Source organism: Pseudoalteromonas sp. McH1-42 (assembly GCF_022347845.1).
GTDB lineage: Bacteria > Pseudomonadota > Gammaproteobacteria > Enterobacterales > Alteromonadaceae > Pseudoalteromonas > Pseudoalteromonas rubra_D.
Genome location: NZ_JAKRFU010000007.1, coordinates 1 through 57197, shown reverse-complemented (window position 1 = coordinate 57197; position 57197 = coordinate 1). Strand labels below are relative to the sequence as shown.

Genomic DNA, 57197 nt, shown 5'->3' with positions numbered 1-57197 from the left:
AGTTGGATAGGCGTTTATTCTCATAGCACATAAAATTCAGTGTCATACTTTTGGACGCTGATTTTGAAAAATTTACTCGCCTTAACCTTTGCAGCCCAACTCTGTGTGCTGTGGCCTTCGGTCTCACACGGCGTAGATTTTGCCACCTATGAGCAACAATTTCCCCTAAAAGGGAAGAAAAATTTTCGCGCTGCACTGGAAGAAGGCGAGGCGTTACTCACGCAATCAACACTCACGGCACAACAGCGAACCTTTGTGCTGCATCGTACGGCTTTGCATTTGGTACGACTGGGAGAGTATGAGCGCGCACAACACAGGCTTGATGCACTCGCGACGCATTTGAACGCGCACCCTGACGATTCTATGCAAGGCAAATACCACTGGGTAAACGGCGACCTGGCCTTTCGGCTGGGCCACAACCAAAGTGCCCAAACCCACTTTCTCAAAGCCAGCGAGTTTTTCTCCCGCACTCAGGACTGGCGCATGCTCAGCCACGCCTATCGTATGGCCGCCAATGCCGTCGCAAAAGGCAGCCCGGATCTGAACGCCATTGAACACATTGCTTTGGCAAAGCACTATGCTGAACTAGACAATAATATCCCGTTGCACAACGCGGCCTTTGATACCGAAGCCAGGATATACAAACTCTTTGGCCAGTTAGACAGGGCACTGGAAAGTCGTCAGGCCCAGCTTAACTGGCTTCAGCAACAAAGCGTGCCGGACGAAGCCATGTTATCCGCAACTTATTATGGTCTGGCAGACATCTTTGTCGATTTTGGTGATCACCAGGCCGCACTCGACGCCTTCACCCAATCATATCGTTATGACGAGCAGGTCAATGACCGCCTCTATATGGCACAAAACCAGATCCGGATCGCTGAGCAATACCTCCAATTGAGCAATCTAACTGCGGCCGATAAAGCATATGAACAGGCAAAAGTCCTCAGTGAATCAATCGACCATAAGCGCAACCTGGGCTGGGCCATTGCCGGATTGGGTCGTGTTGAATTGGCCAAAGGTAACTACCCTCAGGCCGCGAATCTCATCGGCCAGGGTCTGACTTTAATCAACCCGGTTCATAATCAGCTACTCCACAGCCAACATCTTGTCTGGTATGCCAGAGCATTGAGTCACAAGAACCCAGAACTGGCGATTGAACAGTTAATGCCTTTTTTCAAAGGCGAGCCAACTAATACTATGGTGGAAGCCGCTAAAGTGCTCGCGTTTGCCTATCAGCAACAACAAGACTTTGCATCAGCACTGCACTATCAGACACAGGCCACAGAGTTACTTGAACAACAGACAGAGCAGTCGAGGCTGACTCGCCTTGAAGCCAAAAAACGTGATGCTGAACTCCATTTAGAGACCCTCAAAGTGAACCAGTTACAAAGCGGACTGGATGAACAAAAGCGCCAAAACAAACTACAAAGTGTTACTCTGGCAGCTGCTATTATCGTACTGTTAAACTTTTTCCTGATGTTTTATCTGTATCACCTGAAAAAACGTAAAGTGATGGAAAAAGAAACCGCAGTACTTAACCAGGCGCTGACACTCAAGCAGCAGTTATTGGCGGATGTATCCCACGAACTAAGAACCCCTCTGACCGTGCTCAAACTCAATATAGAAGCACTACAACACAATTTAATTACTGACCCGGATGCCACTTACACACTGATGCAAAGCCGCTTGTCTATGTTAAATACGCTCATTGCTGATATTTACGAGCTGGCGCAGGCAGACACACACAGCCTGCAACTGGATTTGCAAACCCGACCCGCAAAAGCGCTGTTTGATGAGTTACTCAGTGCAATCCAGCCACTAATAGAACAGAACGACCTGACACTCAATGCACAAAACACACTGCCAGACTCACTGGACATTACCTGCGATATAAACCGGATGCATCAGATCTTCAACAACCTGGCACGCAACAGCTGCCATTACAGTAACAAACCCGGTCAGGTCAGTGTCACCATTGCTCAACAAGATGAACAGCTAGAGTGCCATTTTGAAGATTCCAGCCCGGGTGTCAGTGACGAAGACTTGCCCCGCCTCACCGAACGACTTTATCGCTGCGATAAATCCCGCAGTCGTGATCTGGGTGGCTCTGGTCTGGGGTTGTCAATCTGTCAGAAACTCACAGAATTACACCAGGGACACCTGTCCTTGTCTCACAGTTCATTAGGCGGCCTGCGGGTCACACTGACACTTCCTCTCACTGCGCGAGCGCCCTCAGGCGACTAAACCCAGCTACCTTTTCCTTTTTACTGTTTTAATTTAGAGTAATTCGAACTAGGCTAAAAGCACCATCGTATGAGTGCACCCCACTGAGCGAGATTTTCATTCTATTTTTCCAATTGAACTGATTAATTTAACCCATTATACAAATGAATCGATTCGCCTGATAATGGCTACATCGAAATCAAAGGAGACAAACAGTATGTTAAACAATATCGAAGGTCAGACAATTCCTCAGGTAACTTTCCCGGTACGTGAAAACGACGAATGGAAAAATATCAGCACAGATGACCTGTTCAAAGGTAAAACAGTGGTGGTTTTCTCACTACCCGGCGCCTTTACTCCAACTTGTTCATCTACACACCTGCCACGTTACAACGAGCTGGCTGGCGTATTCAAACAAAATGGTGTCGACGACATCGTCTGTATTTCAGTAAATGATACCTTTGTCATGAATGCCTGGGCCAAAGATCAGGAAGCTGAGAATGTGACACTTATCCCGGACGGAAACGGCGAGTTTTCTGAAGGCATGGGTATGTTGGTTGACAAAAAAGACTTAGGCTTTGGTAAGCGCAGCTGGCGTTACTCTATGCTGGTTAAAGATGGCGTTATTGAAAAAATGTTCATTGAACCAGACGTACCGGGCGACCCGTTTGAAGTATCAGATGCCGATACTATGCTTGAATACATCAACCCAGAGCAGGTTAAACCTCAGCCTGTTTCAATTATTACCAAACCTGGTTGTCCTTTCTGCGCCAAAGCGAAAGCACTTCTTGATGAGAAAGGTCTGGTATATGAAGAACTGGTGTTAGGTCAACAAGCCACATTGACCAGCCTTAAAGCACTGTCTGGCCGTGAAACTGTGCCGCAGGTGTTCATTGGCGGTAAACACATTGGCGGCTCAGACGACCTGGATGCGCACTTCGCATAATGCCCGTAGCGGCCTATTTATTAGGCCAATATCAGTGTAAAGGGGCTTAACAGCCCCACAACTCCCCTTGCTCAGAGGTAAAACATGAAACAACTTGAAACTGACGTCGTCGTCATTGGTGCAGGCACTGCCGGGCTTAGCGCCTATCGAAATGCCAAACAATCTACTGACAAAGTGTTAATGATCGAAGCCGGTGCTTATGGCACGACTTGCGCACGGGTCGGCTGCATGCCCAGTAAGTTGTTGATTGCCGCAGCGGAAGCTGCACACAGTGTCACCGAAGCACCCAAGTTTGGGGTCAATACCACAGCGCCAGAAATCGATGGTAAAGCCGTGATGGCACGGGTGCGCAGCGAACGCGACCGGTTTGTTGGTTTTGTACTTGAAGCCGTGGATGAGCTGCCTGAGCAAGACCGGATCAAAGGGTATGCACGCTTTTTAGATGCCAACCGGATTCAAATCGACGACCATACCGTGATCACTGCGAAACGGTTTGTCATCGCTACCGGCTCAAGACCCAATGTCCCGGGCTTTTTTCAGGCATTTGGCGACAAGCTTATCATCAATGATGATGTATTCGACTGGCAGGATTTACCTGAGTCTGTGGCCGTGTTTGGTCCGGGCGTTATCGGTCTCGAATTGGGGCAAGCACTGCACCGTCTGGGCGTCAATGTTAAGCTGTTTGGCGTTGGGGGCAATATTGGACCACTGACTGATCCGCAGATCCAGGACTATGCCAATACCGTTTTCGCAGAAGAGTTTTATGTCGACAGCGATGCCAAAGTATCTGATATGAAGCAAGTTGGTGATAAGGCACAGCTGACTTATGTTGACCGCGAGGGTAAACCACAAACAGAGCAGTTTGACTTCGTACTGGCGGCAACGGGCAGGGTACCCAATGTTGATAAACTGGGTCTTGAAAACACCGGCATTGAACTGGACGAGCGCGGCATACCGCTTGCCGACCCCTATACGATGCAATGTGGCGACAGCCATATTTTTATCGCTGGTGATGCCAGCAATCAGATCCCATTGTTACATGAAGCGGCCGATCAGGGCACTATAGCTGGTCAAAATGCCGGACGATTCCCGGATGTGCGTAACGGCCTGAGACGCGCGCCCATTGCGGCAGTATTCAGTGATCCGCAAATCGCCATGGTCGGTGAGAGTTTTAAGCAACTCAATGAGCGATATGGTAAATGTGGTTGCTTTGCAATTGGTGAGGTAAGCTTTGAGAATCAGGGCCGTAGCCGAGTGATGCTTAAAAACAAAGGGTATATGCATCTGTATGCAGAGCAGGGCAGTGGCCTGTTCCTGGGTGCAGAGTTCATCGGTCCGTCAGCTGAACATATGGCGCATCTGCTGGCCTGGGCTGTACAAAATAAAATGACGGTACCTCAGATGCTGGATATGCCCTTCTACCACCCGGTAATCGAAGAAGGTCTGCGTACTGCATTGAGAAACCTCAACGCCAAACTCAAATTTGGTCCGGATATCATCCAGCATTGTATGGAATGTGGTCCGGGCGCTTAACAGCTAGACCATAGCCCGGGCGTGTTGATACACTGCCGGGCTAGTCACAGTCGCGCCGCTCAGGCATCGTATCGACCTGCCTGGTGCGTCGCTTGATTACGCATCTGCTCAAACTTATCAAACGCATCAGACACCACCTCTTTATCCGTCGCAGTCAGTGAAATGGTCACCCCACAACTTGGGTTAGAACAGGAAAACGCTTGACCGGCCAACAGCAGGCTGGATTCAAAATGGATAGGCACGCCGCATTCAGGGCAGTCAATTTTAGATTTTATACTCATCGTTTAATCCTCATTTTTAGGGGGTAAAGGGGTCAAGTTTTTCGCGAAAATATCGAGTATTGTGGTAATGCCACGCGGCAGAGGTAGTTGTCCCGCTTCGAGCATCACCTCATAATTCGCATGTGCCGAACCTGATTGCTGCTGGCTCTGATTGCCAGATTTCGCCAAGGCGCCATGTAGCTCTGTTTCAAATTCATGCGCGTGCTCGGGCTGTCGAGTCTGCGCGCGGCTCTGCTTGCTTTCCTGTGATGTCTGCTTTTTAATTTCTCTGGAGCTTTTCACCTCCATACTAAAAGACACTTTCAGTTTCTCTATCGCCAGCGAGTTGATCGGGATCAGCGTCATCAGCGGGATTGAAATCTCCATCTCATAAGGGGTTTTGCTGATGCTGCCGTCCTTCTCCAGTACAGAACGGGACAGCGTAAATGTCACCATCACCGGCGTCAGGTGACCGTGGTTATGGCTGTCTTTTTCAAAGCAGGTCGATAAAATAAACTGAGTTTGCGCATTTGCTATCATCGCATTGGCATCTGTGGCTGCTTTGAGCGGAGCACCGATCAGTGCTTTCATGGGCAAACCGGCAAATTGCGACGCAATATTGTTGTTCATACTTTAGTCCTCACACTGTGTGGCTTAGCCTGGAATTTGCGCCCTGAGTGCACGCTCATATCCTTCAATCAGTTTTTGCAGACCTTCTGGCGGTTCGTTGCCAGTCAAGGTGATCTCCAGGCTCGCATTCGCCGTGCTCTCAGTAGTATCCTGCTGGCCCATTAGCTTATTGCGCAGCCCACCAGCTTTGGCTGTGCTGCGGGCAAACGCGACCATCAGCTGATCTTGGTCATTGTTGCTGATCTCCAGCTCAGCAATAAATTTCACTTCAGAGATACGAGGTGAAGAAATAGGCACCAACGCCAATAAAGGCACCTCAGCACTTACTGTGTCTATGCCATGCTCTGTGCGACTGGGAAACTCCATCGCGCAGGTTTTGGGTGAGTAGCTGGGCGCTTTCCCTTTGCCATTATCTTGCTCATCAAAAAAGCGCTTCACAAAATCCAGCGTTTCGCCTTCAACCGATTTAGCAGCATCTTTGACCCCTTTATGGATCGCTTTCATGAGTGATTGGAATTCGATCATGTTATTCTCTTTGTGTTTATCCGGTTAATAAAGGGAAGCACACGGCTTCCCCTGGTTGGGTGCTATTACAGGTGATTACTCTTTTTCGATAATCGGGTCGATGTTCTTCGTAAAGGCATTGATGATGGTGGTTACACCGGTTGGCAAAGGTAGCTGACCAGCATGGACATCCACTTCATACTTGGCTTTATTCGATGCCTCATAGTGCTCACGTTGTTTCGAACTGGATTTACTGCTGTGCGACACAGAACCATGGACTTCTACCGAGAACAGGCCGGCATTGTATTTTGCCGTGATGTCCGCTTTGGCCGCCGTTTCCTGCTCAGACTGCTTTTCATTGTCCTTAGACATTGAGCTGGACACTTCCATTTCGAAATGCACTTTCACATCATCCACCGCCAGAGAGTTAAGCGGGATCAACGTCAACAAAGGTAACTTCAGCGTGATATTCGCTTCAGACGTCGCTGTGCCTTTGATCACTGGACGGCTCAGCGTGAACTCGACCATAATTGGCTTGAGCTGACTTGAACTCCCCTGGGCCCCCCCGGTTGATTTATCAAAGCAGGTACTAAGCATAAACTGCGTTTGCGTACGTGCCATCATGCCATTTGCATCTGTTGCAGCTTTCAGTGGGCCACCGATCAGCGACTTCATAGGTAAGCCACTAAATTGCTGCGCCATAGATACCAGTCCAGACATAAAATTCTCCTCAAAAATTACACTTAAATTCGCGACATCATGTCGCCTCAGATAACGTTCACTACCAGGTCAACGTTGGATGCCATGTTAGGCGTCAGGCAGAAATAACAATCGGTGCTTTAAGGCAATAATTCGGGGACATCTGGCAAAGACAGGCTGGAGGATTAAGGGACAAAAGCACTTACACAGAGCAACAGGCAGTGATACCATCAAAGCCTGTTATTTGTTCCACTATTTATTGAATAAAGGACCACCCGTGATACAGAGAATTGATACCAAACAACGCATGAGCCGCATCGTCAAACACAATGGCACCATCTATCTATGTGGTCAGGTGTGTAAAGACGCAGAGCAGGGCATTAAGGAACAAACCGCCACTATGCTTGAGAAAGTCGATGAGCTGTTGCTTCAGGCTGGCAGTGATCGTGAGCATATCCTGTCTGCCACAATCTATATCAAAGACATGCAGTATTTCAGTGAAATGAACGAAGTGTGGGATGCCTGGGTACCTGAAGGCCACGCACCTGCCCGCGCTTGTGTAGAAGCGGCTATGGCTAGAGACGCCTTGCTGGTAGAGATTTCAGTGATTGCAGCTGAGATCAACCCAGCCTAAAACAATCAGCCCGGTTTTTTGTGCCGGGCTAATTTTCTCGAACACACCTGACCTATTCACGTATCATGTGAAATGCCTGGTTTGTCCTCACGTAAAGCAGGGCAGGTGCCTTGGCACTCAACGCCATTTGTACAGCCCCCTGAGCGGCAAGATAACTACCTGCTCGTAACTCCGGGCTTTTCTGAGTGTTTGCCTGCAAGACAGTAATGGCCCCCTGGATCACCACCGCTTTAAATTCTGTGCCCGAGCTGGACAAGGTCACCTTTGATTTTGCCGGTAATTTCACCAACACGCCTGTCAACTGATCTTGCTGCCATAAGTTTGCCAGTTGAATATCTGCGCCCTTGAGCTGTGTTGACGTATGCTGGTCCAGCCAGGTCAGGTTCGCATAGTGAAGGTTGACAGGCCGCTCACCATTATCAAATTGTTCGGCAGAAGGCTTAACCAAATAAGGACCCTCGTCTATTTCAAGGTAAATCATATTGCCCGGTGCATTGGCGGACGTAATATGATCTTCCCCAGCCGGTTGAGTCCAGTAAGATCCCGGTGGCATCCACATCGCTTTGGCCTGAGGGTCATCGTTATGCAGCAGGCCTTCTATCACAATACCGCGATAAGACACATTATGAATATGAGGCGGTGACGAGAAGCCAGGTTCAAATCTCACCAACATGCCAGTCGCGCCAGGTTTTGTTCTGTCTCCCCACAAGTTCGCAGCCCTCGGGCTCTTATCACCCCGAGCCGGATTCAGATGACCCCATTCAATTTGCTCGGTGCTAATAATCGTTACCTCATTACTACCCGAACTCGTATCCTGAGCCTTTAAAGCGTGAGAGAAAAAACATGCCGAAATAATTAACGTGCTGAGTAAACTGGATTTAACCACGAAGATAATCTTCCTGTGAAAACGACAAACTGAATGTACATCAGTTTAAGCCCTCAGATACAAACGATAAATTGGCTGCGGGTTGAAAGATTATCAAGGTTTGATTGATAATCACCCTAAAACTGCACTTTTTCACCCCAATTCCTGCTGGCAGGCGTTATAGGTTTGATCAAGTTTCCAGCTACTCAGAATAAGGAATACACATGTTGCAAAGAAGCACGCTGTTGTTGCTCACCTTCGCCATCTGCCTTTTTCAGGCGCAGGCACTAGAGGTAGAGAATGTCCGCTTTAATACTCACAAAAACAAGCTGACTCAAATTCTGATCCAGTTTAACGAAGAGGTTGCCCAGCCGGGGCAGGTACCCAGCCATGCTCAGCTATCTCGCATCTGGCTTTCGGATAAGTATAAACAGCTGTGCCGCTGGCGCTTTGTATCGCTGAACAAACTCAGCTGTGATTTATATGCCGGCATAAGTGCCTATGTGCCGTTAGAAGTCCGTATTGAAGCAAATTTCCCCGGTCTGCACGCTCAATTACAAGAGGACTATACAACACAGTGGCATAGTGCAAACTGGCCCCTATATATTGATGAGTACCAGGAAAAACAGCTTCAGCTGAGATACCGTGCAACCACCGACACAGACAAGCGTGCCGTGTGGGACATCACACACTCCCTGACCTTTACACTCCATGGTCAGCCAGTGACACCAAGCAAACGGCACTATGGCGAGTACAGTGATAATCGGGGTTATTTGCTCACCTTTGATTTTGCAGACTCATTGCAACCTGGCGGCCTGGAAGTCACCTTACCTGCCGGTTTTAGACCAACAGAAGCGCATATAGCATTACCTGCACCACAAACAATCCCGTTCCAGGATCAGATTTCGCAACCTCCCGCAGAGGCCAAATTTATGGGTGTTTTCTGTGAGCAATCTTATCCGTTTGACTCCTTCTGGTACAAGACCTATCACGCACTCTCCCTGGACGACATCGCTACTTGTGCTCCTGAATCTCTGGCATTCGGATTCAATCATAAAGTAGATAAGTTCTGGCTCATGGAGTCTGTGATTTCGCCATCTATTTCGACCCAGCCAGTTATCATCACAGGCAGTGCCCGTGAAAACCCAGGTGACGATCTCCACTACTACCCGGTCGCACTCAAAGGAGATACCGACTACCAACTCAACTTCAGTGCATTGCGCTCTGACTCAACAAAGCAAGCCTTCTCAGGGGCTGCCACGCTGCATTTTAGCACAGCCCCCAATAGTCCATACTGGCAGATAAGTGATCAATCTGGCGATGCATACCAAGCAGATACGCACGCCGAGTTACCACTGATGACACGCAATACGCAGGATCTCTCAATTCAGTTTTACCCGGCAAAAACTCTGACGCAATTACATCACTGGCTGACTACAAAAGACAAAACCACGCTGCTCACCAAAGTGCCCGATGTATCACGCCATATGGACAATCAGTTGCACCAATCGCGTTTGCCAGTCAGTGCCCGGTTAAATGACCAAAGTGGGGTCCTGTTTTACGATCTACGAGGTGCGAGTACAGCCTCCATTTATGCAAGCGACGTTGAAATGCGCCAGCATCAGCACACGCTGATCGCCTCCGATTTTAACCTGACAGTACATCAGGGACCCGGCATCACACTTCGCAGCAGCGAATTTAATACGGATGTCCCAATGACAGACGTTGAGGTTTATCTCGCCTGTCCGTCATTCGTCACCCCTAAACAGCTGGGAAAGAGTGAATCTAATGGCTTGTTGACGCTAAGTTATGGTACATGGCAATCATTACTACCACACAGTGACCTTGACTGCTGGCTATGGGCCAGCAAAGGCGAAGCACATGCCATAACCAAGATCACCCCAAAACCAGCCAAGGCCATCACGGGCAGTCTGCTCAATAGTCAGCCAATTTACCAGCCAGGCTCTGCCATTGATTTGAGTGTTGTGCTGTATCAACACACCCAGAATGGCCTGCAACCTCTGCTAGATAACGTCGACCTGATCCTGCGCGACAGAGACACTGACCATACGGTTCAACTGGAGCAAAGGTCGATATCTGAATTTGGCATACGACAATTTCACCTCACGAAGGGATTAGACAAAGCGAGCATCTATCAGGTAAGCGCCGAGGTAGCAGGAGAGGCATATTCGTTAGGTGACCTCCTTGTCTTTGAGTTCATTCCGCCTGAAGTAGAATTGAGCTGGCAACACCCGGACATGGCATATAAAGACCAACCAATGACCATCTCAGTCAGCGGTAAAACAATGAACGGCTATACAGCAGACAACCTCAGTGGCGAATTAAAATACCAGTTTATCCGCTTTGGCTATTCAGACTTACCTAGCGACTGGCCACAAGATTACGAATTTAGCAGCAGCAGAGAAGCTCCAGACAACCGACATCAACGCACAGTTGCATTAAGTGCCGGCGGCCCAGGAGCATCTGCCCATTTTACTCCCACTGAGACCATGCCGCTGGTTCGACTCGCATTGTCTGGCAGAGTGGTCACTGAACAGGGCGAAATGCACTTTTTCGATCAGGCACTGACCTACCTGTCGCGGGCACATTACATTGGCTTAAAAGAATCAGACGATAAAGTCCATATCATCGCTGTTGATCAGGGCGGTGCGCAGCTATCGGTACCGGCGGCCGTCTATGTGGAAGTATCGACCAGTGAAAGCGGAAAAGAACGCACGGAGCAGGTTTTGCTATGTGAAGTACATACGCCTGCATACTGCGACCTGCCAGACGATCAGTCGGGCTATTATTCGCTGGATATCCGCAGCGGAAAACAAAACTACTTATGGCAGCGTTACTTATTCAGGCACGGCCCCTCAAATGATGAGCATACGTCAGCACATCAACTAACCTTATTTGGTGACAAACAAGTCCTTGCCGGACAGGAGTATGCTTTCTCACTTGATGCTCCACAAGACGGTGAAGCCCTGGTTTTCGTCACTGCGGGTGAGAACCATGCATTACACACCTTCGCTGTCAAACGGGGCAGCAACGACTTAACATTGGCGATACCAAACAGCTGGCGTCCCGGTTTTGAGATAACAGCAGTAATGCCATATACAGACAAACAAAGGGCCGTGTTACGCCAACAATGGCAAAACAAAGCCAATCAAGTACTAAGCGAATGGCAAACTCAGCCTCGCTTTACGCTGGCAAGCTCTGCACCTGCAATGCCAGATAAACCAGGCATCCATGGCCAATTCGCCAGACTCACAGTGGCCGTTTTGCCAGCCCAAAGCTTATCACTTGAGGTGACGCACCCGGATGCAGTGCCGGCCAGCGGCCAACTGGACATCACCCTGTCGAGCAACCAGGATGCAGACATTCAGCTCTGGCTGGTCAATGATGCGTTGTTCAACATCGCGTATGACGAGGTCACAGATATACATCTGGCGGAGTTGTTTAACCAGAGCCGCTATCACCACCGCATTGTCAACAACTACAATCTGAATAACTGGCTGGTTGACCCCCAGCTAACCCAGCAACTGGAACAGACTAGTCTCAGAGCTAAATACGAGGCACTGAGAATGACCGGCTCGAGTATGGCCGACAATAATTCACAAGCATATGCACTGGCACAGTCTGTATGGCAACCTGTTATATCACTTAATGCTAATCAGGAAAAAACCGTCACACTGGCGTTGCCTCAGTTGCTCGGGCGTTGGCGTGTCTTTGCTGTTGCACTGAATGCGCAGGATACTCAGACGTATACAGGCACCCTGACCAGCCATGCTCAGCTGGAGTATCATGTGACACATGCGACACATTTCATTCAGGGTGATGAGGCCATCATCACTGTCAGAGCAGCAAACCGAACGAATACAGCACAAAAGGATACAATGCAACTCACACTGAACGGTCAAACGCTCATTGGCCAAAGTATTGTGCTAAACAGTCAGGGGGAGCAAGTCATGCATGTGCCGCTTCCCAAATTAGACCCCGGCGAGTACACGCTGAAGCTTTACAGCAGGCGCCTAAACAAGCCTCGGTTCTCTACCTTTAAAGTGAGTGACAATAGTCGTATTGTTCAGGCAAGCTGGCTACTCGACCCGGCTCGTCAAAACACCATTGCGCTGGCAGATGATGCAACGCTTGTCTCTGGCGAAGCACACCCCATTAAGCAGCTCGCGCCTAATTGGTCAGCCTTGACACAACACCATCAGCATTACCCACATCAATGCTGGGAGCAAACGTTATCCAGAGCTTTAAGCTACAGTGTAAACCCCCTTGCCAGTCAGCTTTGGCCTGATGGCAAAGCGTCCCTGCAACACGCTTTAACGAAAGGGGAAACCGAGAATTTAAGTTGGCATCATAACATTGGGTATGCCTATTATCCGAACCGCAACGCTGACCCGATGCTGAGCGCGTACACCCTGCTCGTCAGTCACTGGCTGAGTGGCAGCGACTTCGACCTCAACACCGACCAAGAAACTCTTGAATCGATGGCAGCTAACCTGCTTAAAGCATTGCAAAGGGCCCCACACAATCGACGCCATTTCATTGATGACAGTGCTGACTGGCAGTGGTGGGCTCTGGCACAGAAAGGTCAGGTGACACTCGAGCAAATTTTGAGCTGGCGACAGATGTTCGGCGTATCTGGTACCCGCAGTAATTTGCTACAACTCTTAGCAATGAAAGCCGCAGGTTATAACCAGCCTGAACTGGAAAAAGCCCTTGCCCGGCTGCTGGATGAAGGCTTTCAGGATCAAACCCTCAGCGCACTCTCCGGACCACAGGAGCAGTGTCTTGCATTAATGCTCACAGAGCGCAAGACGTTAACCGCGCAGCTCAGCAAGCTGGCCATCAGTCGTCAACATCGACAAGGGCATTTTGGCAATACACTGACAGATGGGATCTGCTCACTCGCCCTGAAAGGCCACCGCCAAAGCGGTTCAGTTCCCGTGACAATTACACAGCACAACTCAGCTCAGGACAATGAGCAAAGCTATCATATTGACTCACCTCTGAAAGAAGCATATTGGCTAACAGTGCAGAGCCGCCAACCACTGGCGTCTCCCACTGTGGTAAATAGCGGACTTGATGTGACACGTCGATACCAGGTGTACGACAACAATCGCTGGCAGCCATTTGCAGGGCAAGCACTCAAACCCGGCAACCTGATCAAAGTATCACTGGAAGTCTTTTCAGCCGAAGACCGGGCACATGTACTGTTAACCGATACCCTGGCTGGCGGATTGCATGCACTTAACCCTGAACACCGTTATACCCAGTACAAAAACTGGTTACAGACAGATTACGCTGATATCACGCTGCATCTGCAACAGACCAAACAGGGTGCACAACAGGCCACCTTTTATCAGGCCCACCTCAGCGCCGGCACCACCACATTTGAATATCTGGCACAAGTACGGGCCAGTGGCCTTTATCTCGCCCCGCCAGCCAGAGCTGAAATGATGTACCAGCCAGACATTGCCGGCAACAGTAATGCGGAGACGATCTCTATAGCTACCTTACCCTAAGCTTTGTGCATTCCAGCATCACACACTCGCGGGCTGAAAACTCACCCCGCGAGTTGATATATGGGACCTCTCAGCTCAAAGAGACTCCAGACAAATTGGTGCTCGGGTAACGTTTTAAAGATCCGTACAACTGAGTGATAACAGGCAAAGGACGAGCTCTGAAAAAGCCGTTTTGCCTCATTCGTATATTTCCAGTATTATGGAATTATATGAATGAGGAGCAAGATATGGAACTGGCATCTGCGGCAGATAAGCTCGCCGAACTGGGACACACCACCCGCTTAAGTATTTTCCGATATTTAGTGAAAGGGGGCACGCATGGCGTACCCGTTGGCGAAATACAGGCTGCGCTAGATGTGCCGGGTTCTACTTTGTCTCATCATATTAATCGGCTGGTAAAAGTGGGGCTGGTCAAGCAAAGGCGAGAAAGCCGCACACTTTACTGCGTGCCTCAATACGATGCACTGATTGAGCTGATCGGATTCTTGCAAGAAGAGTGTTGTGTCAATCAGTCAGACGATCCCAGCTGCAGCAATACATGTGATACCGCTCAGGGCGAGCCAAGCTAGCCACAACATGCGCCCTGTTGCGCCTTTGGTGCACCAGGAAATCTCAACTGAGACGAGCGAGCGGCCTCTGCATTACCCGCCAGAGATTCGACAATCGAGCGCACCTGCTCATACCCGGTGAGCATTAAGAAGGTCGGGGCACGTCCATAGGATTTCATACCCGCAATGTAAAAGTGCGCATCATCATGAGACAACTCATCAACTCCGTGTGCACGCACTGAACCACAACTATGCAAATTTGGGTCAATCAATGGTGCAAGCCGCATTGGTGCTTCGACAACATGGTCCAAATCCAGCCTTAATTCTCGCAACATCTCCAGGTCAGGCCTGAAGCCGGTCGCAACAATGATGTTGTCGACCTGTATCCCGATATCAGCTCCTCCCGCCAAAGCGCGGATATTCAGCCCATGCCCGGCCCGGACAATTTCTTTGATCTCTAATTGAGAAACCAGCTTTAGTGTATCATTTTCTATGGCCTTTTTGGCCGCCAGCCCGAGCTGCCGGCGCGCAGGCACTTTGTCGTTGATGCCTTTGCCCAGCAGCTTATCGATGTTGTTTTTACGCATGCCCCAGGTCACTTCGGTACCTGGCTCTGCCGCTTGCAGCTCAAGTAAATCCAGTGCGATATTCATTGCCGAGTGGCCGGCACCCACCACCAAGTTGCGTTTTCTTGCAAAATCGCTTCGCTGAGTGCCCAGAATGTCCGGGATACCATAATAAACACTCTGCTGATTGGCCAACTCACCTGGCACAGATAAACCATCAAGCCCCAGCGGGTTTGGACTCGACCAGGTACCGGAAGCATCAATCACAGCATCACTGTGCAGTACCTGGATCCCTAACTCATTTCGACAATGCACAACAAAACGTGCACTGTCACGACCTTGCGTAGTATGCTTACTGACCCCGGCTTTAGACACACCAAAGACCTCGGTTCCATAGCGGATATGCTCCGCCAGTTCAGGTAATTTCGCTGCAGGTTGCAAGTAGTGCTCAACGACTTCCCGACCAGTAGGAGTTACTTTGGCGTCTACGCCAGACCAGCCATGCTCCGCCAGCAGGTTTACCACGGCCTCATCCAGCATATAGGACCAGGGCGTAAACAGGCTAACGTGTCCCCATTGCAACATTGCAGCCCCAGCAGTGTCACCTTTTTCAATTATGGTGGGGCGGATCCCTTTTTCCACCAGTCTTGCAGCCGCAGCCAGGCCGATGGGTCCGGCACCAATAATAATGACTTCTTTGATTGGTTTCATATCAGATTACCTCTAGATTAATCGTATCTAACTCAAGCGGTCGGCTTAGCCTGCCAACCTCTAAAAAACAAATAAACGGCTAAAAAATGAGGGTATATAAGTACCCGGCAGTCATCGCCATCCCGAGTACCACACCCAGAAATGCCAGGATCATCTGCGTTTTGAAAATGGATTTAAGCAGGATAACTTCGGTCAGGCTGGCACCAGCACTGCCAATGATCAGCGCCATGACCGACCCCAGTGCCATACCTTTTTGCACTAAACCGGCACTCAGAGGGATCACTGCAGAAGCTCGGATATACAAGGGAATACCAATGACTGCGGCAAGTGGAATGGCATACCATTTGTTTTCACCGGCATAGTCAACAATGAGCTCTGTGGGCACAAAGCCATATATGAAGGATCCTATGGTGATACCAAGTAGTAAATAGGGCAGGGTAGCGAGGAAGTCTTTCCAGGTTGTTCGCCAAATTCGCAACCAGCGGTTTTCTACCTGTTTTATGTCTCTGTCGGGATTTTTCTTACCACCACATTGACTACTTTCCGGGTTAAGCGGCGTCTCTTTGCTCGTCTGGCCAGCCTTGCAAGCAGACTGACTGACCGCAGCCTGATAGGCTTCATCCCTAACATAACGCTCAAACCCCAATCGCTCCAGCAAGTAGCCCGACACGACCGACGTGATCAGAGCAACCGAAAAATAGAACACCGCCACATCCAGGCCGAATGTCACAATCAATAAGCCAATAACAATGGGGTTCAACAGTGGACTGGAAAATAAGAAAACGGTAACGGGCCCAAACCCGGCCCGTGCCTGCAGTAACCCTTTTAAAAACGGGATCGTTGAGCAGGAACAAAACGGGGTGATTGCTCCCAGCAACGCCGCAATCATGTAGCCCTTACCTTTGCGGGCACTCAGATTTTCCCTCACCTTTTCAGGCGTGATGTACTCCTGCAGCACACCCACCAAATAGCTTACGACTAGAAATAACACGGTTAACTCCAGCGCAAGGAACACAAACATATCGGCCGCTTCTTTAAGCATGACCTGCATTTCTGGTGACATACGTCTCTCCTGATCTAATTTTATATTTCCAGTATTATAGAAATATAAAATTAGATCAATCTATATTTCTATAAATATGGAAATATAGATTGGGAAAGCAGTTCACACATCATCCAAAAAGTGCATGAAAATCTAACTAATCTATTGAATTAAGAGATAAAGTTTAAAAAGGAAAAATCATTAAACATCCGCATAAAGTCGGGCGCGTCCACCTTACTTGTTAGAGTACGTTGTGCGATAGAGATACAGCTCTACAGCATGGCAACCCATAAAATGGCACAGGGGTTAAACATTGTATCGGTACCAAAACACTCACTTTGCAGCATATTTAACCCCCATAAAAGAGCCCATTCCCATGCCCTGTCAGACAAATGCAAAAATAACAATGAGACCTACTCCCATAATGACATCATATTATTTTCAGTTATATCAGAACTTATAGAGTTACTTTTAACCTAAAACCAATTAATATTTTGTAAACATATAAATTACAAGATATCAAGCCTACAACACGAAAAATCATCAAGGAACGCGCAATGAAAATAATAAATTCTTTAATAATGACTTTGGCGACTATTTTAAGTGCTTTTGCAGCCATTATGTCATGGCAGGCAACACAAGAAGCAAATGAGGTAACCAGTACTATGTACCGTCAACAAGCCGTTAAACAGTTTGAAGAGCCATTCTTTTCTTTATGGAAAACCGCTTCTCATCTGGCTCACCAAGGCAAGCAAGGTGACATTGTAGAAGCTAAGGCAAACCTGACACCAATCATCAGTGAACTTCGTCAAAGGGCATGGATGTTTGAAACCATACATTGTGCTCACAGTGTGGAGCAGGCAGGGTCACTGCATAGCCTTGTTAGTCAACTCATGACGGAATTACATAACTATCAAGATAGTTCCAATGAAGGAACCGTTCAAAGAAAATTCAACTGGCAAACAGGCGCAAATAATACGATTGAGAATGAGCCCACAGGACCAGGAACTCTTTATAAGATCGGAGAAAAGATTACCTTTTACGCCGACTACAATGGCCGTTGCTAAGTTTATCCGCTCTGAGCCAATAATGTTGGGAGGTAAAGATGCGGACCTCCCAGGCTTTCCATCATGTTATATAAATAATGATTATCTTAGCTCCTGCGCTTTTAACCAGTTCATAAATGTTTGTAAGCGAGCGATCCGGGCAGAGTTGGGATCGTAAACCAGATAGCGTTTCACCGGGTTAGGGTGAGGAAGTTGGAACGGAACAACAAGTTCACCGTTATCGAGCTGACGGCGAAACAGATACGATACAGCCAGGGTAACACCATGGCCGTTGGCCACAGCGCTGAGTGCCATATCCGTGCTATTAACATAGGTCCAGTGCGGGTGATCCACATAGTCTGCTACCTGTTGCGCCTCAAACCAGCTTGGCCAGTCATACGCACCGGGCTGCTCCAGCGATACCAACCAGGTAGCCAGCAGATCAGCCGGGGTATTGAGCGGTAAAGACGATGCCAGCTGCGCAGAGCATACGGGTAACACAGGTGAAGTGCCAAAGTACTCACAGGCCAGCGTGGTTGGGGTGTGCTTTTCGACCTGTGTGCCGAAACGGATCGCCAGATCAATGCGAGCGTGTCGCAAGTCTTCAAAACTCGCGGAAGAGTGCAGGCGAATGCGGATCTGTGGATACAAACTGGCGAACTCCTGCAATCTGGGCATCAGCCACAAGGTATTAAATGCCTGCGTAGAACTAATGCTGAGCTCTCCCGCCAATTCTTCCTGACGCAGGCTATTAATGCCATGACCGATCATAGTTAAAGCTGGCCCGGTATGCTCTGCCAACGTACACCCGGCCTGAGTCAACTGCATTTGGCGGCCGACTCGTACAAATAACCGTTGCCCCAGCTGCTGCTCCAGCATCCGCATTTGCTGACTGACTGCGGCCTGTGAAATACATAGCTCGGCGGCGGCCAGACTATAACTCTGATGTCTTGCCGCACACTCAAATGTCACCAGCAAATTGATATTTTTGAACACGATAGGGGCACTTCCGAATTCCAGGACAGACAGTATTATAAGCTGAGCTTATAGTACAAGTCGATTTTTATCGTTGGTCTTTAAAGCTGGGTAGCCGCACTATAGTGACCACAAAACAGTGATAATATCAGCGAGATAATATGCAAGCATTCAAACAATTACATCAACAAACAAGCCCATTTTTACTGGCCAATGTCTGGGACGCCGCCAGTGCTAAAGCAGCACAAGAAGCAGGATATCAGGCGCTGGGGACTTCCAGCGCAGCCGTTGCCAGCGTACTGGGCTACGAAGATGGCGAACAAATGTCTTTCGACGAACTACTTTTCATGGTCACTCGGATCAGCCGTGCCATCGACTTACCTTTAAGTGTTGATATCGAGGCCGGTTACAGCCGTGATCCACAAATAATAGCAACTCACATTCAGCAACTTGCGCAACTGGGTGTGGTCGGAGTTAATCTCGAAGACAGCCAGGTAACTACAGCCCGCACCTTAATCGATGCCGATGAATTCGCGGCGCGGTTAAAGGCCGTACGTCATGAGTTGGCCGCCCAGCAGACCGACATATTTATTAATGTTCGCTGCGATGCCTTCTTACTGGGTCTCGACAACGCGCGCGAGGAAGCCTTGCATCGGGCATCTAAATATCAGCAAGCGGGGGCCGATGGTTTGTTCTTACCCTGTATTACCCAACAAGCAGATATTCAGGCCATCACAGAGACTTGCCAATTGCCCCTGAATATCATGGCAATGCCAGATTTGGCCGATTTTGACACGCTTGGTGCACTCAAGGTGAAACGGATCAGTATGGGCAATTTTGCCTTTGAAGGAATGTACACCCACCTAAACCAGCAACTTCAAGAGATCCGCTCACAGGGCAACTGTGCGCCCTTATTCGGCTGATCGAACAAACTTCACGCACGGTGGCCAGTGCTGCGCCCAGGTATGGGTTGGTGTTTCTTGCTGTGCCTCCAAAGCGGTAACCAGGAAATCCAGAAATACCCGTACTCTGGCAGGCAAATAGGCACGTTTTGGATAAATCGCAAACACCCCGCTGTCTGGCATAGGTGCTCTGAACGCGGGGTAAAGCGATACCAAAGCCCCGCTTTTGAGTCCCGCTTTAGCGAGAAAGTGCGGCAACTGAGCGAACCCGAAGCCATCAGCACACAATTGGGCCATGGCTTCACCATCATCCGTAATATGCGTGCGGTGTAGCTCACAGAGTTGATAAACACCGCCTGCATCTGGCAAAAAAATCGGTTGCAGCTGCTGTGTTTCTTTTATCTTAAAGCCTATCCAGGCATGTTCGTTGAATTCGTCAAGACTAACAGGCGTACCGTGCTGCTTAAGATAGTCCGGTGACGCACAGACCACAAAATCCATCGGGCTCAGACAACGCGCAACCAGACGGCTGTCTTTGACAAAGCCGGTGCGCAATGCCACATCAATGTCCTGCTCGATAATATCCACATGCATATCATCAAGGGATAGTTCCAGTGTGATCTCCGGGTAACGCTGGCAAAACGCTTTAAGCAAAGGGCGTAGATACAAATGACCATAACACACCGCAGAATTGACGCGTAACCGCCCTCTGGGGGCATCATTGAGCTGCCTGAGTTCGTCTTCACAGCTGGACAGTGCCTGAATGCTCGAACGCACGGTTTGTGCATAGTGACGCCCGGCCGCCGTTATCTTCAGTTGCCGGGTAGAGCGCTGGAATAAAGTCACCCCGAGCTCAGCCTCCAGCCGGCTCACGGCTTTACTGATGGTGGAGGGGTCAGTATTGCAAACGCGTGCCGCAGCCGCAAAACTCTGCTCTTCACAGGTTGCCAGAAACAAGGTCAGCGATCTCAGTTTATCCATAAAAGTCAGTCCTGTGATTTGGGTAAACACCTTAGATATTGGCACTATATCAGCAATTATTCATGAATAGTATTCACGACTAAATAGCCAGAACTGTGGTTTTTCAACCTCTCGCAGCCACTTAAAGTATCCGCAAAGATACTCAGGAGGCGACAGACTATGTTAAATCGTACTGCAAACAGTGCAGCAAACTCATGGGTCAGTTATTTTTGCCTGGCATTCGTTGCCATGGCCGGGCTGGCCTACCTTAACTTTTTACCTGCAGTCGTGGATGCGCTGGCAGGCGGCATTGGTTTTTCCCCACAGCAAGCCGGCACACTGGTAGCCAGCAACGGCTACGGTGCATTACTGGGCAGTATCTGCGCCATCTTTGTGGTTCGCCATATTGCCTGGAAGCAAGCTTTACTCATTACCTTCCTCGCACTGTGTGCAATGGAATTCTGTACAGTGGCATGGAGCACTTACCCTGATTTGTTGGTCTGGCGCTTTATCGCTGGTGTACTGGGCGGGTTTAGTGTGGGTGTGTCATTTGCCATACTGGCGCGTTTAAATAATCCCGACAGAGCATTCGGCGCATTACTGTTGATTCAGTTTAGCATCGGCTCAATGATTATCTATGCTATACCACACCTTGAAACCTTGCTGGGTAACTACGCGGTGTTTTACACCATGGCGGGTTTGGTGTGCCTGGCCCTGTTACTGTTGCCCTTGTTACCCGCATTACCAGCCGCAAATCATCCCAAACAGCAGACACAACGCTTGCAGCTATCAGCCAAGCGCAGCCAGTTACTACTGGCGATGCTGCTCTATCTGATTGCCGCTAGTGGGATCTGGGCCTATGCTGGCCAAATAGGGCTGGCGGCAGGGATGTCGCAGCAACAGACCAGCCAGACAATTGCAATGACGGGCTTGCTGGGGCTAGGTGGCGCGCTGTTACCCATACTCAATCCAAACAGGGCTCACCGCGCAGTGTGCTTAAGTGGCGGTATTTCACTTTCAGCCATAGCTGCCTTATTGCTTTGCTTTGCACACTTCGACTTGATCTACATGCTTGCACTGGCACTGCTGTTTTTTGCCTGGCCAGCGGTACACGCCTATTTGCTAGCAGTAACGGCTGAGCTGGACAGCTCAGGTCAACTCGCTTCCTTATCAGCGGTGGTATCCAGTGTCGGGATGGCATCCGGGCCGCTCCTCGGTTCCGCATTACTCAGCAACGATGTCTTCACCACAATGTTGAGCACCTTTGCTGCCTTACTTGCTCTCTGTCTGGTATTACTACTCGGGCCACTAAAAACCCCCAGGCAGGCGCAATCTCAACTAATCACAACGCCTGAACAAGATTACCAAACCACAAGGGGTATCCGATGATCAAATACATACTGAACAAAATGCTCATTTCAATGCAGAAAAAGTACGACTACGATGTCACCTATATGCAGGATGTGCTGTCTGCGGATCTGAGCGCTTTTTTTAAATATCTGAAATTTCAGTCTATGGCAGATTATCGTGGCGGTTTACCTGCCGCCCCCTTGTATGCAGCCAAATTACGCGCCATTTTGTGGGACGACTGTGGTCCCTGCACTCAGCTGCTGGTCAATATGGCACTGGAAGCCGGCGTGCCTGCCTCTCAGGTCAGTGCAATTATCAACAAGGACCTTGCAGCACTGCCAGATGAACTAACGCAAATCGTGGAGTTTACCGACCTGGTCCTGGCCCACAATCCCTGTGCCGATGATATTCGTCCACATATCCGTTCAAAGTGGGGAGATAAGGGACTTATCGCCATTGCCTTTAGCATCAGCTCATGTCGTGTCTACCCGGCACTTAAATATACTCTGGGGCATGGCAAAGCGTGCAGCCGTGTCGTCGTGAACGAGCAAACACTGACTCCAACAGATAAAAACAATGCAGTCACAGGGTAATGTTATGAGCGGGAAAATCACCACATCCATTGCTGTCTTGCTGGGGCTGGCGGCGCTGGCAAATGGCGTGTTTATGCTCTTCTACCCGCAGCAGTGGTATTGGAGTGTGCCCGGTGTGCCTGATCGGGGCTTTTATAATCAGCATTTTATTCGCGATATCGGTATGTTGTATATGCTGATTGGCGGGGCATTTAGCTACGGCGCTTTTTATACTCGCTACCGTTTTCAGATATGGCTGTTTCCTACCTTGTGGTTAAGCTGTCATGCGTTATTTCACTTTTGGGAAGTGCTGGTCGGGATCTGCGGGCCCATTTTTCTGCTCATTGATTTTGCGGGCGTCACCTTGCCCGCCTTGCTGGGACTGTGGCTGTGCTGGCAGGTAAAAAAGGAGCAAATTGATGCATAGCAAGTACGCAGTCCTATCGACGCTGTTTATCGGCTTAGGCTTGGGTATGCTGCTCCCGGTCGCCCAACCAGCTCAATCTGTCGTCACGCAGCCAGTCATGCAAAAAACAGAGAGACACTTGAGCGCCTTTGAGTTGCACAGTGTACAAGGCACGTTTGATCAGCACGCACTACTTGGGCAATGGACAATCGTCATGTTCGGGTTCACACACTGTCCGGATATTTGCCCAACGGCACTTTCCCGGCTAGCAGCTCTGGAAACACACTTAACAACACGCTCCACCGAAGGAACATTTGCGTATGTGTTTGTATCCGTCGACCCGAAGCGAGACTCAACACCTACGCTCAATAAATATGTACGCTATTTTAGTCACTCCTTTATGGGGGTTACGGGTCACCGAGAACAACTGAAATTACTGGCTCGCAGTCTCGGGGCGCAATTTCAGGTTACCGCAAAGCCGGACAATTACCAGGTTGCCCATTCCACCATGCTTTATTTAATTGGTCCAGAGGGCAAACTGCGCGGACGTTTTAATATAGATACTGATCTGACTGAACTCGCTCAGCAACTTAACAGCTTCATAAACCAGTAGGAAGTTAACTTTATTGATTATCAACGAGGGCTTGAGAGGACTATTTACATCAAGTGATTACCAATGAGGATGTCTGCGTGTAAAGGGGCTTTACAAAAAAGTACGGCAAAGAAAAAGGCAACCTGTGGTTGCCTTTTCACGCGATTAATTCGCTTTTTTGATCGCTTTTTTCAGCTTTTTGATTTTCGCTTCATGTTTTGCGATTTTACCAGTACGTTTCTGTACTTCTTTCTTTAGCTTTTTAACATCAACTTTCTTAGCCATCCTGATCTCCTTTGACCGGTTTCTCTTGCTCTGGCTTGTGTTTTTTCACAAACCGCTTAATAAACTTTCTAATTTCGCGGGAAGAAGACGTGTCCAGCTCATTGCACAAGGCAACAAACTCATCTCTTTGCGCTTTATTAATACGCACAATCAATTGTGCATCTTTGTTGTTCGCCATGTTTTGCTTCCTGCAAGAGGGCATCTCAAAAGCCCCTATGTATATACAACGTATATACATTTTAAACACCTGTCAACTCTAGACTGTTTTTTTGTTCAGCCCCCTGAGCTGACCCCCCTCCAACTAAAGGCCAGATAGGTCCTATCTATGTCTATAATTCGTCTCTTTTCCTGCCCCTAATGCCCCTACACTAATCTCAACAAACACACTCAATATACAAACGGAAAACAACTTATGAATAAAGCACTACTCGTTATCGACACTCAGGATTCCTTCTATCACACCCCTTACTGGTCTGTGCGTGATATCCCCGACTTTCAACATAATTTGACCCAGCTGATTGGGGCATTCCAGCGCAACCAGTGGAAAGTAGTCAAAATTCTTCATAGTCGGGAAGATGTTGCAGACAGCCCCTTCAACCCGGCGTCGGGATTTGTCAAACCTATGGCATTTTTGGATACTCAGTTTGATAAAACTTTTTATAAATCGGTACATAATGCCTTTACCGATACGGGATTGGCTACATGGCTGAAGCGCGCTAAGATAGACTGCGTCGTAATTTCAGGTATTCGAACAGAACAGTGCTGCGAAACAACGGCACGTATAGCCAGCGATCTGGGATTTGACGTTGAATTTGTGACTGACGCCACGTTAACCTTTGATATGCAACATCAACCCAGTGGAAAACAGTTTAGTGCACAAGCCATAAAGACCCGGACAGAGCTGGTACTGGCAGAGCGGTTTGCAACCGTTCATCGAACACGCGACTACCTGGCATAAAACCACCGGGAAAAACACACATGACCATGCCAACACCCAGACAATTTTATTTTGTACTGCTCAATGACACCTTACCCCTTGATCTGGCAGGACCGTTACAAGTGTTGCTTGAGGCACAGCGCGCAGGACAGGCCATCGACATACATTATGTCAGTGCCGAAGACACGCAAATTATGGATGGTGGCCTGAGATTGCATCAACTCAAGCCCTTACCTGCTAAGCTGGATGCAACCGACGTGGTCATATTACCGGGCTGCAATGACGCCTTTGCAACCTATAACAATCCGGCTGGTTTACGCACCCAGCAATGGCTAAAGGCACAGGCCAGATATGACCCATATATCTTATCCATCTGCTCAGGGGCAGTACTGGCAGCCAAAGCCGGATTAATGGAAAATAAAGCCTGCACCACACACTTTGCGCTCATTGAGCGCTTTCGCAGCACATTTAGAGCCAGTAAAGTTGCTGACAATCGTATTTTTGTCCAGGATGGTAAGCTATTCAGTAGTGCAGGCATCAGTTCCGGTATCGATATGACACTACACTTTGTCTCAGTGTTATTCGGTGAACACATTGCAGCCCGGGTTGCCAAAGAGATGCTGGTGTACTTTCGTCGCAATGGACAAGATCCTCAGCTTAGCCCCTGGCTTTGTCATCGCAACCATATGCACCGAGCCTTGCATCAGGTGCAAGATTTAGTGTGCAATCAGGTAGATAATCCGCACAGCCTGCAAACTCTGGCAAATGCGGCCAATCTGTCAGTTCGCCAGCTGAGCAGGTTGTTCAAGCAAAATCTCGGGATCACGCCTGGCGAATATGTGAGTGCTATTAAAGTTGCTCATGCCAAAACGCTCCTGTCGAGGAGTAATATCCAAATAGAGGCCATCGCTGATGCCTGTGGCTACAGCAGTGCTCGTCATTTTCGTCGTATCTGGAACCAGTTTGAAACGCTATCTCCCTCGCAATACCGCCAGGCCCATCAACAGTGAGCGATACGCTTGCGTTTCTCTAGCTTTACCTTGTATTAAGTATTAAACTGCTATTTTTCATAGAGATATAACAATAATAAGATGGCAATTTTAGAAATTCTAACCACACCTGATCCCAGATTACGCGTAGCAGCTAAACCGGTAACCGACATCGCGTCAGTTCAAACCCTGATTGACGACATGCTCGACACCTTGTACGCAACCAGCAACGGTATTGGACTGGCAGCAACTCAGGTTGGCCGCGAAGAAGCGATTGTGATCATTGACATATCAGACGAACGCAACGATCCACTGATCCTCGTCAATCCTGAAGTAATAAGTGGCAGTAACAAAGCAATGGGGCAGGAGGGGTGCTTATCTGTACCTGATTATTTTGCCAATGTTGAACGCTACACTGAGGTTACAGTCTCAGCACTTGACCGCAATGGAGAGTCCGTTACAGTGCAAAGCGATGAGTTTCTGGCCATTGTTATGCAGCACGAAATCGATCACTTGTCGGGCAACTTGTTTATCGATTATCTGTCGCCACTCAAACGCCAAATGGCCATGAAAAAAGTAAAAAAATACGTCAAAGCGCAAAGCAAACAAAGCGCTTAAACTAAGCTATGCTCAGATATTAGCCAGCTAGGTTTAATTTAACATAATTATTGCTGGCTTATATGGACTCAGGCGACAGCATTCACCCAGTGATCCACCTGAGCTTTCGCTTGCCTGGTCGCCACTTCACTGCCAATGTGTGGCATGCTGATCCCATATGCGGTGATCACATCAATGTCTGCAATACCAATAAAGCCAAGCACCTGTTTGAGATAGGGTACCTGAAAATCCATGGCATGCATTTCTGGCATCGACATATCAGCTCCCGCACTGGCAATAATGACGGCCTGTTTACCCTCCAATAACCCCTTCGGACCCTGCTCTGAATAAGAAAAGGTCAAACCAAAACGACAGATCTGATCGATGTAATTTTTCATCAAACTCGTCACACTGAAGTTATGCATAGGAGACGCAAAGACAATAATATCAGCCTGTTTTAGTTCATCGATATAAAGCAATGATGGTTGTGCAACCGCAGTTTGCTCTGCCGTGAGTGCATCCTGATCACCATAAAAGCTATTGAGGATTTGATTATCATAAACTGGTGCAGGCGTCTGGCTCAAATCGCGTACTGTGAAAGCCAGGCTTTCATTCTTATTTTGCAATTGTGATTGCAAATAATCAGTGATCTCACTGGATACAGAAAATTCGTTTGCCGGGCTCGATTTGATAATAAGCACTTGTTTTGTCATAGTAATAACTAAGTATCTCTGAAAATTTCAGATATTATTGCGCGAAGATGGCTTACGAAAAAGTGTATCAGCCACAAATCAGTTTTGTCTTTTAGACAAAAATAAACTAGATTGTCTGAGAGAAAAGCATCTTGGATCACAATGGATAAGCTCAGAGCACTGCGCTATTTTAAGCGTGTTGTTGAATTAAATAGTTTCAGCGCTGTTGCCGAGGAGTTTTCGGTGCCCGCTTCTTCTGTATCAAGACGAATTAAAGATCTGGAAGCGTCACTGGGGATCGAACTGATCAAACGAACGACTCGCCACGTCAGTATTACAGAGTTAGGGCAGATCTACTATCAACATATTGGTGAGATCCTCAGTAAGCTAACTTACGCCGATGAACTGATCTCACAAAGCTTTGATAATCCGAGTGGTACGCTAAAAGTCAGTGCGCCTCCCGGCCTGTCGAAAGCGCTGCTGGTACCCTTGTTTCGGCGTTTTCGCCAGCAATTTCCAAATATTTTGCTAGACCTCGACTACACCAATGAATATGCACTCTTCGGGCAAGACTCTGTCGATCTGGCGATCAGGGGTGGACCGGTTGACGATACCCGTCTTATCGCCAAACCGCTTATTCGCAGTGGTTTTACACTGTGGGCGCACACCCAACTGGCTGATCGACTAAATACACAATTTGGCACCACCAACTGGTCTATCGAGCAACTCTGTCGCTGTCCGGCCATCATGTTTCGCAGTAAAACAGCCCTCGTCCCATGGTGGGCACACGAGCAAGGCGACTGGCAGCCTGTGTCTAGTCAACCAGTTCTGATCAGCAATGACAGTGCAACTTTACTGGATGCGCTTGCTCACGGCGAAGGCCTGTTGCTGGCCCCCGACTGGCTGCTCCCCGCACATCTAAAAAACCAGGTAATGCCCGTTGCACAGCACCATAAGTTGTCGCCTGGTAAGATACACACAGTTGAAATAAACCTGGTATATCAACACGCCAAGTACCAGCTACCGAATATAAAACTCAGCGTCGACTTTATATGTGACTATATGCGTACTCATGCTGCCGATATGGTAAAATTCTGATCTGAATTAACACATTGAATTATATAAACTAAATTATATGCCTCAGTGAGCACACCGGTATTTGCGGCGTCAGCTAACAGATCACTATTTTACTAACTTGGTTTCATCATGGTCTAGCTCATGAAAGTCACAGAACTGAGTAATAAACCAGCCAATTTTAGGATCGCGCTTGCGCGTCCGGTGCCAGTACAACTTTAACTGATAGTCAGGCACCGGGAGCGGTGGCGGCTGTAACTGAAGGTTCAATCTGTCACACACCTGCAAGGCATAACGCCTGGGCATAGTCAGCAACATATCACTCTCTGGTAGCAACGTTGGCGCCACCAACACATGTGGGGTTGTCACTGCGATGGTTCTGGATTTCTTAATTTTTGCCAATGCTTTATCGACTATCCCCCGACGCTCATTCCATGGCGCAATCAATATGTGCGGATATGCTATAAAGGTACTCAAATCTAATTGTTGTTTGTATGGGTGAGACTGACAACATACTGTCACGTAAGCATCTTCAAACCAGCTAAGCTGGGTCAGGCCCTCCGAGAATTCCTGCTGATGCGCAAATCCACATACCAAATCCAGGCTACCTTCTTTCAGAGCCTGCTCTGCTATACGTTCCTCCAGCTGGACAAAGCGGATATCCAGATTGTCAAACAAGCCAACCAAATGAGTCACAAAAGGTCGCAGACACCAGGCTGTGTAATCGGTCACCGCTATCGTGAGTGTATGAGGTTCATTTGCATCAAACGGACTAGCCTCTTGCAACCCTCCTTCCAGCATCTGCAAAGCCGGTAACACGGTCTTTGCCAGCCGATGTGCATGCGCGGTTGCCAGCATGCGATTATTCACCCGCACAAACAGTTCATCACCCAGGCGCTCGCGGAGCCGGGTCAGTGCGTGGCTACATGCAGACTGACTGAGATTCAGCTGCTCAGCAGAGAGCGTAACCGAGCCATTCTGATACAAAGCAGCAAACAGTTTAAGCAGATTAAGATCCAGATTAGGCAAGTGTTTCATTAATAATATACATTTAGCAGTTGCAATCTATGCACTTTATTCATTTATGAATTGAGCTTACACTGAGTAACCATCATGTCAACTTTGGAAAGAAACAGCCGATGAGTATCACGATCCGCCACGCACAAAAAGACGATGCAGCAACAATATTGCATTTTATCAATGAATTAGCCATCTATGAGAAAGAGCCAGACGCAGTACTCAATACAGTCGCGGATATTGAGCAAAAACTATTTGGCGATGATGTACGCGCTCACGCCCTGATCTGCGAACAAGAGGGCGAGGCCATCGGTTTTGCCGTGTATTTCTTTAATTATTCGACCTGGCTTGGTAAATACGGTCTGTATCTGGAAGATCTGTATGTTGCTCAAGATCAGCGCGGGCAGGGCGCAGGTAAAGCATTAATGAAGTTTCTGGCTCAACTGGCCATCGAAAAAGACTGTGGCCGTTTTGAATGGGTAGTGCTCGATTGGAACAAGCCAGCGATCGATTTCTACAACAGCATTGGCGCCAAACCGCAGGACGAATGGATCATTTATCGCCTGACAGGTGATGAACTCAGAGCGTTTGCCGAACAACCTTAACTCAAGACACAAAAATGCGCCCTGCTCTCGGTTTAACTGCATCAAATAAGTTAACAGCGCTTATTACCATCGCCATCATTCATGTAAAGGGCGCCTGCGGGCAGCAGTGTCATGAAGAAGAGTCTCTTTTTGAGTGACCTAGCCAAATGCGCAGCCAAAAAGCCATGGCGCAAAGTTAAACGTATTTGCCCTGCATTTCCTGAAGTTCACGGGGCAGTTCAACGCCTTCACGTTCAGCGATCGCAAACATGGCGCGCTGCGTGAATCCGCCATAAATGTTGCCGTCTTTGTCTGTGATCTGCCAGTCCTCAATGTCATCGAAGTGGCAGGTGTAGTTATGCGCAAGTTTACCTTGATGCGTGACCGGTGGCGTGACTAAAAAAACACTGATCTCATCACCTTTTATCCCCTCAACGTGCGCACCAAGGTGCTCAGAGACACCACAGTCACTTTCAAAGTCGAGTTTCACGAAGGCATCTTTGGGAAATTGGCGATACAGGGATTTGAATTCATCTAATGACGCTTTGGCATCTGCCACAGCCTGGAGCAGCAAAGGATCATTTGGGTCAGTCTCCAGCGCGGGGTAATCCTCAGAGCTGGAGCTATAACGGTTGTGAAGCCAAAAGGCCAACACAATAAAGACAACAACTAAACCCCAATACATAGGCTCAAACTCCTTGTGATTGCGACATCTGTTGAATTGAGCTTAGCAAACTAATTAGCCGGACAAAAGCCGGTATCAAGATTATACCGGCCTGGTTTGATATGGCTTAATTTGATTTAGGCGCGGCGCTGCTGCCAGCCAGGATCCCACCATCAATATTCAGCTCGATCCCTGTCACATAGGCAGACTCATCAGACGCCAGATAAAGCACCGCATAGGCCACATCCATAGCATTTCCCATGTGTCCAAGCGGAATATCGGCAGCAATACCGGCAATTGCCGCATCCCGAGCTTCTCCTTCACCTAACATGGCATCCCACATAGGCGTTAAAATGGCACCCGGGTGCACAGAGTTACAACGAATAGGATAGCCTTGTTGAGCACAGTACAGGGCCACTGATTTACTGTGATTACGTACAGCGGCCTTACTCGCTGCATAAGCTGCTGCGGCCGGGATCCCAACCAAACCGGAACGCGAGGAGATATTGACGATACTGGCAGCCTGAGAAGCCTTCATAAGCCGGATCCCATATTTACAGCCAAGCGCAACGCCATCACTGTTGGTGCGTTGCACAGTATGCCAACTCGCTAAATCTAAGTGCTCAGGGTCATGAGGGCCCGCAGTTTCCAGAAACCCTGTTATACCGGCATTGTTAACCAAAATATCCAGTCGACCGAACCGGGCTCGCACAAAACCTTCAGCTGCTTGCCAATGTGACTCCTCAGACACATCGAGCAGATGGAAATGCGCACGCTCACCGAGTGTGTCACATAGTTTTTGTGCCTCTTCAGCATTTTTATCTGTGATGATCACCGTGGCTCCTTGCTTAATAAAGCATGTGGCAACCGCAGCACCAATGCCACGTGCAGCACCTGTGATCAGGGCAATTTTATTATTTAGTCTGGGCATAATATTCTCCATTTATAGCAATCTGTTAAATTGCAGCAAAGTGGTAGCTATAAACAGAATAACCAAAACGCAGTCAGAGCCAGGCTGGCAAAAAAAGCCGCAACGATACCATGCAGAGTAGGAAAATACGTAAGCTTGAATTGATATCAAAGCATCAAAACTGGCGTGTGGCCACTCTGCTATACCACCACAAATGTACGTCCTGATAGAACGTTCAGTCATAGGGTGTATTCAGCACTACATAAATGCTGATTCAAAGGGTTAGCAGTTGTGATAAACCACTGGCAGTCTTGCTTACTTCAATTTCTGTGATCTCGTAATTCGCCAGTCCGGCGAGATAAAAAGGGTCGTTGTGTAGAATTGCTTCTAACTCGGTTTGGTTTTTTGCGGTAGCGAAAATCATTCCCCCTGTTCTGGGAACCTTTCTGCCAGACGCTAAAAAAACACCTTGCTGATAATATTGCTGCAAAAACTGAACGTGGGCAGGTAAATGCGCATCAACTTCTTCTAGTTCAACGGTGTACGTGATATTTACGACAAACACTCTCCACCGCTCCTTGCGCATTCATATTATCAATGCAGTTGTTTTAAAAACCACCACAAGTGTATAAGTCCTCAATCGTTTTGTAAACCAGCGCTGTATTAAGTAATCATTACATGCGTTAGTGTACACGTTACCGCACACGTTTGACTTTAGGCGCCATATTGACCAAAAAGCTGTCTTTATTGACCAAAAAGCCACATATACTGCTTATAACAATAAAGATGCCATACATAGATCCTATATATACCCAGTCATTATTCTCAGCTAATAACATCACACATGTGCCATCATTTACAAAGAAAACATTTAACACAGAAAGTACAAATACGCTGCGATAATAAAAGAGGTTTCCGGTATGACTTGCAAAAGAAGAGAGGATCAGTGCGAATAAACCGAGGTAGAATCCGATAACAGACAGAGCACCCGTTTGATAGCTTGGATATAACGCCAGCAGGGAAAGAACGATAGCTGACCAACCGGAAATTCGATATAACATGTTCAAATCCTTTGAATGTAATTTGTTAAAATTTGTAATTCTAACTCACCCCAAATTATGAGCGATACAGTACCAAATAGCAACCCATATGAGTTAATTCATTTTCCAATTATTTACATAATGCTGTCTCAGGGCATATAAACGCTGGGTTTCGACTGTTTAAAAAGACAACAACACCTCCCGAACTCGGGTTCTTAATGCGGGTAACACCTCAGCTTCAAACCAGGGGCGTTTTCGGACCCATAATTGGTTACGTGGACTGGGATGCGGCAGTGCAATTTGCCCGGGCAAAGCTGTGCGCCATTCAGTCACAGCCTGAGACACACTAACAAACTCAGCGATATGATAGCTTTGTGCATATTGACCAATTAAAATAGTTAACTCAATGTTATTAAACACCTCAAGCAAAGGGGCCCGCCATGTCTGGGCACAGATTTTGGGGGGAGGTAAATCGCCTGATTTGCCCTTACCGGGATAACAAAACGCCATAGGTACAATCGCGAATAAGGCCGGATCATAAAACTGAGCCTCAGTGACCCCTAACCATTCTCTGAGCCGTTTACCACTGGCATCGTTAAATGGTTTTCCCGTTCTTTGTACACTCAAACTAGGAGCCTGACCAGCGATCAGAATTTTCGCCGCAGGCAATCCCTGGATCACCGGCTTCGGTTCAAAAGGCAACTGTCCCCGACACAAAGTGCATTGCCGGACACGCTCAATGATATCCATGTTTAAATTCTCCTCACAACGCGATAACCCCTAATAAGTATATCAGTCTTAGCCCAATAAAAGGGTGCAGGCGCGTGCTCACTAATTACCCAGGGTTTAACTCAACAGGAATTTGATATTCCTTTTGGCATTAATATTTGTACATTTAACGCATTTGCTAATGATAATTACTGTTATTTATAGCGCGATTCAGTGATAATTCGCCTCCCTATTTTTGATCAAAGAACAAGTATGTCGCTATCGCCTTACTTTGCTTACTTTACAGCCTATCGCATAAATGTTGTTACCCGGTTTGCACTCGCTATTTTCGGGGGGTATGCATGCACCGCGCTTTCTATCAGCCTAATGAGTTTGTTGCTGCCTGTCTCCAAAGTTGATGCCGTGTTATTCAGCGTGTGTCTGAGTGTAGTCATTCACTGCCTTATTTTTATCGCTGTATTCGCAACAAAATCGCTTCGCTTCCTCTGTGGTGGTTTACTGCTGCTCGCAACAGTGCAATGGCTGCTGATCCTGATATTAAGAGGATAATAATGAAAGACAGTTTTTTTCGTTCTATGACCTGGCTCCATACCTGGGTCGGATTACTTTTTTGCTGGCTGTTGTGGCTGGTGTTTTTTGCGGGTACGCTAAGCTTTTTCCGCCAGGAAATTACCCTGTGGAGCAAACCTGAGCTACACCCCCACAGCATTGAAGTTCAGAGTTCACAACAAGCGCTACTGGACTACGGCTTTGAACGCCTGAACTCAGAAGCGCCTGACGCAGCACGATGGTGGATCAGCTTGCCGTCTGAGCGCAACTCGCTACTGCGCGTCTCGCACCTGCCCTATGCTGAGCCGGGCGAAAAAGCCAGTTGGGTCAGCCATAACCTGGCGGCCGATAGCAAAATTCCCGTGACTCCGAGGGAGTCAAAAGGCGGGAGCTTCTTTTATCGTCTGCATTTTGACTTACATTATATGGACCGTACCACCGCGCGCTGGATAGTGTGTCTGGCCAGCCTGTTTATGTTGGTTGCTCTGGTCTCAGGCATTGTGATCCACAAACGTATTTTCAAGGATATGTTCCAATTCAGAGCGGGCAAGGGCAGTCGCAGTTGGCTCGATGGACATAACCTGAGCTCAGTACTGGCTTTGCCATTTCATCTGATGATCACCTACACAGGGCTGATCACACTTATTTTTACGCTTTTCCCGTATCCGGCGCAAACTGTGTATGACGATGGGGTTAAAGAGTTCAGAAAAGAATTTTACCCGGAACGACAGCGCCCTCAGCTGAGCAACCAGACACTGACCGATCCGGCTTTTTCACAGTCGTTAGATCACTTTTTTACTAACTGGCCAGAGCAACCTATTTCTCGCATCATCATAGATCACCCTCAGGATGCAGCGGCAGTAATGAAAATTTACGGTGCGAACCGCAGTGAAATAAAAGACGAGCAAGCAGTCTGGTTATATTCAGGCAAAACGGGTGAACTCCTGAACACTGTGCACCTTGAAAACAGTACTGCGGCTCAATTATATGGCGGTATGATTGCCATGCATACCGGACGTCTGGCATCTCCCGGCTTGCGTTGGTTGTACTTTCTTTGTGGCCTGGCAGGCTGCGCTATGATTGCCAGTGGCTGTGTTATGTGGGCCAAACGGATCCGAGAGCGACAAAAACCCACTCAGCCAGCCAGTTTTGGTCTCAAGTTGGTCGAGTCGCTCAACCTGGCAGCCATCATGGGCCTGCCACTGGCTACAGCGGCATTCTTCTACGCCAATCGGCTCCTGCCTGTCGGTAACAATGGTCGTGCCGATCAGGAAGTACTGGCATTTTTCCTGATCTGGGCTGCTGCAACGCTGTTTGCCGCTAAGTGGCGAAATACTCAAGGCTGGCATACTCTGGCACTTGCCAATACCTTTGCCTGGCTCATGCTGCCCTTGTGCAATGCTCTTACAACACACGGCAATTTAATCAGTTACATAAGCAATGGTCAGTGGTCATTGGCTATGTTCGATATACTGGCTCTGTTAGCCGCAGGCGTATTTTTCTGGCAGAGTAAAAAGATTCAATCAGCTCAGCCACTGCGCGCCCGCAAGGAGCGTGCTGCATGATGTATCTGATAGCGACCTTGTTATGTCTCTCAAGCTTCACGGCCTTTGCGCTGGCTAAGACACCGCACTACAAAGCGGTGTTTGGGGCAAGGCCCGACCAGATCCAGAGTAAAAGATATCTACTTTCAGCCTGGATCATGCTTTTACTAACTCTGGTTATCGATATCAGCCAGGCCGTTGGATACGGCAGCCTGATGTTCTGCGGCCAGATGGCCCTCGCCGTTTTACTGATGGCGGTCATGCTGTCCTTCCGACCAGGCTGGATAAGATCACTATTTTACCTACTCCCTGCAGCCACACTCATTATGGCTGTGCTTGCCACGTTATAAAAACCAGGGGCTGAACCTAGTTCAGCCCCTACTCATGCTATAAATCAAACAGATAGATACAACAACTCAGTCAATTTTCCAGCCCGTTGGAGCAAAAAATTACCAACTTGCTCAAAAATCCCTCCTGAGCTGCTCTCATCCACTTTGATACACCCGGATCTTAGTAAAAAACCCGCTCTGAGTGACGCTATGCATGTCGAACGTTAGTAAAATGATGATCTCTGACTCAAAATGACGCTTCTTAGTTGGTAAAAATACGATCCAGGAACAAAAGCAGTTAGTAAATTACTGATCTCAGTGCTGATCGCTTTACCAGGTAGTTAGTAAAAATATGATCTATAGTCACCAAAAACCTGATTTATTCGCCATCTGCCCACCTAAAAATAGTCACTGCAGGAAACAATACTGATCCGTTGACCAAAAACCTGCCAAATGCTTTTAGAGTTAGTAAATTCGTGATCTGAACCGGATTAGGTTAGTAATACTTTGATCTGGATGACGATAATGTTAGTTAATACGTGATCCAGCAGAATGCATCAGTTAGTAAAATAACGATCTGTCGACTCATTGGGCTTACCGATGCCTGTCATACTGGCTGAGTTGGTAAAAACCCGATCTCACTGTATAGATCCAATCCACAGGAGTGTCCGTTTAATAAAGACAACAAATTAAAATAGTCAGCGCAGGGGAAAGCACATGATCATATTGATTGTAGGCGGTTCAGGCGGTATCGGACAGGCACTGGTTAATCGCTATGCCAGTGAGCAACCCGAAGCCCACATATACGCGACCTACCAAACCTCCAGACCCGAAATATCACCGCAAAACGTCCAATGGCTCCACCTCGATGCGAGCCAGGAAGAAAGCGTCAGGGCTTTGGCTGCGCAACTGTCTAAGGTCGATGTACTCATTAATGCCACCGGACTGCTGCACACTCCTGATAAGCTCCCAGAGAAGTCTATTCAGGAATTTGACCCTGACTTTTTTAACGACAACCTCAAAGCCAATACGCTCCCAACACTGTTATTGGCTAAGCACTTTGCAAAGGCACTGAAAGCAAAACACCCGACTTACTTTGTTTCTCTGTCAGCCCGCATAGGTAGTATCTCAGATAATCAGCTGGGTGGATGGATCAGTTACCGCAGTGCCAAAGCGGCGCTGAACATGGCGATCAAAACCGTCAGTATTGAATGGCGTTATAAACTACCTAACTGCTGTGTCCTGGCTTTTCATCCAGGTACAACCGACACCGCCTTATCCATGCCTTTTCAGAAAAATGTGCCACCCGGCAAGCTTTTTTCTGCCGATTTTGTAGCACAGAGCCTGACTGATCTGATACAGAGCAAACAGGCATCAGACACCGGGGGATTTTATAGCTATGATGGATCTGCAATTACCTGGTAATAGATCACTCAGGTCTAAGCGGGCCGTGCATCTGCACGTGTCCGTTAAGCCCGTTATGCACAGCGATATAACGAACAGAGGGCCCAATCTTATACAAAAAATAACGCATGCCGTCAGTCGCCAATGCATTACCTACAACACACACTTGTTCATGCTTCACTTTATACATTCTGTTTGTTTTTGTTTCTTCAAATGTAGGGCTACTGACCTGCTCATGGACAAACCGTTTATCAGCATCGGAGCAGTCTGCCATACCTGCCAAACCCGCAAAGGAGGCCAGTAAGCCCATAAATAGCAAAAATCTCATGTTTAATCGCAAATCACATGCTTGTTGGTTAAAAGACCCATAGAATTAAATGAAAACTATTATCATTAGAGGCTTATATGCATATTTCCGCACGCGTTATCGCAAGCGTTATACTGCTCACCACCGTGTTGTTATACAGCCACACGGGCGCAGCGCAAACCACACAAGTTGAGGTTTACACACCCAGTGCAACAAAGCAACCTAGGGTGATGACCCTCAGCGGCTCTGTAGAAGCCAGACACCATGCACAACTGGCCAGCCAGGAATCTGGGTTGGTGCAAACTTTACTCGTTGACGTGGGTGACAACGTCACTCAGGGCGAACCACTGTTGAAACTGGATGCCACACTGGCCGAACTGAACCTGGCGCAGGCCAGAGCAGGAGCACAAGCGGCAAAAATTTCGGTTCAGGAAGCACAGCGACTACTCGATGAAGTGGAAGCCCTTTCTAAAAAACAAAGTGTTGCACAAACGCTGATTGGCGAGCGTACCGCTGCTCTGGCCAATGCCAAAGCGGAAGAAATAAAACAGCAAGCCCTGGTGGCTCTGGCCCAGGAAAGACTCAATCGTCACACCCTGTATGCCCCCTTTACAGGCGTGATTGGACAACGCTCCGTGGACATGGGAGAGTGGGTCACACCGGGTAATCAACTCTTTACTCTGGTCGCAGAATCGGACTTACGTATAGTAGTTAATGTGCCACAGGAGTACTTCCCACTGTTGCGCTCAACACCTAATCTTCCGGTTATGGTCACGCCCGATATCAACGCAGCTAAACCCATCAAGGCACAGATCAGCCGCATCGTTGCTGTTACAAATCCGTCCAGCAGAACCTTTACAGCACATATAGATTTGACCGATACCATGGCGGTCCATGCTCAATTTACCCCGGGTATGTCCGCCCAGGCGGATCTGTTGCTGAACGCACAAGACGGTGCGGTATGGATCCCTAAAAAGGCGGTAAAGCAGCATCCGGATGGCGGCAGCAGCGTGTTTATTGCCGATAACAATACGGCGAAACGTAAAATGGTTACCATCACAGCAACACGACCAAACTATGTTGCCGTGACTGGCCTGACAGGCAGTGAGTCAGTGATCACCACAGGCATTGAGCTGTTAAAAGAAGGCACACAACTTCAGATAAGCGCCAGGGCAGGTAACCTACAATGATAGAATCAGCGGTAAAACGCGGCACTTTGGTGGCCGTGGTGGTGCTGATCACTACCATTTTGGGCCTGGTTTCAGCGCTCAACATCCCCGTGCAGATGATCCCGGACCTGGAAGTCAGAACGATTACCGTACAAACGGGCTGGCCTGGTGCAACACCACAAGATGTGGAAAAAGAGATCCTGATAGAGCAGGAGCGTTATCTGCGCAGTTTACCAAATCTGCAACGTATGATCTCGTTTGCCGAAATGGGCGAAGCGACTATAGAGCTGGAATTCCCTTTTGGTGTTGAGGTCAATGACGCCCTTATTCGGGTAAACAATGCGCTCAGCCAGGTGCCCGCCTATCCGGAAAACGTCGACCAGCCAAGACTATTTTCCAGCTCCTTTTCCAGCAATGCCTTTATGTTTTTCCTGCTCAAACCACAGCCAGGGAACCCACTACAGCTAGACATGGACTTGCTGCGAGATTACGCTGAGGATTATATTCGGCCACGCATGGAAAGTGTCACAGGCGTCTCCGAGGTGCGTATTGGTGGCGGTGCACAACGACAGATCCAGATTAAGGTTGATGCTGCACGTCTGGCTCAGCGTGGTATAAGCCTGAGCGATGTCAGAACCGTGATCCGCGACCGTAACCGGGATACTTCAGGTGGTGACATAGAAAGTGGTGAAAGCCGTTATCTGCTGCGCGTCATTGGCCGCTTTGAGCAGCTGAGTGAACTGGAAAACCTAATCATAAAACGCGACGGCAACGCCAATGTATTGCTTAAAGATGTTGCCAATGTAACGCTCGATCACTTCGAAACCCGCGGTGTGTCTTATTCCAATGGCGAGCGTACTTTGCGCCTGTCGGTGCGTCGTGAGAGTGGCTCAAATGTACTCGACATCAAAGAACAAATGCTCCCGGTCGTTGCAGAGATTAACCAACAATTACTGGCACAAAATGGCCTCGAACTGACCTTGCTTAGTGACGATGTGCGCTATGTGAAAAGCTCACTTGAAAACGTTTGGACCAACCTGGCGCTGGGTGCATTACTGGCTACTTTGGTCATGTACTTCTTCTTGCGATCAGGACGGGCAACCCTGGTTGGTGTTATGGGGATCCCATTATGTACCATCGCTGCATTTTTTGCCCTGATGAGCTTTGGCCGTACCATCAATGTGATCTCTCTGGCCGGTGTTGCCTTTGCCATCGGGATGACAGTAGACAACACCATCGTGGTGTTAGAATCTATCGTTCAGGCCAAACGCGAGGGGATCAGCCGACGCTTAGCCGCGATTAATGGCGTAAAAGAAGTCTGGCCTGCGGTATTGGCATCAACTGCCACCACAGTGCTGGTATTCGCGCCTATTTTATTTGTGCAACAAGAAGCCGGACAACTCTACTCAGACATTGCGATTGCCATTTCAGGTGCCATCATTGCCTCTATGCTTGTCGCCATTTTTGTGGTGCCCGTCGCACTAGCAAATTTTGGCAAAAAGCAGGACCTGGAAGAAAAGCGTCAGGTTGAACTGGGCAGCTACTGGCTCAAGCTGTCGCAACTGTTTACCCGCACCACCACCCAGGCACGCATTGCCAGTGCCGCTTTCATTATCGTGATCATGGGCCTGGCGACCACGCTGATGCCGGCAGCAGAATATCTGCCAGAAGGGGAGGAGCCCAAAGCCTTTTCTATGATGATTGCGCCGCCCAACTATAATCTGACTGAGATGGAAAAAATTGGTACTGAACTGCGCGCCTATTTTGATGATTATGTGCAGGCAGATAGCAGTGATTTTCTGGCAGGTAATACAGAAATGCCACCGCTTGAATACTACGCCATGTCAGTATCGGTTGGACGGATCTGGTTCTTAAGTGCACCGGTAGAGCCGGAACACATTAATCAGATGATGAGTGCCATCACAGACAAGTTCAGAAGCTACGAGGGCATGCGCGCTTTCTCGGCCAGAGGGTCTATCATTTCCAGCAATGACGGTGGTACACGAGCCGTGGCAGTGGATATTGCCGGTGCAAATATCACGGATCTATACAGCGCCGCAGAAGCGGTATATGCAGAAGCAGACAAGCTGTTCGATAAGCCACAAATTAACTCAGACCCAAGATCGCTGACGCTCGACCAACCACTGATAGAGATCCAGCCCCGCTGGGCACGTCTGGCAGAACTGGAGCTCGATAACCGCGACTTTGGTTATGCGGTGGCCGCGATGAGTGATGGTGCGTATGTTGATGAGTTCATCCTCAACGATGATAAGGTCGACATGTTCCTGTTCAGTGGCGCAGGCAATCGCCAGACCATAGAGCAACTGTCAACAACCCCGATCATCACACCTAACGGACAAGTACTGCCGCTTAACGCGCTGGCCGATCTGGTAGAAAGTAAAAACAGTAATTCGGTGCGCCGCGTTGATGGCAACCGAACCGTCACTGTTTACATCATTCCACCGAGAGACGTCGCACTGGAAACCGCCGAGCAGATAGTACGTCAACAACTATTGCCTAACCTCTGGCAGCAGGGCAAGATTGCTCAGGGTATTAAGGTTAATATCAGTGGCGCAGCGGACCAGCTGGAAGCAACCAAGTCATCACTCTCTGGTAACTTTGTCATTGCGCTGGTGCTGAGCTACCTGCTGCTCGTGGCTATTTTCACACATTGGCGCTATCCGCTGTTTATTCTGGCCACTGTGCCTCTGGGTATGGCCGGGGGATTGTTAGGGTTAGTGACAGTCAATGGCATTAACAGCACCTTGTCAGCAATGGGGCTAAGTGCCTTCCACCAGCCATTTGACATGATCACTATGTTGGGCTTTTTGATCTTGCTGGGCACTGTGGTGAACAACCCAATCCTGATTGTTGATCAGACTCGACGCTACGTCTTGGAGCAGGGGCTGAAGGTCAAAGAAGCGGTTCAGCAGGCTGTTGCAAAACGTCTGAGGCCAATACTGATGTCAACCACCACCACCATCTTTGGTCTTGCGCCTCTGGTGCTTATACCGGGTGAGGGTACCGAGCTGTATCGTGGCGTAGGGATTATCGTACTCAGTGGTATTTTGGTTTCAACGCTGCTCAGCCTGACCTTTTTGCCGGCACTCCTGGTGGCGGTGATTAAGGATGAAAAGCCAGCCTAAAAACACCTTAGCCCGAAGTGCCATACTTCGGGCTTTGTTTAATCAGCAACGAAAATAGTCCCCTGCAAATACAATACCCCAAACCCGGATACCAAAACCCGCTCGCCTGCTACCTGACAATGTAATACTCCACCACGCTGCGAAGCCTGATAAGCCACCAATTCATCGCGACCCGATAACTCTGCCCAGTAAGGGGCCAGCCCTGCATGAATGGAACCAGTTACGGGATCTTCATCGCCGCCATTGGCAGGCCAAAAGTAGCGAGAAATGAAGTCATAATTGTCAGACCGTGCTGTTGCAACCACGTCCAGCGGAGCCAACTGTTTGAGCAACTCACTATGGTATGTCAATTGCTCTACCGAGGCGGCTTGATCGAACACAGCAAAGTAGGCCTGGCGATTTTTGAGCACCTCTACAGGCTGCTCAGACAAGCCTTCCAATAACACAGCCGGAGCTTGCGCAACAGGTTCAGGCTGCTGGTTCGGAAAGCTCATTTCTATTCGCTGATCCGGCAACTGATTAACGGTTAAAGGGCCCACCTCGCGAGTAAGAAAGGTGATCTCGCCCTGGGCAGCTAAATGATTAAAAATCACAAACGAAGCAGCGAGTGTCGCATGACCACAAAAGGCGATTTCTGTCAGCGGAGAGAACCAGCGGATCTCAAATTGATGACCTGATGCGGTATCAACAGCGCGAATAAAAGCGGTTTCAGAGAGGTTGTTTTCAGCAGCAATCTGCTGCATTGTGGTGTCTTCCGGCCATAGATTAACAGGGACTACGGCGGCCGAATTGCCTTTGAATTGAGCCTGGGTAAAGGCATCTACTATGTATATGTCATACTTCATCATGCTTCCTTAACAAGGAGCATACTGACACTCCGACGGCCGCGCCAGCACGCTCAATCAAATCACTTCATTGTGACCCATAGTAAACACAATGAAGCGGGAAACAATCACTTTTCTTGTCGGGTTATCAACCAAACCAGGCCGATGATAGCCGTCATTGCGAGACCCGACAGCAAGAAGGGATCAATGATAAGGGTATCATTGAATTCAAACTTACCAGCCGAGATTTTTTTCCAACCCATAAAATGCTGATTTGCCGCAACAACTGCACCAAAGAAACCAAATACCAGTGCAGCATATTTGCCCAGCCAGTGACGCGCAGCACCGGTGAACAAAATGAGTCCTAGCAGACCAATTACGGTGCGTTGCACACGGCAGTAAGGGCAGACATAAACCACCCCCATTAGCTCAACCGTCCAGGCAAGGATGGACACACCAATCGCAAACAGGCCCAGCCACTTGGCATGGCGAGTATAGGTTTCTAATTCAAATAACATACATTTACCTTTCTTAATCAACGAGCTATTCGGATTACAGTCAACAGCTCATACAGCACAATCGAGATATAATATCACATATTCGTTAAAGGTATAAATAAGATGATTAAGGAATAAGAAAGATAACATGCAACAGATAAGCGGCCCGAACAGCCACTTCAGGGCTGGCTTATTGCTGACGCTCTCTTCGCGTAAGCAAGGCAATCATCAATACCAACGCAAGCACATCTATCTGAACCGCATTTAAAGAAAACGCGCCAGCGTCACCAGTCAAGCGAACGGTAGAAGAAAATAAAATACCAAAAGACAGTTCAAAGTCTTTCAACCAGGTGAAGCCGATTTGAATTCCGCCAAGCCCCGTATACTTGTAATTAAGTACGCCAAAAGAAAAACTAACAACCTGTAACCCCTGATTCAGTATTGATAACCAATACCATTTTGCCTGCTCTTTAATCGCCGTATAACCCGCAGCAGCACTGAGCAGGATAAAAGGCACGCTAATAAAAGATAACCATGACGTAAGAGGCCCAAATATCAGCCCGACTGTCATCACAAATGCAGCCAGAAGCTGTATATACCCAATGACTTTTACACGCCTTTCAGCATTTTTGGGCCCATTCTCCACTCGCTGTTGTTCGTGCAATTCGGCTTCTTCCTGACGAGCATCTATTTCAGCGAGCAGGGCTGAATAGTGCTCTGAATCAGGCGTGATTTGTTGCAGCGCTTCATGAAGTTCAGCTTGAGTATACTGAGAGTAATCAACTTTTATCATTGTTATATAGCCCAAAAAATACGACATTGGATGGTTTCGCGAGTGTACGCTATTTACCCATGCTCAGCAGCAAATATTGCTCGCCAGTCCCGCTACAACTAGCGGCATCTGGTCGACATAGGGTGACCATCAACATATTGGATCAGATCCCATAAATTACCATAGAGATCTTCGAACACAGCGACAGTGCCATAGTCCTGCGTAGCGGGCTCACGCACAAAATGTATTCCCTTGGCTTTCATCCATTCATAATCCCGCCAAAAGTCATCGGTACTTAAAAACAAAAACACTCGACCGCCAGCCTGATCACCGATAAAGGGGTTTTGTCGGGGTTTAGAAGCTTTTGCCAACAATAAAGCCACCCCATGAGAATTCGGGGGAGCCACTACGACCCAGCGTTTATCCTGCTCGGCCTGATAGGTATCTTCTATCAACTCAAACCCAAGTTTACCCACATAAAAGTCGAGCGCTTCGTCGTAGTCGTTAACCACCAGCGCAACGTGCGCAATGTTCTGTTTCATAGTGACCCTTAAGCTTATTTGCGGGGCTGAAACTTCTTGGTCATACCCTGGCTCTTTGGTGCAACCAGTCTGTACCCCAGTTTCTCGTAAAATATCGGCTCATCAGCAATCATGGACACATAAGATCCGGGCAATGCCACAGACGACAAATACGCATCAATCGATTCCATCACACGGCGACCCAGCCCTTGCCCCTGATAAGCTGGGTCGACTGCCACATCGACCACCTCAAAATTACAGGCACCGTCACCGACCACCCGGCCCATCGCAATCAACTTTTCGCCCTCGCGGATCGAAACCCCATAAAGTGTATTAGGTAAGCCAATTTCAGCCGCTTCCAGCGACTTTGGCGAGAGCCCGGCCTTAACACGCATATCGCAATACTCCTGGGCAGAAGGTACTTGTTGTATTAATTCTAGCATCGTTTTCGTCTCCTATTTAGATACATAGTAAACCACAAAATACTGTATATAAAAACAGTTTAACGAAAGTAAACGTTATACAGTAACAAAATCAATCTCGGTCATATTGAACGTGCGTCGGCACCTTTTTAGATTGCGTCAACCCCCTTTACATTAGGTAATTCAGAATATTTAACGTTGCACACTATCTGTTACATCGGCACACTATGGTGTTGGATATGACACTAATAAAAAACAATTTTCTGCTCAAGGACCCTGATAATGAAAACAATAATTCCAAAACTCACAGGCTTACTCGGTGGCGCCATCAGCATGTGTTTAAGTGCACAATTTAGCTACGCAGCTGAAACACAGGTCATGTCATCCGATGCATTACTACTTACTCAGGTTCAGATTGTCGATGTCGAACAACAAGAGATCCGCCGCAGTGCTTTGCTGATTGAACAAGGTAAAATAGCCGCTGAATACCCAGCGCCTCCGGTCAACTTTAAAGGGCGGACACTCAACCTGAATAACCGCTGGCTTATCCCGGGGCTGATCGACATGCATGTTCATGCGTTTGGCAATCGGGCTCCTTATGCCAAATCAGATTTTGCCGGAACTGAAAAAATCTCCCAGCGCGTGCTGTATGCGGGTGTCACCGGATTTGTCGACTTATTTGGCGATGAGCAAGGCCTGATAGACGCACGCACAAAGCAAAGAGCAGGCACCTATTTTGGTGCCGATATCTACAGCAGTTTATCTTGTCTGACCGCACCAAAAGGCCATTGCACAGAATACGGCCTGGAAACACGCACTATGTCAACCCCGGAAGAGGCTGTCGCTCAGGTGCAAAGTCTGGCGAAAGCCAAGCCCGACGTGATTAAAGTGGTTTACCAACCCAGTGACGATCAGCCCTCGATTGATAAAGCCACTTTTGCTGCCATCGTCCAGCAAAGCAACAAACTCGGGATCAAAACCATCGTCCACCTTAAAACCTGGCAGGAAGTCATCGATGCCATCGACGTAGGAGCCTCAGCGTTCACTCACATGCCCGGCACACCGATCCCGGCAGGACTGGCAGATAAAATTGCAGCGGCGAAAATGGTGGTGATCCCGACCATGACAGTTCATACCGATCTAACAGACTTTCTGTTCGACAAGACAGTGATCGCCTCTGAGCTGCTTCAGGCTATGACCACCCCAGCCATCATTGCAGGTTACCAGAGCGAAGAAACAATGAAGAAGTGGGGAGACAGAGAAGCAAAGTGGCGTAACCAGGATACACAAAGAATTGCCAACCTGGCCGAGTTAGTTAAAGCTGGCGTCACTATTTTAAACGGAACAGACGCTGGTAATTATGGCACCATCCAGGGTTATTCAGTGCACAGAGAAATGCTAAAGCTGAGCGAAGCAGGCATGTCTAACTGGCAGACGCTGGCAGCGACAACCACACAGGCAGGTACCTTTTTGGGAATAGACAACAGTCTAAAACCAGGGGCTCAGGCAAGCTTTGTGATACTGGATGCCTCACCGATTGAAAGTATTCAGAACACCCAAAAAATACATGCGGTGATCCATCAGGGCAAAGTCGTAGACCGAGTTCAGGCACTTAAAAACGGATTTTAATCCCAGGTGCCGCTTCAATGATGCGGCGCCTTTCATCAACAGGTAATCTTTTAATGCGTCGTACACATATTGGCCTGCTTGCAGGCCTTTGCCTTGCTATTTGTACTGTGGTGTTTTACCCAAAAGAACACAATAGCGCCGAAAATATCAAAGTTTCAGAGCCCATTGTCGAACAGGATCAACACCCGGACCGAGTAAATAAAACCATCAACACGACAAGTCAGCCACCCGAACAGAAACAAGTGCAGGCCGTGTCACCTGAAGCACTGTTTATGGAGGCCGTACAAGTACGCCAATGTCGCAACGTACCGCGCACAGACAAAGCGTTCAATCAATGGCTCGATGAGGCATTATCACGCGATGAAGTACACGAGATAGTCGAAACCATGAAAGCTCGATATCAGCGCTGTCTGGGCGACACCAACCGTGATGAAAACTATGTAGAGAAACTGATGCAAGCAGCCCAAATGGGCTCTGATGAAGCGGCCGATACACTTTGGCGACTTGCCCCGACAGAAGTGCATCAGGCACTGAAATTCAGCACACTTACCAGAGATGAACAGGTTGCCCGCATGAAAGCATTCACCGCGCAAAAGTATCAAGTGACTGAGCAAGTCGCATTGCTAGGTGGAGAAAAAGCGATCCTACAGCTGATCCGTGGCTATCAATATCTGGACCCTGATACAGGCGGACAAGACTATATTCAGGCGCTGGCCTACAGCCATTACTTTTTGCAAACCCGCCAGGACAGTGAGGTGTATAGTCGCGTTGAGTGGACAAGGCAATATCTGGAGCAGCGCATGACACTCGATGAAATTACTCGGGCACAACAATTGGCCAATGAGTTACAGCATCACGAATGAGATCATTGAACCATTAGGTTTGTCTATCACACACATTGATGACTTCTATTTTATTAATTTAGCTGGCTTTTTTAAAGTTGGGAAAACTAACAAAACAGGAGTTCACACAATGAAGCAGACAATCAAATACACCTTGCGCACGCTGACATTAACCGCCTTGACCTTAGTATCTAATGCACAAGCAGATGCGGGCGACTGGATAAAACGCAGTGGTGATTTTGCAACTTTACAAAAAGACACCAAGACAGCCGAACTATTTGTTGTTTACCCACAACTACATGATCGCAACTGCGGGATTGGTATCGCACTAAACAGTCGTAACAGCTACACCAGCAATTATCAGATTTTGGCCGATAATCTAATAGTAGACAATTACTTTCCTGACAGTAATGGCTCCACAGAACTTGCTTTGGGCACGCAAACACGCGCTGGGATGACTTACACATTTGATCTGACAACATACTATTACGGCACCGTTGTCACAATACGTACGAAAGGAGGCGAGACCTTTGGTGAACTGTTTGAAAAACTCTCAAATAACCCAGACGTACACGCCATCGTGAGCGCCATTGATTGTGACCAACTATAAAAAGAACAAGCACAGCATAGATCAGCTATCTAACAGCCGTTTTATTTCACGATGTAACTGCACACTAACAACATGGTTTTGCTTATCTGCTCGATAGATAAAACACAGTTCATCCTGAACAGGCTTGATCTCTGGATTATACGTTGCCAGAAGCGCAGGTGCGCGTCTGGCAACTCGCTCAGGTAAGATACCCAAACCCAGCCCGTTGGCCACTAAAGTAGAGATCACCTCAAGGTTATTAGATGCAATTATTTGGTGGGAAAAGTCAGCAGTAGACAACAACAATTGCTGTGTTTGCTTCAGATTAGGATCGCAATACAAAGGTAACGTTCCCTGCTCAGTGCACTCAACAGATTCAGCGCGCCAAATAGTGACATTATCAAACAACAAGCTTTGGATCACCAGCTCTGGGTGTCTGACAGGGTTAATCACCAGTGCAAAGTCAATCTCATTACTGATCACTTGCTCTGTGACTTTTCTCGACAAGTCATGAACCAGATTGAATACCATATAGGGGAACTTAGTTTTCAAAGGTCCCAGTATATGGGGCAAAGTATATAATGCGACCGAAGGGTGGCACCCCAATGTGAATGTGCCTGCCATTTCACTGTTTGCCTGATAGACATTCGATTTCAATTTTGCCCAATCCGCCATAAAGCGCAGCCCCTGTGCTTGTAGCACTTCACCCGCTTTGGTCAGAACCACACCATTTTTATGCCGAACCAGCAAATCGGTGCCAAAATTCTGCTCAAGGCGTTTCATCGCCGCACTCACGCTGGGCTGGGTGATCCCCAGGCGCTCAGACGCACGAGACAAGTTTCTCGTACTGGCAACTTCAATAAAATAGCGTATATCCTCAAAATTCGGCGTATGGGGCATAGCTCATAGTCAACAAGTCATCATCCAAAAACAAAAGTTAACACATTTTTTACCAGTGTACCCAACTTGGTTTACTCCGTCTGACAAAGATCGACAACAAAGACACCACCGTATACTGACCGCATAATTTGTACATTTTTGCATGGCAGGATTATTATCCAGCTCCTTCAACGAATAAAGAGGTGTTCATGAAACCCGGTTTGACTGTTTCTGCATTAACGTTAGCCTTGCTACAGGTCTATTCAGCACAGGTTGCTGCTGACACAGCAGGTGCCGACCAGATTGAAAAAATCACGGTCACATCCACCCGTACAGCCAGAGCAAATACCGATCTGGCGCTGAGTGTGGGTCAGGTATCCGAACAAACCATTGCTGACGACAATGCACAACATATCTCAGAGTCATTGCAAACCATACCGGGCGTTTTGATAAATCAGTTATCTGGCGGACAAGGACACAACGCAGCCGTGCGTATGCCGATAAACTTTGACGGCTATACCTTATATTTGCAGGATAATATCCCGCTGCAATCTGCTGCTTTTTATACCCATAACGCACTCTGGTGGACCACCAGCAACATTGGCCTGTCACGCCTCGAAGTACTACGAGGTGCAGGTACCAGTTTACATGGCGCAGGAGCCGTTGCTGCAACCGTCAACGTTTTATCTAAGCCTGTGACAGCCAACAAAAATTCACTCGGTCTCACACTGGGTGAGCATGGCTATTCACGCATTAACGGCAGCACCACCTGGCTGGACGACAATCAAGGTGGATTGCGCGTATCGGCGGCCTATCTGGATAATGATGGCTGGCGAGACCATAACGCTGTTGAAAAAGCCGAGCTGGACGTGCGCCATGAATATCAGCTGGACGACAAGCAAAGCCTGACCACCTCACTGATTGCCTCATCACTTGATCAGCAGATCCTGACCACACTGAGCATTGAACAATTTGAACAAGATCCATCTCAGTCTGGTCTGCCTGACGAGGTGATCGCTCTGGATCCCCGCAGAACCACGGATTATATACGCCTCAGCACTGAATATCTGTATGAGGACAAAAACCTGAGCGTGTCCCTTATCCCTTACGCGCGTCACCGCACATTGGAACACCTTGCCACCTGGCAACCCAATATGCCGGTAGAAGAAACGGAAGTTACCACATTCGGCTTGCTGGCTCTGGCCAGCTGGTCTCACCAAAACAGTGCTCAGACAACCCTGGGCGTTGATTTGGAGCATACTTCCGGAGATACCTATTCATTCCAGCCCACCACCCGGATCACCACCGGACGCGGCGCAGCAACTTACCCTCAAGGGCATGTATTCTATGATGACACCACCACCTTCAAAAGCGTGTCACCTTACATCCAGCACCTGGGCTATATTACTGATGCACTGAGCTATACTCTAGGCGCGCGTTTTGACCACAGTGAATATGAGTTTGACAATGCACTGCCCAAGTACAAAGACGATGGCTTTGGCAATCGCTCCATTGCCTCACGTAAAGATACCTTTAGCCACCTCAGCCCTAAGCTGAGCCTGAACTATTTGCTTAACGAGCAGTCCAGTGTCTATGCGCGCTTCGCCAACGCAATGCGATTGCCTACCGCACCTGAAATGTACCACCTCAAAAGTCGCCAAAGCAGTGCGCAACTGGGGAGTCTGAAAGAAGAAACGTCCGATACCTATGAGCTGGGGTACAAAGCTAATCTGAATGCACTGTCGATTGAACTGGCGTATTACCTGATGGATGTAGACGATGCCATTGTCACGGCATTCAGTGATCTGGGCGCCTCATACCGGGTCAACGCTTCCAGTGTCAGACATCAGGGCTTTGAGCTTGGGCTGAACTACCAGTTTAACCGCGCATTTTCTGCTGCGCTGGCCTACAGCCAGTCCGACCATGAGTTCCGTCACTACATTCGCGATGAGGGACGAGTTCACCGTGAGACAGGCGAATCGATGGAGCAAGATTTGTCGGGCAACAGCCTGCACATGGCACCGGAATATGTTGCCAATTTCAGGCTCAACTACACCAGCCAGACCATCAAAGGACTCAGGCTCACCGCTGAAGCCAAGAGTATCGGCGACTATTACCTGAGCGTAGAAAACACCGATACTTACTCGGGCTATACCGTGTTTAACCTCAAAGCCAACTACCGGCTCAGCAAACGCGTGAAACTCCACGCCCGAATTGCCAACCTTACCGACAAAACCTATGCGCTGCAAAACGAGGAGCGCTTTGGCAGAACCCGTATCCAACCCGGCATGCCGCGTACGGCGTATGTCGGCATCAGCTATGACTTTTAACTATCTGACGTAATAAACAAACGACAGGCGTATCCGTCATCCTGGATACGCCGCTTATCACTACCACAGCTCCCTGATCAGGCTGATTTTGCCTTCTTTAAAACCAAATACGGCCAGCCTAGGCTCTTGCTGTTGCCAACTGCCATCAGCTTGGTTAAAACCATAAGCATACTCTACAGCAATGTGGTTTTTACCCGGGATCGTGCGTAGTACCCTGATCTCACGGTTGGTGTCACTATCGTACCGGCCACTTTCATAGTTACGTAAGAATGCGCGTCGCCAGCTTGCTTTATCAAAATTAGCCAAATATTCCACGTGCTCGTATTTAACCTCGTCGTGCATCAGACCAATCAGGGCATCAATATTCGCAACCGTAGAACCTTTATACGAAACCGTGTCCAGCGCATCAAAATACTGATTCACTTTGCTCAACTGACACTGTGAGCCACATTGGATATCTGCGAATACTGATGAAGAAAATGAGAATAAACTTCCCCACATCAACACGTTTATTATATTTTTCATTTTATTTTCCTGTCATTAAAGTCATTAAATGAGTTCATTATTTCCCTTAAACCGAGCTCAACGGGAAAAAGACTACCCACACCATAACAGCTGAACTATACCTTTGGCGACAAATACTTTAGCGCTCAATGCTAGACAACCTCAGGAAGCGCCACCCATAAAGAAAAACCCTATCCCGTAGTCAATATTTCATATTACCCAAGTAAGGTAATAGCGCTCAAAAACAGTATAAAAAGGGAGCGCTGTTAATAAAAAACTAAGCAAAACTTGTTCGGTGATAGTTACTTAACAATTTAAAAAACAAGGAGAATAAAGGATTAAAACAGACTTAAAAAAGGAATAAAAAGGGAAATTGACTTGAAATGCAGCCATTAATTCAGTCTATAAAGTTGCGTTATCCCGTTGTATTTCCAACCAAACACTTAGCTTTCATTAACAAACAAGGTTCACTACAAAAATGATTACAAATAAAAAACTTTTTTTACTCGGTGCCATATTCATACCCACACTCTCAATGGCCTCTACAGCCCCTCTCAACAACAGTCAGCCTGAAAATACCGGTACACCAGAGTACCTAATAGATGGCGATATGGTATTGGACAGTGTAAGTGAATTTCACACGTTTTCTGCCAATCGCGCGGCTAATACGTCCGGTTTAGACAGCGCTGTAGGCTGGCCAAACGGCATCGTCCCATTCCAGCTAGTTGGTATCGCCAGCGGCAGTCAGAATGAAAAAAACATTCTTGAGGCAATGGAGGAGATAGAACGCGCTTCTCGGGTGAATTTCGTCCATAAAACGTCAAGTCATTCTAACTATCTCACTATTTATGGTCATGCCCTTGATGATGAGAGGGAAAAAAACAAAATCTGCTCTGCGAATATAGGTTATGCAAATGGCGGTCGCCGTCAGGCATGGATCCCCAGCTACTGTAGTGTAGGCACAGCCATTCACGAGTTATTGCATATTCTGGGTTATCGCCATGAGCACCAGCGTACCGACCGCGACTATCACACACGAGATGGTCAACGCTACTCCCTTACAGTGAATGACCGCTATGTACCTTGTACTTTGCAAAGTGCATTCAGAACATCATCCCTGATATCACGCTCGCGGCCATATGATTTTCAATCCATCATGCATTACAGTAATAGCGACAGAACAGGGTGCACCTCAGGTGCCACAGGCAAGGCCTTCAGCTATCAAAACCTCGACACTGGGGCAGCAATAAACACTCTGGGCAATTTTCGCATGTCAAATGGTGATCTGCAGTCGTTACGTGATGGATATGGTCGTAATCGGTCGCAAACGCCTGTATTTCTGGGGTCTAGCCACAAAGATGAAACAAGCTTACGTATTTCAGTGGTCTGGTATCAAGTCCACGATTACCCTGACTACTTCAGAGTAAATGAAACATCTGAAGAGTTCATTGATATCAACCGAAACGGTAGATTAGATGTGGGCACGCCTATGACGTACCGTATTAGCGCTTCGAACTATTGGAGAGATGCGTTTGAAATTTACTTTGGAGACTCTCTTCCCGAGAAAAAAAATGGATACCGCTACCGTTTCACGGTGGAGGCATGCTGGGATGGCGGTGCATGTTCAAGCGAATCTGCTGCTCAAACAATCTCCGTACTGCAACGTGCTCGTGAACCAGAACCATACATTGAGGATAATGTTTCGACAGACAAAGAGTTCTATGTTCGTTGGAACAGCCAGCCACAAGTGCAATACTTCAAAGCTTACCGCAATGGTTCATACTTAGGACAGATCATCGGCAATTCACTCAAACAATCTCTGCCTTCCGGCACCTACAAATATGAAATTCAAGCGTGTAATGCTCGAGGATGCAGTGACAAAGCAACGCTAACACATAAGCATTCAGTAAAGATCGAAGGCGTGCCAACTTCGGCCCCACGCATTGATGACCTTATTGATTCTGATTGGGACAATATTGCTGAGTTTGGGTTTTACAAGGTTGCTCGCGCAACTGAGTATCGCTTCCGTATAGCAGGGCAAGGTTTAGTATACACTGGAAGTATCCAAACCCCTTATCAAGATACAGACGGTGGCTATAAGTCTATTTACAGGAAAGCACCTGATGGCAGATATCAAGTATCCATTACCGCATGTAATATCAATGGATGTGGTCCTACCGCTACAGAAACAGTGAGCGTCTGGAGTGACTTTTAAGTTTTAAAATAGCGTGATTGAGAGCGCTAAATTTAATCTCAGTGGCGCTTAGTGCCATGTACATCCAGTGATGAATAGCCTGGGAGGCACTTTGAATAGCGGCTTCCCAGGCTATTTTCCAACTATAGAAGGCAGCTAAAGCAACTCATTTCACCATGTGTAAAGCGACATACGGCTACAAAGCAACTAAATGAGAGGTGACGCTCACTCTGCTTTTATCAAACGCAGCAAGAAATATCAAAAACTCACACATATAACCTTTTACACTAGCTTCACTATCAATTCCTGGAGCTAATCATGAAGATCACCAAATCAATCATCATTAATAAATCGGCAGAACAAGTTTGGGATTTAGTCGCCCATCAATTTGATAAAGCACATCTATGGATGGGACCTATACCCTACTCTGAAGCACTCGGTAAAGGCAGCAGCCGCCTAGGCGCCCCAATGGAAGGGCGAGTTTGCAATTTAAGTGACAATCCAAATGGTGCGAAAGTCAAAGAGGTCATTACCGAATTCAGTGAAACGGACAAGAGCATCGCTTTTAATGTGCTGCCAGTTAACAACCCTGCCATTGTGCCTATTCGGCAGAACCACGTTATGATGTCAGTGCAGTCGATTGGTAAAAACCAAAGCAAGGTGATCTGGACAGCCTCGCCACAGCTTAAATGGTTTGCCTACCTGTTTTACCCACTGCTTCGGCTGGTGTTTCCCATCGCCTTTGGCAAACTATTAGCAGGGTTAAAACGGTACGCGGAAGATAACCTTGTTCAACCAGCACCGGTCAGCGTGTGACTATACCCATCAAGATAAAAGAGGACTGTGGGATGGATCGTTTTTTTAAAAGTATCGACTACATTGAAGCGCATTTGCATGAAAAAATCAGCGTGCATGAAATCGCAGCGGCATCCCACTATTCAACATATCACTACAGTAGGATTTTCAAAGCTTTGGTAGGCGACACCCCAAAAGAGTACCTTCGCAAACGCAGATTGACCCTAGCTGCAAAGCGACTGTTAACAGACGATGTGAGCATATTAACCCTGGCCCTGGACTGTCAGTTTGATTCTCAAGAAGCATTCACTCGGGCATTTAAGGCACTATTCGATATGACGCCCGCACAATATCGCAAAATAAACGAACCATTTCGCTTGTTATACAAAAAGCCATTTAGTCCTGACGATCTGGCATTTTTGCAAAACAACATCAGTATGGAACCCGAGATCATTGAACAACCTGCGATGAAAATCGTGGGGATTGCCAATGTATACGAAGATGGAGATCTCAGCTTGCCCAAGCTTTGGTCAGGCTTTCGCCCCTATCGTGACAAAATCCCCAATCGGGTAGGCGATCACTTTTTTGGTATCTATGAAAACTATCAGGAAGACGGAGACGTCACTCGATTTGTTTATATTTGCTCAGCTCAGGTTGAAAATTTTGATGACGTGCCGGATGGTCTGATCACACGAGAACTGGCTGCACAAACCTATGCCAGATTTACACATACAGGGCCTATCGCAAACCTGGAAGAAACCCTGAGGTATATTTGGGGGAGCTGGCTGCCAAAGAGCCGTTATGAGTACGCTGACAAGCCCGATTTCGAGTTATTGCCAGGCGGCTTTAATGACGCGGATCCCAACAATAAAGTGTACCTAAATATCCCGGTAACACTAAAAGCCTGAACTATCAGGCTTTTTTTATAACCCGGCAATACATATTCAATACCGCAAGAAATATCAAAAGCAACAACGCGCTTTTCGCTAATCTGGTCTCATAAACTCAACACCCGAATTTAGAAAGAGGCACATTATGATCACTCGCGTATTAATCACTGGCGCAAATGCAGGTTTAGGTAAAGAGGCAGCAAAGCAGATTGCAGCGTATCCGGACATTAAAAAGATCTACCTGGGATGTCGCAACCGTGACAAAGCAGAAGCAGCTAAAATGGCACTGGAACAACAAACAGGCAAGCGTATTTTTGAGATTGTCCAGCTCAATGTCAGCAATTTAAGCTCGGTGCGATCCGCCGTACAACAGCTACCAGAGAGTATTGATGCACTGATCATGAATGCCGGAGGCACGGGCGGTAAACAATTTAACAAACTGAATGAACAGGGCGTCACCGAGATATTTGCAGTTAATCTGCTGGGGCACAGCGTACTGACAGAAGAGCTTATTAAGGCGCAGAAACTTACTCAGGTTGCCCTCTATGCAGGCTCAGAAGCCGCCCGGGGCGTGAAGGAAATGGGCATGAAGCGTCCGGAGCTAAACACCTCGTCGGTTGAGGAGTTTGCTTCTGTCTGTGACGGGTCGTTCTTTGGCTCCACCACAGATGCGACCATACCTTACGGGCCAATCAAATATATGGGGGCATTATGGATGTCGGCAATGGCCAGACGCCATCCACAGCTGAAATTCATCACCATGAGCCCAGGTGCGACTACAGGCACTGATGGCTTTAACTCTCTCTCCTTTGTAAAGCAATATGTTATGAAGAGCATGATGCAAGTTATGCTATGGCTCGGCAAAGTCCATAAAGTTGAAGAGGGCGCGAAACGCTATCTGATGGGGTTGTTTGATGAAGAATTAAAAAGTGGCACATTTTACGCCAGTCAGAAAGGGTTAACGGGCCCTATCGGGGATCAAGCGGAGCTATTTGAAGACCTGAACAATCAGCAGTATCAGGACAATGCCTACCAGGCAATTCAACGCTTTGTATAGCGCCAGATACACTGAACAGCGCTCTGGGCGAAAGAGCTTCACCCAGAGCAAAGACCTCAACAAGACGAGTGTGAGTTAGCTTCTTTCTTATCAGACTACCAACGAGTGTCTACACTCACCCAGGCGATGGAGCAACCCTGGGAGCTTTCGTGAATACGCGCCTGCACTTTCTTATTGGCTGCCAGCGCATAAATTAAAGTTGAATACATTTGGTTTTTGTTTTTTGCTTCAGGTCTTAAGGTAAAGTAAACACCACTTTGCGGCGTGCAATTTGCCAGCTTTTCATCGGCCGGAAATCCAACGTAGATGTTGCCATTTTCACTGGTATAAAGTGTTTCAATGACGCTTGTACAGCCTATACTGCTACAGGTATTGGCCTGTGCGCCTAAAGAAGTCAGAGCTAAAGCAACTGATAAAATGAGCTTTTTCATTATAATAATCCTTATTTAATATATGCTAAGTAAATAGTAAAACCCTGTAGGGGCATTGTTTTTTATAACTTTTGTTATTGCTATTCAAAACTCTATAGTAACAACCTTATCGGTACAATGTGAACATGTTTGCTCTGAACTTGTTCTGACTCACATCGTGGAATGGCTTAATGATAAATCAGCCCCTCAGACCTTAAAAAGTAGTCTAAATTCAGCGAAAACAGCGTACTTTACCTTGCTCAATGACCGCACTGAACTATCGGAACTGGACTCACATCGACCACCAAATCCTGATAACCTGGTCAACGAGCGGGGGCGCCGAGTCTGCGATGATTAAGGTACGAGTGGCAATACTGATTGGCGTACAGTGCAAGCCCAGCTAAAACTGCTCGTTTCACCTTGCGCAAAGTGAGCGGGGACGCCGAGTCTGCGACGATTAAGGTACGAGTGGCAATACTGATTAGCGCACAGTGTAAGTCCAGCTAAAACTGCTCATTTCACCTTGCGCAAAGGCCACGCTAAAGCACGACTTTGCACGACACATCCATGAA

Annotated in this window: 57 protein-coding genes; 31 read left to right on the top strand and 26 right to left on the bottom strand. The window is 47.9% G+C overall.

All coding sequences use genetic code 11. The features are described 5' to 3' along the window. Positions 1–63: 63 nt before the first annotated feature. The 3 genes from MHN31_RS07170 (at position 64) to MHN31_RS07160 (ending at position 4702) form a co-directional block, all read left to right on the top strand. The gene (locus MHN31_RS07170) at positions 64–2244 is read left to right on the top strand and encodes an ATP-binding protein (protein WP_239443889.1); all 2181 of its coding nucleotides are present in this window, start codon (positions 64–66) and stop codon (positions 2242–2244) included. A gap of 196 nt (positions 2245–2440) precedes the next feature. Beyond that, positions 2441–3169, top strand: a complete 729-nt coding sequence (locus MHN31_RS07165) for a glutathione peroxidase (protein ID WP_125560373.1) — start codon at positions 2441–2443, stop codon at positions 3167–3169. A gap of 84 nt (positions 3170–3253) precedes the next feature. After that, positions 3254–4702 (top strand): dihydrolipoyl dehydrogenase, encoded by a 1449-nt coding sequence (locus MHN31_RS07160; RefSeq protein ID WP_125560371.1) that lies wholly within the window; start codon positions 3254–3256, stop codon positions 4700–4702. Positions 4703–4761: 59 nt separating this feature from the next. Here MHN31_RS07160 and MHN31_RS07155 read toward each other — a convergent pair whose 3' ends face one another. The 4 genes from MHN31_RS07155 to MHN31_RS07140 all read right to left on the bottom strand — a co-directional run bounded on the left by MHN31_RS07155 (position 4762) and on the right by MHN31_RS07140 (position 6816). Beyond that, positions 4762–4983, bottom strand: a complete 222-nt coding sequence (locus MHN31_RS07155; RefSeq protein ID WP_125560369.1) for a hypothetical protein — start codon at positions 4981–4983, stop codon at positions 4762–4764. 3 nt (positions 4984–4986) lie between these two features. Continuing rightward, on the bottom strand, positions 4987–5592 hold the full coding sequence (locus MHN31_RS07150; protein ID WP_239443888.1) for a DUF2589 domain-containing protein: 606 nt from the start codon (positions 5590–5592) through the stop codon (positions 4987–4989). 24 nt (positions 5593–5616) lie between these two features. After that, positions 5617–6117: a DUF2589 domain-containing protein gene (locus tag MHN31_RS07145; protein ID WP_125560365.1), complete on the bottom strand. Its 501-nt coding sequence runs from the start codon at positions 6115–6117 to the stop codon at positions 5617–5619. 75 nt (positions 6118–6192) lie between these two features. Beyond that, a complete protein-coding gene (locus MHN31_RS07140; RefSeq protein ID WP_049866568.1) occupies positions 6193–6816 on the bottom strand; it encodes a DUF2589 domain-containing protein in 624 nt (207 codons plus the stop codon). 256 nt (positions 6817–7072) lie between these two features. Between MHN31_RS07140 and MHN31_RS07135 the strand changes: the two genes are divergently transcribed. Then, the gene (locus MHN31_RS07135; protein WP_125560363.1) at positions 7073–7429 is read left to right on the top strand and encodes a RidA family protein; all 357 of its coding nucleotides are present in this window, start codon (positions 7073–7075) and stop codon (positions 7427–7429) included. Positions 7430–7481: 52 nt separating this feature from the next. Here the strand turns inward: MHN31_RS07135 and MHN31_RS07130 are convergent, their stop codons facing one another. Continuing rightward, the gene (locus MHN31_RS07130) at positions 7482–8315 is read right to left on the bottom strand and encodes a DUF4437 domain-containing protein (protein WP_239443887.1); all 834 of its coding nucleotides are present in this window, start codon (positions 8313–8315) and stop codon (positions 7482–7484) included. Positions 8316–8518: 203 nt separating this feature from the next. On the opposite strand from MHN31_RS07130, the gene MHN31_RS07125 reads away from it, so the two are divergent. Together MHN31_RS07125 and MHN31_RS07120 are read left to right on the top strand one after the other, a co-directional pair. After that, on the top strand, positions 8519–13834 hold the full coding sequence (locus tag MHN31_RS07125) for an alpha-2-macroglobulin family protein (protein WP_239443886.1): 5316 nt from the start codon (positions 8519–8521) through the stop codon (positions 13832–13834). Between the two features lie 209 nt (positions 13835–14043). Beyond that, entirely contained in the window at positions 14044–14403 is a 360-nt protein-coding gene (locus tag MHN31_RS07120) for a metalloregulator ArsR/SmtB family transcription factor (protein WP_343224677.1), read from the top strand. On the opposite strand, the gene MHN31_RS07115 is transcribed toward MHN31_RS07120, so the two are convergent. Next, on the bottom strand, positions 14400–15659 hold the full coding sequence (locus tag MHN31_RS07115) for an FAD-dependent oxidoreductase (RefSeq protein ID WP_125560357.1): 1260 nt from the start codon (positions 15657–15659) through the stop codon (positions 14400–14402). The two genes, MHN31_RS07120 and MHN31_RS07115, sit on opposite strands and share 4 nt — an antisense overlap. A gap of 79 nt (positions 15660–15738) precedes the next feature. Further along, a complete protein-coding gene (locus tag MHN31_RS07110; protein ID WP_239443885.1) occupies positions 15739–16722 on the bottom strand; it encodes a permease in 984 nt (327 codons plus the stop codon). 536 nt (positions 16723–17258) lie between these two features. Between MHN31_RS07110 and MHN31_RS07105 the strand changes: the two genes are divergently transcribed. Continuing rightward, positions 17259–17768, top strand: a complete 510-nt coding sequence (locus MHN31_RS07105) for a hypothetical protein (RefSeq protein WP_239443884.1) — start codon at positions 17259–17261, stop codon at positions 17766–17768. 81 nt (positions 17769–17849) lie between these two features. Here the strand turns inward: MHN31_RS07105 and MHN31_RS07100 are convergent, their stop codons facing one another. Continuing rightward, positions 17850–18743, bottom strand: coding sequence for a LysR substrate-binding domain-containing protein (locus tag MHN31_RS07100; protein WP_239443883.1), 894 nt, complete (start codon positions 18741–18743; stop codon positions 17850–17852). Positions 18744–18883: 140 nt separating this feature from the next. Here MHN31_RS07100 and MHN31_RS07095 point away from each other — a divergent pair, with 140 nt between their 5' ends. Then, the gene (locus tag MHN31_RS07095; RefSeq protein WP_239443882.1) at positions 18884–19645 is read left to right on the top strand and encodes an isocitrate lyase/phosphoenolpyruvate mutase family protein; all 762 of its coding nucleotides are present in this window, start codon (positions 18884–18886) and stop codon (positions 19643–19645) included. Here MHN31_RS07095 and MHN31_RS07090 read toward each other — a convergent pair. Further along, a complete protein-coding gene (locus MHN31_RS07090) occupies positions 19634–20605 on the bottom strand; it encodes a LysR family transcriptional regulator (RefSeq protein ID WP_125560347.1) in 972 nt (323 codons plus the stop codon). The genes MHN31_RS07095 and MHN31_RS07090 overlap by 12 nt on opposite strands. A gap of 159 nt (positions 20606–20764) precedes the next feature. Between MHN31_RS07090 and MHN31_RS07085 the strand changes: the two genes are divergently transcribed. From MHN31_RS07085 to MHN31_RS07070, 4 genes are read left to right on the top strand one after another with little or no spacing between them, the layout of a single operon-like run. Next, entirely contained in the window at positions 20765–21973 is a 1209-nt protein-coding gene (locus MHN31_RS07085) for an MFS transporter (RefSeq protein ID WP_239443881.1), read from the top strand. Further along, positions 21970–22527, top strand: coding sequence for a hypothetical protein (locus MHN31_RS07080; protein WP_125560343.1), 558 nt, complete (start codon positions 21970–21972; stop codon positions 22525–22527). The genes MHN31_RS07085 and MHN31_RS07080 overlap by 4 nt, the downstream gene beginning before the upstream one ends. A gap of 4 nt (positions 22528–22531) precedes the next feature. Beyond that, positions 22532–22933 carry a hypothetical protein gene (locus MHN31_RS07075; protein WP_125560341.1) on the top strand — a complete coding sequence of 134 codons (402 nt, stop codon included), beginning with the start codon at positions 22532–22534 and terminating at the stop codon, positions 22931–22933. Beyond that, on the top strand, positions 22926–23525 hold the full coding sequence (locus MHN31_RS07070) for an SCO family protein (RefSeq protein WP_125560339.1): 600 nt from the start codon (positions 22926–22928) through the stop codon (positions 23523–23525). Before MHN31_RS07075 ends, MHN31_RS07070 begins: the two co-directional genes overlap by 8 nt. Positions 23526–23781: 256 nt before the next feature. Here MHN31_RS07070 and MHN31_RS07065 read toward each other — a convergent pair whose 3' ends face one another. After that, positions 23782–23967: a hypothetical protein gene (locus tag MHN31_RS07065; protein ID WP_010384442.1), complete on the bottom strand. Its 186-nt coding sequence runs from the start codon at positions 23965–23967 to the stop codon at positions 23782–23784. A 234-nt stretch (positions 23968–24201) separates the two neighbouring features. Here MHN31_RS07065 and MHN31_RS07060 point away from each other — a divergent pair, with 234 nt between their 5' ends. The 3 genes from MHN31_RS07060 (at position 24202) to def (ending at position 26333) form a co-directional block, all read left to right on the top strand. Further along, positions 24202–24747: an isochorismatase family protein gene (locus MHN31_RS07060; protein ID WP_239443880.1), complete on the top strand. Its 546-nt coding sequence runs from the start codon at positions 24202–24204 to the stop codon at positions 24745–24747. Between the two features lie 20 nt (positions 24748–24767). Next, positions 24768–25736 (top strand): helix-turn-helix domain-containing protein, encoded by a 969-nt coding sequence (locus tag MHN31_RS07055; RefSeq protein ID WP_239443879.1) that lies wholly within the window; start codon positions 24768–24770, stop codon positions 25734–25736. Positions 25737–25817: 81 nt separating this feature from the next. Next, positions 25818–26333, top strand: coding sequence for a peptide deformylase (gene def, locus MHN31_RS07050; protein ID WP_239443878.1), 516 nt, complete (start codon positions 25818–25820; stop codon positions 26331–26333). Between the two features lie 68 nt (positions 26334–26401). On the opposite strand, the gene MHN31_RS07045 is transcribed toward def, so the two are convergent. Next, positions 26402–27025: an NAD(P)H-dependent oxidoreductase gene (locus MHN31_RS07045; protein WP_239443877.1), complete on the bottom strand. Its 624-nt coding sequence runs from the start codon at positions 27023–27025 to the stop codon at positions 26402–26404. 141 nt (positions 27026–27166) lie between these two features. Here MHN31_RS07045 and MHN31_RS07040 point away from each other — a divergent pair, with 141 nt between their 5' ends. Continuing rightward, the gene (locus tag MHN31_RS07040; RefSeq protein ID WP_239443876.1) at positions 27167–28102 is read left to right on the top strand and encodes a LysR family transcriptional regulator; all 936 of its coding nucleotides are present in this window, start codon (positions 27167–27169) and stop codon (positions 28100–28102) included. 84 nt (positions 28103–28186) lie between these two features. Here the strand turns inward: MHN31_RS07040 and MHN31_RS07035 are convergent, their stop codons facing one another. Next, complete coding sequence (locus MHN31_RS07035; RefSeq protein WP_138536977.1) at positions 28187–29116, bottom strand: LysR family transcriptional regulator; 930 nt, start codon at positions 29114–29116, stop codon at positions 28187–28189. A 101-nt stretch (positions 29117–29217) separates the two neighbouring features. Here MHN31_RS07035 and MHN31_RS07030 point away from each other — a divergent pair, with 101 nt between their 5' ends. Then, entirely contained in the window at positions 29218–29700 is a 483-nt protein-coding gene (locus MHN31_RS07030) for a GNAT family N-acetyltransferase (protein ID WP_049865601.1), read from the top strand. A 175-nt stretch (positions 29701–29875) separates the two neighbouring features. Here MHN31_RS07030 and MHN31_RS07025 read toward each other — a convergent pair whose 3' ends face one another. From MHN31_RS07025 to MHN31_RS07005, 5 genes are all read right to left on the bottom strand, one after another. Further along, positions 29876–30364 carry a DUF2314 domain-containing protein gene (locus MHN31_RS07025; RefSeq protein ID WP_125560325.1) on the bottom strand — a complete coding sequence of 163 codons (489 nt, stop codon included), beginning with the start codon at positions 30362–30364 and terminating at the stop codon, positions 29876–29878. A 106-nt stretch (positions 30365–30470) separates the two neighbouring features. Further along, the gene (locus MHN31_RS07020) at positions 30471–31274 is read right to left on the bottom strand and encodes an SDR family oxidoreductase (protein WP_239443875.1); all 804 of its coding nucleotides are present in this window, start codon (positions 31272–31274) and stop codon (positions 30471–30473) included. A gap of 253 nt (positions 31275–31527) precedes the next feature. Next, entirely contained in the window at positions 31528–31818 is a 291-nt protein-coding gene (locus MHN31_RS07015) for a YciI family protein (RefSeq protein ID WP_125560320.1), read from the bottom strand. Positions 31819–31948: 130 nt separating this feature from the next. Then, positions 31949–32314, bottom strand: coding sequence for a hypothetical protein (locus tag MHN31_RS07010; RefSeq protein ID WP_125560318.1), 366 nt, complete (start codon positions 32312–32314; stop codon positions 31949–31951). Between the two features lie 159 nt (positions 32315–32473). Continuing rightward, a complete protein-coding gene (locus MHN31_RS07005) occupies positions 32474–33043 on the bottom strand; it encodes a uracil-DNA glycosylase family protein (RefSeq protein WP_125560316.1) in 570 nt (189 codons plus the stop codon). 231 nt (positions 33044–33274) lie between these two features. Here MHN31_RS07005 and MHN31_RS07000 point away from each other — a divergent pair, with 231 nt between their 5' ends. The 4 genes from MHN31_RS07000 (at position 33275) to MHN31_RS06985 (ending at position 36869) form a co-directional block, all read left to right on the top strand. Further along, entirely contained in the window at positions 33275–33571 is a 297-nt protein-coding gene (locus tag MHN31_RS07000) for a hypothetical protein (protein ID WP_125560314.1), read from the top strand. Positions 33572–33573: 2 nt separating this feature from the next. Further along, positions 33574–35136: a PepSY-associated TM helix domain-containing protein gene (locus MHN31_RS06995; protein WP_239443874.1), complete on the top strand. Its 1563-nt coding sequence runs from the start codon at positions 33574–33576 to the stop codon at positions 35134–35136. Then, entirely contained in the window at positions 35133–35465 is a 333-nt protein-coding gene (locus tag MHN31_RS06990; RefSeq protein ID WP_239443873.1) for a DUF3325 domain-containing protein, read from the top strand. The genes MHN31_RS06995 and MHN31_RS06990 overlap by 4 nt, the downstream gene beginning before the upstream one ends. A gap of 696 nt (positions 35466–36161) precedes the next feature. Further along, positions 36162–36869, top strand: a complete 708-nt coding sequence (locus MHN31_RS06985) for an SDR family NAD(P)-dependent oxidoreductase (RefSeq protein WP_239443872.1) — start codon at positions 36162–36164, stop codon at positions 36867–36869. Between the two features lie 4 nt (positions 36870–36873). On the opposite strand, the gene MHN31_RS06980 is transcribed toward MHN31_RS06985, so the two are convergent. Beyond that, on the bottom strand, positions 36874–37176 hold the full coding sequence (locus MHN31_RS06980) for a hypothetical protein (protein ID WP_239443871.1): 303 nt from the start codon (positions 37174–37176) through the stop codon (positions 36874–36876). A 77-nt stretch (positions 37177–37253) separates the two neighbouring features. On the opposite strand from MHN31_RS06980, the gene MHN31_RS06975 reads away from it, so the two are divergent. Both MHN31_RS06975 and MHN31_RS06970 read left to right on the top strand, forming a co-directional pair. After that, on the top strand, positions 37254–38345 hold the full coding sequence (locus tag MHN31_RS06975; RefSeq protein ID WP_239443870.1) for an efflux RND transporter periplasmic adaptor subunit: 1092 nt from the start codon (positions 37254–37256) through the stop codon (positions 38343–38345). Next, positions 38342–41470, top strand: a complete 3129-nt coding sequence (locus MHN31_RS06970) for an efflux RND transporter permease subunit (protein ID WP_138536968.1) — start codon at positions 38342–38344, stop codon at positions 41468–41470. Before MHN31_RS06975 ends, MHN31_RS06970 begins: the two co-directional genes overlap by 4 nt. 38 nt (positions 41471–41508) lie before the next feature. On the opposite strand, the gene MHN31_RS06965 is transcribed toward MHN31_RS06970, so the two are convergent. The 5 genes from MHN31_RS06965 to MHN31_RS06945 all read right to left on the bottom strand — a co-directional run bounded on the left by MHN31_RS06965 (position 41509) and on the right by MHN31_RS06945 (position 44527). Then, positions 41509–42315: a PhzF family phenazine biosynthesis protein gene (locus MHN31_RS06965; RefSeq protein ID WP_239443869.1), complete on the bottom strand. Its 807-nt coding sequence runs from the start codon at positions 42313–42315 to the stop codon at positions 41509–41511. 107 nt (positions 42316–42422) lie between these two features. Continuing rightward, positions 42423–42812, bottom strand: a complete 390-nt coding sequence (locus MHN31_RS06960; RefSeq protein ID WP_239443868.1) for a disulfide bond formation protein B — start codon at positions 42810–42812, stop codon at positions 42423–42425. A gap of 169 nt (positions 42813–42981) precedes the next feature. Further along, positions 42982–43584: a hypothetical protein gene (locus tag MHN31_RS06955; protein WP_239443867.1), complete on the bottom strand. Its 603-nt coding sequence runs from the start codon at positions 43582–43584 to the stop codon at positions 42982–42984. Between the two features lie 98 nt (positions 43585–43682). Continuing rightward, positions 43683–44105, bottom strand: coding sequence for a VOC family protein (locus MHN31_RS06950; RefSeq protein WP_239443866.1), 423 nt, complete (start codon positions 44103–44105; stop codon positions 43683–43685). Between the two features lie 14 nt (positions 44106–44119). Further along, entirely contained in the window at positions 44120–44527 is a 408-nt protein-coding gene (locus tag MHN31_RS06945; RefSeq protein WP_138536960.1) for a GNAT family N-acetyltransferase, read from the bottom strand. Positions 44528–44788: 261 nt separating this feature from the next. Here MHN31_RS06945 and MHN31_RS06940 point away from each other — a divergent pair, with 261 nt between their 5' ends. The 3 genes from MHN31_RS06940 to MHN31_RS06930 all read left to right on the top strand — a co-directional run bounded on the left by MHN31_RS06940 (position 44789) and on the right by MHN31_RS06930 (position 47587). Then, entirely contained in the window at positions 44789–46135 is a 1347-nt protein-coding gene (locus MHN31_RS06940; RefSeq protein WP_194867714.1) for an amidohydrolase family protein, read from the top strand. Between the two features lie 53 nt (positions 46136–46188). After that, on the top strand, positions 46189–46998 hold the full coding sequence (locus MHN31_RS06935) for a hypothetical protein (protein WP_239443865.1): 810 nt from the start codon (positions 46189–46191) through the stop codon (positions 46996–46998). Between the two features lie 109 nt (positions 46999–47107). Next, positions 47108–47587 carry a hypothetical protein gene (locus MHN31_RS06930; RefSeq protein WP_125560288.1) on the top strand — a complete coding sequence of 160 codons (480 nt, stop codon included), beginning with the start codon at positions 47108–47110 and terminating at the stop codon, positions 47585–47587. Between the two features lie 21 nt (positions 47588–47608). On the opposite strand, the gene MHN31_RS06925 is transcribed toward MHN31_RS06930, so the two are convergent. Next, on the bottom strand, positions 47609–48466 hold the full coding sequence (locus MHN31_RS06925; RefSeq protein ID WP_194867712.1) for a LysR family transcriptional regulator: 858 nt from the start codon (positions 48464–48466) through the stop codon (positions 47609–47611). A gap of 188 nt (positions 48467–48654) precedes the next feature. On the opposite strand from MHN31_RS06925, the gene MHN31_RS06920 reads away from it, so the two are divergent. After that, a complete protein-coding gene (locus MHN31_RS06920; protein ID WP_239443863.1) occupies positions 48655–50775 on the top strand; it encodes a TonB-dependent receptor in 2121 nt (706 codons plus the stop codon). Positions 50776–50835: 60 nt separating this feature from the next. Here the strand turns inward: MHN31_RS06920 and MHN31_RS06915 are convergent, their stop codons facing one another. After that, the gene (locus tag MHN31_RS06915; protein ID WP_228553322.1) at positions 50836–51300 is read right to left on the bottom strand and encodes a hypothetical protein; all 465 of its coding nucleotides are present in this window, start codon (positions 51298–51300) and stop codon (positions 50836–50838) included. 457 nt (positions 51301–51757) lie between these two features. On the opposite strand from MHN31_RS06915, the gene MHN31_RS06910 reads away from it, so the two are divergent. From MHN31_RS06910 to MHN31_RS06895, 4 genes are all read left to right on the top strand, one after another. After that, the gene (locus tag MHN31_RS06910) at positions 51758–53494 is read left to right on the top strand and encodes a M12 family metallopeptidase (RefSeq protein WP_239443862.1); all 1737 of its coding nucleotides are present in this window, start codon (positions 51758–51760) and stop codon (positions 53492–53494) included. Positions 53495–53791: 297 nt separating this feature from the next. Next, complete coding sequence (locus tag MHN31_RS06905; protein WP_239443861.1) at positions 53792–54289, top strand: SRPBCC family protein; 498 nt, start codon at positions 53792–53794, stop codon at positions 54287–54289. Positions 54290–54321: 32 nt separating this feature from the next. Next, the gene (locus MHN31_RS06900) at positions 54322–55176 is read left to right on the top strand and encodes an AraC family transcriptional regulator (protein WP_239443860.1); all 855 of its coding nucleotides are present in this window, start codon (positions 54322–54324) and stop codon (positions 55174–55176) included. 127 nt (positions 55177–55303) lie between these two features. Beyond that, positions 55304–56215 carry an SDR family NAD(P)-dependent oxidoreductase gene (locus tag MHN31_RS06895; RefSeq protein ID WP_194867707.1) on the top strand — a complete coding sequence of 304 codons (912 nt, stop codon included), beginning with the start codon at positions 55304–55306 and terminating at the stop codon, positions 56213–56215. Between the two features lie 95 nt (positions 56216–56310). Here the strand turns inward: MHN31_RS06895 and MHN31_RS06890 are convergent, their stop codons facing one another. Further along, the gene (locus MHN31_RS06890; protein ID WP_125560273.1) at positions 56311–56646 is read right to left on the bottom strand and encodes a hypothetical protein; all 336 of its coding nucleotides are present in this window, start codon (positions 56644–56646) and stop codon (positions 56311–56313) included. Between the last annotated feature and the right edge of the window lie 551 nt (positions 56647–57197).

What these genes read in the sequence shown, in the direction of transcription:
- MHN31_RS07165 (WP_125560373.1), top strand. Translation starts at nt 2,441, where the DNA reads ATGTTAAACAATATCGAAGGTCAGACAATTCCTCAGGTAACTTTCCCG.
- MHN31_RS07125 (WP_239443886.1), top strand. Translation starts at nt 8,519, where the DNA reads ATGTTGCAAAGAAGCACGCTGTTGTTGCTCACCTTCGCCATCTGCCTT.
- MHN31_RS07070 (WP_125560339.1), top strand. Translation starts at nt 22,926, where the DNA reads ATGCATAGCAAGTACGCAGTCCTATCGACGCTGTTTATCGGCTTAGGC.
- MHN31_RS07155 (WP_125560369.1), bottom strand. Translation starts at nt 4,983, where the DNA reads ATGAGTATAAAATCTAAAATTGACTGCCCTGAATGCGGCGTGCCTATC.
- MHN31_RS06950 (WP_239443866.1), bottom strand. Translation starts at nt 44,105, where the DNA reads ATGAAACAGAACATTGCGCACGTTGCGCTGGTGGTTAACGACTACGAC.
- MHN31_RS07040 (WP_239443876.1), top strand. Translation starts at nt 27,167, where the DNA reads ATGGATAAGCTCAGAGCACTGCGCTATTTTAAGCGTGTTGTTGAATTA.
- MHN31_RS06995 (WP_239443874.1), top strand. Translation starts at nt 33,574, where the DNA reads ATGAAAGACAGTTTTTTTCGTTCTATGACCTGGCTCCATACCTGGGTC.
- MHN31_RS07150 (WP_239443888.1), bottom strand. Translation starts at nt 5,592, where the DNA reads ATGAACAACAATATTGCGTCGCAATTTGCCGGTTTGCCCATGAAAGCA.
- MHN31_RS07110 (WP_239443885.1), bottom strand. Translation starts at nt 16,722, where the DNA reads ATGTCACCAGAAATGCAGGTCATGCTTAAAGAAGCGGCCGATATGTTT.
- MHN31_RS06915 (WP_228553322.1), bottom strand. Translation starts at nt 51,300, where the DNA reads ATGAAAAATATAATAAACGTGTTGATGTGGGGAAGTTTATTCTCATTT.
- MHN31_RS06920 (WP_239443863.1), top strand. Translation starts at nt 48,655, where the DNA reads ATGAAACCCGGTTTGACTGTTTCTGCATTAACGTTAGCCTTGCTACAG.
- MHN31_RS06980 (WP_239443871.1), bottom strand. Translation starts at nt 37,176, where the DNA reads ATGAGATTTTTGCTATTTATGGGCTTACTGGCCTCCTTTGCGGGTTTG.
- MHN31_RS07005 (WP_125560316.1), bottom strand. Translation starts at nt 33,043, where the DNA reads ATGGATATCATTGAGCGTGTCCGGCAATGCACTTTGTGTCGGGGACAG.
- MHN31_RS07030 (WP_049865601.1), top strand. Translation starts at nt 29,218, where the DNA reads ATGAGTATCACGATCCGCCACGCACAAAAAGACGATGCAGCAACAATA.
- MHN31_RS07045 (WP_239443877.1), bottom strand. Translation starts at nt 27,025, where the DNA reads ATGACAAAACAAGTGCTTATTATCAAATCGAGCCCGGCAAACGAATTT.
- MHN31_RS06990 (WP_239443873.1), top strand. Translation starts at nt 35,133, where the DNA reads ATGATGTATCTGATAGCGACCTTGTTATGTCTCTCAAGCTTCACGGCC.
- MHN31_RS07145 (WP_125560365.1), bottom strand. Translation starts at nt 6,117, where the DNA reads ATGATCGAATTCCAATCACTCATGAAAGCGATCCATAAAGGGGTCAAA.
- MHN31_RS07120 (WP_343224677.1), top strand. Translation starts at nt 14,044, where the DNA reads ATGAATGAGGAGCAAGATATGGAACTGGCATCTGCGGCAGATAAGCTC.
- MHN31_RS07090 (WP_125560347.1), bottom strand. Translation starts at nt 20,605, where the DNA reads ATGGATAAACTGAGATCGCTGACCTTGTTTCTGGCAACCTGTGAAGAG.
- MHN31_RS06905 (WP_239443861.1), top strand. Translation starts at nt 53,792, where the DNA reads ATGAAGATCACCAAATCAATCATCATTAATAAATCGGCAGAACAAGTT.
- MHN31_RS07020 (WP_239443875.1), bottom strand. Translation starts at nt 31,274, where the DNA reads ATGCCCAGACTAAATAATAAAATTGCCCTGATCACAGGTGCTGCACGT.
- MHN31_RS07065 (WP_010384442.1), bottom strand. Translation starts at nt 23,967, where the DNA reads ATGGCGAACAACAAAGATGCACAATTGATTGTGCGTATTAATAAAGCG.
- MHN31_RS07160 (WP_125560371.1), top strand. Translation starts at nt 3,254, where the DNA reads ATGAAACAACTTGAAACTGACGTCGTCGTCATTGGTGCAGGCACTGCC.
- MHN31_RS06945 (WP_138536960.1), bottom strand. Translation starts at nt 44,527, where the DNA reads ATGCTAGAATTAATACAACAAGTACCTTCTGCCCAGGAGTATTGCGAT.
- MHN31_RS07060 (WP_239443880.1), top strand. Translation starts at nt 24,202, where the DNA reads ATGAATAAAGCACTACTCGTTATCGACACTCAGGATTCCTTCTATCAC.
- MHN31_RS06975 (WP_239443870.1), top strand. Translation starts at nt 37,254, where the DNA reads ATGCATATTTCCGCACGCGTTATCGCAAGCGTTATACTGCTCACCACC.
- MHN31_RS06985 (WP_239443872.1), top strand. Translation starts at nt 36,162, where the DNA reads ATGATCATATTGATTGTAGGCGGTTCAGGCGGTATCGGACAGGCACTG.
- MHN31_RS07025 (WP_125560325.1), bottom strand. Translation starts at nt 30,364, where the DNA reads ATGTATTGGGGTTTAGTTGTTGTCTTTATTGTGTTGGCCTTTTGGCTT.
- MHN31_RS07140 (WP_049866568.1), bottom strand. Translation starts at nt 6,816, where the DNA reads ATGTCTGGACTGGTATCTATGGCGCAGCAATTTAGTGGCTTACCTATG.
- MHN31_RS06935 (WP_239443865.1), top strand. Translation starts at nt 46,189, where the DNA reads ATGCGTCGTACACATATTGGCCTGCTTGCAGGCCTTTGCCTTGCTATT.
- MHN31_RS07010 (WP_125560318.1), bottom strand. Translation starts at nt 32,314, where the DNA reads ATGTTATATCGAATTTCCGGTTGGTCAGCTATCGTTCTTTCCCTGCTG.
- MHN31_RS06970 (WP_138536968.1), top strand. Translation starts at nt 38,342, where the DNA reads ATGATAGAATCAGCGGTAAAACGCGGCACTTTGGTGGCCGTGGTGGTG.
- MHN31_RS07115 (WP_125560357.1), bottom strand. Translation starts at nt 15,659, where the DNA reads ATGAAACCAATCAAAGAAGTCATTATTATTGGTGCCGGACCCATCGGC.
- MHN31_RS06895 (WP_194867707.1), top strand. Translation starts at nt 55,304, where the DNA reads ATGATCACTCGCGTATTAATCACTGGCGCAAATGCAGGTTTAGGTAAA.
- MHN31_RS06930 (WP_125560288.1), top strand. Translation starts at nt 47,108, where the DNA reads ATGAAGCAGACAATCAAATACACCTTGCGCACGCTGACATTAACCGCC.
- MHN31_RS06940 (WP_194867714.1), top strand. Translation starts at nt 44,789, where the DNA reads ATGAAAACAATAATTCCAAAACTCACAGGCTTACTCGGTGGCGCCATC.
- def (WP_239443878.1), top strand. Translation starts at nt 25,818, where the DNA reads ATGGCAATTTTAGAAATTCTAACCACACCTGATCCCAGATTACGCGTA.
- MHN31_RS06900 (WP_239443860.1), top strand. Translation starts at nt 54,322, where the DNA reads ATGGATCGTTTTTTTAAAAGTATCGACTACATTGAAGCGCATTTGCAT.
- MHN31_RS06890 (WP_125560273.1), bottom strand. Translation starts at nt 56,646, where the DNA reads ATGAAAAAGCTCATTTTATCAGTTGCTTTAGCTCTGACTTCTTTAGGC.
- MHN31_RS06965 (WP_239443869.1), bottom strand. Translation starts at nt 42,315, where the DNA reads ATGAAGTATGACATATACATAGTAGATGCCTTTACCCAGGCTCAATTC.
- MHN31_RS07105 (WP_239443884.1), top strand. Translation starts at nt 17,259, where the DNA reads ATGAAAATAATAAATTCTTTAATAATGACTTTGGCGACTATTTTAAGT.
- MHN31_RS07080 (WP_125560343.1), top strand. Translation starts at nt 21,970, where the DNA reads ATGATCAAATACATACTGAACAAAATGCTCATTTCAATGCAGAAAAAG.
- MHN31_RS06960 (WP_239443868.1), bottom strand. Translation starts at nt 42,812, where the DNA reads ATGTTATTTGAATTAGAAACCTATACTCGCCATGCCAAGTGGCTGGGC.
- MHN31_RS07085 (WP_239443881.1), top strand. Translation starts at nt 20,765, where the DNA reads ATGTTAAATCGTACTGCAAACAGTGCAGCAAACTCATGGGTCAGTTAT.
- MHN31_RS07055 (WP_239443879.1), top strand. Translation starts at nt 24,768, where the DNA reads ATGACCATGCCAACACCCAGACAATTTTATTTTGTACTGCTCAATGAC.
- MHN31_RS06925 (WP_194867712.1), bottom strand. Translation starts at nt 48,466, where the DNA reads ATGCCCCATACGCCGAATTTTGAGGATATACGCTATTTTATTGAAGTT.
- MHN31_RS07095 (WP_239443882.1), top strand. Translation starts at nt 18,884, where the DNA reads ATGCAAGCATTCAAACAATTACATCAACAAACAAGCCCATTTTTACTG.
- MHN31_RS06955 (WP_239443867.1), bottom strand. Translation starts at nt 43,584, where the DNA reads ATGATAAAAGTTGATTACTCTCAGTATACTCAAGCTGAACTTCATGAA.
- MHN31_RS07075 (WP_125560341.1), top strand. Translation starts at nt 22,532, where the DNA reads ATGAGCGGGAAAATCACCACATCCATTGCTGTCTTGCTGGGGCTGGCG.
- MHN31_RS07000 (WP_125560314.1), top strand. Translation starts at nt 33,275, where the DNA reads ATGTCGCTATCGCCTTACTTTGCTTACTTTACAGCCTATCGCATAAAT.
- MHN31_RS07035 (WP_138536977.1), bottom strand. Translation starts at nt 29,116, where the DNA reads ATGAAACACTTGCCTAATCTGGATCTTAATCTGCTTAAACTGTTTGCT.
- MHN31_RS06910 (WP_239443862.1), top strand. Translation starts at nt 51,758, where the DNA reads ATGATTACAAATAAAAAACTTTTTTTACTCGGTGCCATATTCATACCC.